General features: G+C 30.7%; 61 protein-coding genes, 1 tRNA gene and 4 pseudogenes (2 of these 66 only partly in view). 25 read left to right on the top strand and 41 right to left on the bottom strand.

The features are described 5' to 3' along the window. From AC0L3M_RS06375 to AC0L3M_RS06325, 11 genes are all read left to right on the top strand, one after another. On the top strand, positions 1-840 hold the final stretch of the coding sequence (locus AC0L3M_RS06375; RefSeq protein WP_473432251.1) for a type I restriction endonuclease subunit R. 1950 nt of this gene lie to the left of the window's left edge; 840 of the gene's 2790 nt are visible here — the last part of the coding sequence; its start codon lies off the left edge, out of view; its stop codon occupies positions 838-840. 1 nt (position 841) lies between these two features. Further along, on the top strand, positions 842-2476 hold the full coding sequence (locus AC0L3M_RS06370; RefSeq protein WP_473432250.1) for a class I SAM-dependent DNA methyltransferase: 1635 nt from the start codon (positions 842-844) through the stop codon (positions 2474-2476). After that, positions 2477-3748, top strand: a complete 1272-nt coding sequence (locus AC0L3M_RS06365) for a restriction endonuclease subunit S (protein ID WP_473432249.1) — start codon at positions 2477-2479, stop codon at positions 3746-3748. Positions 3749-3821: 73 nt separating this feature from the next. Next, positions 3822-4145: a hypothetical protein gene (locus AC0L3M_RS06360; RefSeq protein WP_473432248.1), complete on the top strand. Its 324-nt coding sequence runs from the start codon at positions 3822-3824 to the stop codon at positions 4143-4145. Further along, positions 4126-5877, top strand: coding sequence for a restriction system-associated AAA family ATPase (locus tag AC0L3M_RS06355; protein WP_473432247.1), 1752 nt, complete (start codon positions 4126-4128; stop codon positions 5875-5877). Before AC0L3M_RS06360 ends, AC0L3M_RS06355 begins: the two co-directional genes overlap by 20 nt. A 49-nt stretch (positions 5878-5926) precedes the next feature. After that, on the top strand, positions 5927-6913 hold the full coding sequence (locus tag AC0L3M_RS06350; RefSeq protein ID WP_473432246.1) for an HNH endonuclease: 987 nt from the start codon (positions 5927-5929) through the stop codon (positions 6911-6913). A gap of 1 nt (position 6914) precedes the next feature. Then, entirely contained in the window at positions 6915-9065 is a 2151-nt protein-coding gene (locus AC0L3M_RS06345; protein ID WP_473432245.1) for an AAA family ATPase, read from the top strand. Position 9066: 1 nt separating this feature from the next. Further along, positions 9067-10365, top strand: coding sequence for a 5-methylcytosine restriction system specificity protein McrC (locus AC0L3M_RS06340; protein WP_473432244.1), 1299 nt, complete (start codon positions 9067-9069; stop codon positions 10363-10365). A 117-nt stretch (positions 10366-10482) separates the two neighbouring features. After that, positions 10483-12945 carry a tetratricopeptide repeat protein gene (locus AC0L3M_RS06335; protein ID WP_473432243.1) on the top strand — a complete coding sequence of 821 codons (2463 nt, stop codon included), beginning with the start codon at positions 10483-10485 and terminating at the stop codon, positions 12943-12945. A gap of 76 nt (positions 12946-13021) precedes the next feature. Further along, complete coding sequence (locus AC0L3M_RS06330) at positions 13022-13927, top strand: viperin family antiviral radical SAM protein (protein WP_473432242.1); 906 nt, start codon at positions 13022-13024, stop codon at positions 13925-13927. Between the two features lie 160 nt (positions 13928-14087). Further along, complete coding sequence (locus AC0L3M_RS06325) at positions 14088-14177, top strand: hypothetical protein (RefSeq protein WP_473432478.1); 90 nt, start codon at positions 14088-14090, stop codon at positions 14175-14177. Positions 14178-14358: 181 nt separating this feature from the next. On the opposite strand, the gene AC0L3M_RS06320 is transcribed toward AC0L3M_RS06325, so the two are convergent. The 4 genes from AC0L3M_RS06320 to AC0L3M_RS06305 all read right to left on the bottom strand — a co-directional run bounded on the left by AC0L3M_RS06320 (position 14359) and on the right by AC0L3M_RS06305 (position 17066). Next, positions 14359-14790, bottom strand: coding sequence for a hypothetical protein (locus AC0L3M_RS06320; protein ID WP_473432241.1), 432 nt, complete (start codon positions 14788-14790; stop codon positions 14359-14361). Between the two features lie 51 nt (positions 14791-14841). Next, positions 14842-15594, bottom strand: coding sequence for a hypothetical protein (locus AC0L3M_RS06315; RefSeq protein WP_473432240.1), 753 nt, complete (start codon positions 15592-15594; stop codon positions 14842-14844). Next, positions 15591-16940: a tyrosine-type recombinase/integrase gene (locus tag AC0L3M_RS06310; RefSeq protein ID WP_473432239.1), complete on the bottom strand. Its 1350-nt coding sequence runs from the start codon at positions 16938-16940 to the stop codon at positions 15591-15593. Before AC0L3M_RS06310 ends, AC0L3M_RS06315 begins: the two co-directional genes overlap by 4 nt. 52 nt (positions 16941-16992) lie before the next feature. Further along, a tRNA-Met gene (locus AC0L3M_RS06305) sits at positions 16993-17066 on the bottom strand. Positions 17067-17208: 142 nt separating this feature from the next. Between AC0L3M_RS06305 and AC0L3M_RS06300 the strand changes: the two genes are divergently transcribed. Both AC0L3M_RS06300 and AC0L3M_RS06295 read left to right on the top strand, forming a co-directional pair. Continuing rightward, complete coding sequence (locus AC0L3M_RS06300; RefSeq protein WP_473432238.1) at positions 17209-17595, top strand: START-like domain-containing protein; 387 nt, start codon at positions 17209-17211, stop codon at positions 17593-17595. 52 nt (positions 17596-17647) lie between these two features. Continuing rightward, the gene (locus AC0L3M_RS06295; protein WP_473432237.1) at positions 17648-18490 is read left to right on the top strand and encodes an aminotransferase class IV; all 843 of its coding nucleotides are present in this window, start codon (positions 17648-17650) and stop codon (positions 18488-18490) included. On the opposite strand, the gene AC0L3M_RS06290 is transcribed toward AC0L3M_RS06295, so the two are convergent. From AC0L3M_RS06290 to AC0L3M_RS06270, 5 genes are all read right to left on the bottom strand, one after another. Continuing rightward, complete coding sequence (locus AC0L3M_RS06290; protein ID WP_145002053.1) at positions 18487-19047, bottom strand: YqgE/AlgH family protein; 561 nt, start codon at positions 19045-19047, stop codon at positions 18487-18489. The genes AC0L3M_RS06295 and AC0L3M_RS06290 overlap by 4 nt on opposite strands. Before the next feature lie 119 nt (positions 19048-19166). Beyond that, complete coding sequence (locus tag AC0L3M_RS06285) at positions 19167-19439, bottom strand: HU family DNA-binding protein (RefSeq protein ID WP_028281811.1); 273 nt, start codon at positions 19437-19439, stop codon at positions 19167-19169. Positions 19440-19631: 192 nt separating this feature from the next. Further along, a complete protein-coding gene (gene fmt, locus AC0L3M_RS06280; RefSeq protein WP_292948477.1) occupies positions 19632-20582 on the bottom strand; it encodes a methionyl-tRNA formyltransferase in 951 nt (316 codons plus the stop codon). Then, positions 20579-22480, bottom strand: a complete 1902-nt coding sequence (locus AC0L3M_RS06275; protein WP_473432236.1) for a RecQ family ATP-dependent DNA helicase — start codon at positions 22478-22480, stop codon at positions 20579-20581. The genes fmt and AC0L3M_RS06275 overlap by 4 nt, the downstream gene beginning before the upstream one ends. Further along, complete coding sequence (locus tag AC0L3M_RS06270; RefSeq protein ID WP_473432235.1) at positions 22480-23022, bottom strand: AAA family ATPase; 543 nt, start codon at positions 23020-23022, stop codon at positions 22480-22482. The genes AC0L3M_RS06275 and AC0L3M_RS06270 overlap by 1 nt, the downstream gene beginning before the upstream one ends. Before the next feature lie 87 nt (positions 23023-23109). Between AC0L3M_RS06270 and AC0L3M_RS06265 the strand changes: the two genes are divergently transcribed. The 4 genes from AC0L3M_RS06265 (at position 23110) to AC0L3M_RS06250 (ending at position 25848) form a co-directional block, all read left to right on the top strand. Next, on the top strand, positions 23110-23403 hold the full coding sequence (locus AC0L3M_RS06265) for a DUF493 family protein (RefSeq protein WP_145002049.1): 294 nt from the start codon (positions 23110-23112) through the stop codon (positions 23401-23403). 71 nt (positions 23404-23474) lie between these two features. Further along, positions 23475-24134 carry a DUF4290 domain-containing protein gene (locus AC0L3M_RS06260; protein WP_145002048.1) on the top strand — a complete coding sequence of 220 codons (660 nt, stop codon included), beginning with the start codon at positions 23475-23477 and terminating at the stop codon, positions 24132-24134. 8 nt (positions 24135-24142) lie between these two features. Continuing rightward, on the top strand, positions 24143-25459 hold the full coding sequence (murA, locus tag AC0L3M_RS06255; RefSeq protein WP_191100881.1) for a UDP-N-acetylglucosamine 1-carboxyvinyltransferase: 1317 nt from the start codon (positions 24143-24145) through the stop codon (positions 25457-25459). Between the two features lie 5 nt (positions 25460-25464). Beyond that, positions 25465-25848: a lipocalin family protein gene (locus tag AC0L3M_RS06250; RefSeq protein ID WP_292948485.1), complete on the top strand. Its 384-nt coding sequence runs from the start codon at positions 25465-25467 to the stop codon at positions 25846-25848. A gap of 66 nt (positions 25849-25914) precedes the next feature. Here the strand turns inward: AC0L3M_RS06250 and AC0L3M_RS06245 are convergent, their stop codons facing one another. From AC0L3M_RS06245 to AC0L3M_RS06140, 22 genes and pseudogenes are all read right to left on the bottom strand, one after another. Continuing rightward, positions 25915-26070, bottom strand: a complete 156-nt coding sequence (locus tag AC0L3M_RS06245) for a SnoaL-like domain-containing protein (RefSeq protein ID WP_473432477.1) — start codon at positions 26068-26070, stop codon at positions 25915-25917. Between the two features lie 29 nt (positions 26071-26099). Continuing rightward, the gene (locus AC0L3M_RS06240) at positions 26100-26237 is read right to left on the bottom strand and encodes a hypothetical protein (protein WP_473432234.1); all 138 of its coding nucleotides are present in this window, start codon (positions 26235-26237) and stop codon (positions 26100-26102) included. A 1-nt stretch (position 26238) separates the two neighbouring features. Beyond that, the gene (locus AC0L3M_RS06235; RefSeq protein WP_473432233.1) at positions 26239-27543 is read right to left on the bottom strand and encodes a cryptochrome/photolyase family protein; all 1305 of its coding nucleotides are present in this window, start codon (positions 27541-27543) and stop codon (positions 26239-26241) included. Positions 27544-27546: 3 nt separating this feature from the next. Further along, entirely contained in the window at positions 27547-28008 is a 462-nt protein-coding gene (locus AC0L3M_RS06230; RefSeq protein ID WP_473432232.1) for an SRPBCC family protein, read from the bottom strand. Positions 28009-28018: 10 nt separating this feature from the next. Further along, the gene (locus tag AC0L3M_RS06225; protein WP_473432231.1) at positions 28019-28480 is read right to left on the bottom strand and encodes a TspO/MBR family protein; all 462 of its coding nucleotides are present in this window, start codon (positions 28478-28480) and stop codon (positions 28019-28021) included. Beyond that, positions 28477-28917, bottom strand: a complete 441-nt coding sequence (locus AC0L3M_RS06220) for a glutathione peroxidase (protein ID WP_473432230.1) — start codon at positions 28915-28917, stop codon at positions 28477-28479. The genes AC0L3M_RS06225 and AC0L3M_RS06220 overlap by 4 nt, the downstream gene beginning before the upstream one ends. Before the next feature lie 105 nt (positions 28918-29022). After that, positions 29023-29705: pseudogene (locus AC0L3M_RS06215) on the bottom strand (SDR family NAD(P)-dependent oxidoreductase). Between the two features lie 97 nt (positions 29706-29802). Then, positions 29803-30027: a hypothetical protein gene (locus AC0L3M_RS06210; RefSeq protein WP_145002039.1), complete on the bottom strand. Its 225-nt coding sequence runs from the start codon at positions 30025-30027 to the stop codon at positions 29803-29805. Positions 30028-30031: 4 nt separating this feature from the next. Then, the gene (gene folE, locus AC0L3M_RS06205) at positions 30032-30709 is read right to left on the bottom strand and encodes a GTP cyclohydrolase I FolE (RefSeq protein WP_409994629.1); all 678 of its coding nucleotides are present in this window, start codon (positions 30707-30709) and stop codon (positions 30032-30034) included. A gap of 80 nt (positions 30710-30789) precedes the next feature. Beyond that, positions 30790-31068, bottom strand: coding sequence for a TIGR03643 family protein (locus AC0L3M_RS06200; protein WP_292948500.1), 279 nt, complete (start codon positions 31066-31068; stop codon positions 30790-30792). Further along, the gene (locus AC0L3M_RS06195; RefSeq protein ID WP_473432229.1) at positions 31069-31497 is read right to left on the bottom strand and encodes a hypothetical protein; all 429 of its coding nucleotides are present in this window, start codon (positions 31495-31497) and stop codon (positions 31069-31071) included. It lies immediately after the preceding gene. A gap of 111 nt (positions 31498-31608) precedes the next feature. Continuing rightward, the gene (locus AC0L3M_RS06190; protein WP_473432228.1) at positions 31609-33093 is read right to left on the bottom strand and encodes a cryptochrome/deoxyribodipyrimidine photo-lyase family protein; all 1485 of its coding nucleotides are present in this window, start codon (positions 33091-33093) and stop codon (positions 31609-31611) included. 772 nt (positions 33094-33865) lie between these two features. Further along, positions 33866-35398, bottom strand: coding sequence for a cryptochrome/photolyase family protein (locus AC0L3M_RS06185; protein ID WP_473432227.1), 1533 nt, complete (start codon positions 35396-35398; stop codon positions 33866-33868). A 239-nt stretch (positions 35399-35637) separates the two neighbouring features. After that, a pseudogene (locus AC0L3M_RS06180) lies at positions 35638-36950 on the bottom strand (DASH family cryptochrome). Beyond that, entirely contained in the window at positions 36920-37060 is a 141-nt protein-coding gene (locus AC0L3M_RS06175; RefSeq protein ID WP_473432476.1) for a DUF2256 domain-containing protein, read from the bottom strand. The pseudogene AC0L3M_RS06180 and the gene AC0L3M_RS06175 overlap by 31 nt, the downstream one beginning before the upstream one ends. A gap of 4 nt (positions 37061-37064) precedes the next feature. Next, on the bottom strand, positions 37065-38489 hold the full coding sequence (locus AC0L3M_RS06170) for an SDR family oxidoreductase (protein ID WP_473432226.1): 1425 nt from the start codon (positions 38487-38489) through the stop codon (positions 37065-37067). Positions 38490-38583: 94 nt separating this feature from the next. Beyond that, positions 38584-39201, bottom strand: coding sequence for a flavin reductase family protein (locus tag AC0L3M_RS06165; protein ID WP_473432225.1), 618 nt, complete (start codon positions 39199-39201; stop codon positions 38584-38586). Then, positions 39202-40512: an ABC1 kinase family protein gene (locus AC0L3M_RS06160; protein WP_473432224.1), complete on the bottom strand. Its 1311-nt coding sequence runs from the start codon at positions 40510-40512 to the stop codon at positions 39202-39204. Between the two features lie 73 nt (positions 40513-40585). Beyond that, positions 40586-41242, bottom strand: coding sequence for a TetR family transcriptional regulator C-terminal domain-containing protein (locus AC0L3M_RS06155; RefSeq protein ID WP_473432223.1), 657 nt, complete (start codon positions 41240-41242; stop codon positions 40586-40588). A gap of 101 nt (positions 41243-41343) precedes the next feature. Then, positions 41344-41832 (bottom strand): GNAT family N-acetyltransferase, encoded by a 489-nt coding sequence (locus AC0L3M_RS06150; protein WP_473432222.1) that lies wholly within the window; start codon positions 41830-41832, stop codon positions 41344-41346. Between the two features lies 1 nt (position 41833). Then, positions 41834-42302: pseudogene (locus tag AC0L3M_RS06145) on the bottom strand (DUF6428 family protein). A gap of 34 nt (positions 42303-42336) precedes the next feature. Beyond that, positions 42337-42666, bottom strand: a complete 330-nt coding sequence (locus tag AC0L3M_RS06140; protein WP_292948516.1) for an ArsR/SmtB family transcription factor — start codon at positions 42664-42666, stop codon at positions 42337-42339. A gap of 142 nt (positions 42667-42808) precedes the next feature. Between AC0L3M_RS06140 and AC0L3M_RS06135 the strand changes: the two genes are divergently transcribed. Beyond that, on the top strand, positions 42809-43657 hold the full coding sequence (locus AC0L3M_RS06135; protein WP_473432221.1) for a DUF2911 domain-containing protein: 849 nt from the start codon (positions 42809-42811) through the stop codon (positions 43655-43657). Positions 43658-44002: 345 nt separating this feature from the next. Here the strand turns inward: AC0L3M_RS06135 and AC0L3M_RS06130 are convergent, their stop codons facing one another. The 3 genes from AC0L3M_RS06130 to AC0L3M_RS06120 all read right to left on the bottom strand — a co-directional run bounded on the left by AC0L3M_RS06130 (position 44003) and on the right by AC0L3M_RS06120 (position 47773). Continuing rightward, the gene (locus AC0L3M_RS06130; protein WP_473432220.1) at positions 44003-44632 is read right to left on the bottom strand and encodes a tRNA (guanine-N1)-methyltransferase; all 630 of its coding nucleotides are present in this window, start codon (positions 44630-44632) and stop codon (positions 44003-44005) included. A gap of 129 nt (positions 44633-44761) precedes the next feature. Continuing rightward, entirely contained in the window at positions 44762-46210 is a 1449-nt protein-coding gene (locus AC0L3M_RS06125; protein ID WP_145002024.1) for a glyceraldehyde-3-phosphate dehydrogenase, read from the bottom strand. 150 nt (positions 46211-46360) lie between these two features. Beyond that, a complete protein-coding gene (locus tag AC0L3M_RS06120; protein ID WP_473432219.1) occupies positions 46361-47773 on the bottom strand; it encodes a trypsin-like peptidase domain-containing protein in 1413 nt (470 codons plus the stop codon). 125 nt (positions 47774-47898) lie between these two features. Here AC0L3M_RS06120 and dapF point away from each other — a divergent pair, with 125 nt between their 5' ends. The 6 genes and pseudogenes from dapF (at position 47899) to AC0L3M_RS06090 (ending at position 51892) form a co-directional block, all read left to right on the top strand. After that, positions 47899-48678, top strand: a complete 780-nt coding sequence (gene dapF / locus AC0L3M_RS06115; protein WP_473432218.1) for a diaminopimelate epimerase — start codon at positions 47899-47901, stop codon at positions 48676-48678. Continuing rightward, on the top strand, positions 48672-49205 hold the full coding sequence (locus AC0L3M_RS06110) for a GNAT family N-acetyltransferase (protein ID WP_473432217.1): 534 nt from the start codon (positions 48672-48674) through the stop codon (positions 49203-49205). Before dapF ends, AC0L3M_RS06110 begins: the two co-directional genes overlap by 7 nt. Further along, positions 49195-50237 (top strand): annotated as a pseudogene (gene mltG / locus AC0L3M_RS06105) (endolytic transglycosylase MltG). The gene AC0L3M_RS06110 and the pseudogene mltG overlap by 11 nt, the downstream one beginning before the upstream one ends. Positions 50238-50242: 5 nt before the next feature. Further along, on the top strand, positions 50243-50593 hold the full coding sequence (locus AC0L3M_RS06100) for a hypothetical protein (protein ID WP_473432216.1): 351 nt from the start codon (positions 50243-50245) through the stop codon (positions 50591-50593). After that, complete coding sequence (locus AC0L3M_RS06095; protein WP_473432215.1) at positions 50572-51147, top strand: YfiM family lipoprotein; 576 nt, start codon at positions 50572-50574, stop codon at positions 51145-51147. Before AC0L3M_RS06100 ends, AC0L3M_RS06095 begins: the two co-directional genes overlap by 22 nt. A gap of 106 nt (positions 51148-51253) precedes the next feature. Beyond that, on the top strand, positions 51254-51892 hold the full coding sequence (locus tag AC0L3M_RS06090) for a peptidoglycan-binding protein LysM (protein ID WP_473432214.1): 639 nt from the start codon (positions 51254-51256) through the stop codon (positions 51890-51892). Here AC0L3M_RS06090 and AC0L3M_RS06085 read toward each other — a convergent pair. Genes AC0L3M_RS06085 through dnaA form a run of 3 tightly spaced genes read right to left on the bottom strand, consistent with a single transcriptional unit; the run spans position 51889 to position 54520 of the window. Then, entirely contained in the window at positions 51889-52602 is a 714-nt protein-coding gene (locus tag AC0L3M_RS06085) for an SAM-dependent methyltransferase (protein ID WP_473432213.1), read from the bottom strand. The two genes, AC0L3M_RS06090 and AC0L3M_RS06085, sit on opposite strands and share 4 nt — an antisense overlap. 26 nt (positions 52603-52628) lie before the next feature. Further along, complete coding sequence (locus AC0L3M_RS06080) at positions 52629-53081, bottom strand: low molecular weight protein-tyrosine-phosphatase (protein ID WP_473432212.1); 453 nt, start codon at positions 53079-53081, stop codon at positions 52629-52631. Positions 53082-53092: 11 nt separating this feature from the next. Then, complete coding sequence (dnaA, locus tag AC0L3M_RS06075) at positions 53093-54520, bottom strand: chromosomal replication initiator protein DnaA (RefSeq protein ID WP_028281850.1); 1428 nt, start codon at positions 54518-54520, stop codon at positions 53093-53095. Positions 54521-54703: 183 nt separating this feature from the next. Between dnaA and AC0L3M_RS06070 the strand changes: the two genes are divergently transcribed. Continuing rightward, complete coding sequence (locus AC0L3M_RS06070; RefSeq protein WP_292948533.1) at positions 54704-55108, top strand: acyl-CoA thioesterase; 405 nt, start codon at positions 54704-54706, stop codon at positions 55106-55108. Here AC0L3M_RS06070 and AC0L3M_RS06065 read toward each other — a convergent pair. The 4 genes in view from AC0L3M_RS06065 to ribD are tightly spaced (at most 30 nt apart) and all read right to left on the bottom strand, a layout consistent with a single transcriptional unit that may run on beyond the window. After that, positions 55097-55708, bottom strand: a complete 612-nt coding sequence (locus AC0L3M_RS06065; protein ID WP_292948535.1) for an IMPACT family protein — start codon at positions 55706-55708, stop codon at positions 55097-55099. The two genes, AC0L3M_RS06070 and AC0L3M_RS06065, sit on opposite strands and share 12 nt — an antisense overlap. 3 nt (positions 55709-55711) lie before the next feature. Continuing rightward, positions 55712-56575, bottom strand: coding sequence for an EamA family transporter (locus AC0L3M_RS06060; protein WP_473432211.1), 864 nt, complete (start codon positions 56573-56575; stop codon positions 55712-55714). Then, positions 56575-57186: an HAD family hydrolase gene (locus AC0L3M_RS06055; protein ID WP_292948539.1), complete on the bottom strand. Its 612-nt coding sequence runs from the start codon at positions 57184-57186 to the stop codon at positions 56575-56577. The genes AC0L3M_RS06060 and AC0L3M_RS06055 overlap by 1 nt, the downstream gene beginning before the upstream one ends. Positions 57187-57216: 30 nt before the next feature. Continuing rightward, positions 57217-57671 carry the end of a bifunctional diaminohydroxyphosphoribosylaminopyrimidine deaminase/5-amino-6-(5-phosphoribosylamino)uracil reductase RibD gene (gene ribD / locus AC0L3M_RS06050; protein ID WP_473432210.1) on the bottom strand. The gene runs 640 nt beyond the window's last position, so the window shows 455 of its 1095 coding nt (coding positions 641-1095); its start codon lies beyond the right edge, outside the window; the stop codon is at positions 57217-57219.

The raw sequence follows: 57671 nt of genomic DNA, 5'->3' as shown, positions 1-57671 counted from the left end.
AACTTTAAAGCCATGCGCTTTGAAAAAGACGTCTTAGAAGTTTCAATTGCGCATTTGGCAGAAGAAACAGATCAGTTTGATACACTTAAAGAAAACATCATCAATATTGTAGGCGAACTACCTTTAACCATTAATAGTGTAGCTAAACACAAAACCTATATTAATCAAGTCGTAACCAATCATTTTTGGAGTACGGTTAGAGATTCTGGTTTCGATGTTTTGGCTGAAACTATTGCACCATTAATTCATTTTAGAGAACCAACAACATTACCTTTGGGAGCAACTAGACTAAATTTAGAAGATGTTTTAAAAACCAAAGAAATTGTAGAGTTTGGTCCAGAGAACGAAGCGGTAAGTATCTCTAAATATAGAGAAATGGTAGAAGCTAAAGTAAAAGAACTCACAGAACGTAATACCATTTTACAAAAACTAAAAGAAGGCAAAACCATTTCAGAAGAGGAAGCCAATGCATTAGCCGAAGAATTACACAACGAAGATCCGCACATAACCGAAGCTTTATTACGCAAAGTATACAATCATCAAAAAGCAAAATTCATTCAGTTTATAAAACACATTCTAGGTATAGAGGTTTTAGAACGGTTTGATGATCAGGTTAGTAAAGCTGTACAGCAATTTATTACAGAACACACCTATTTAACCACAAGACAAATAGAATTTTTAAACTTGCTGAAAAATTATATTATAGAACATGGTTCTATTGAAAAACGCGATTTAATACAAGCGCCTTTTACAATTATACACGCAAAAGGAATACGTGGCGTATTTTCGCCAAACGAAATAAAAGACATTCTAACATTAACAGAAAAATTTGTAGCCTAATATGAGCTTAATTAATAGCAATCCACAAATTGCATCAAAAATAAATGACCTTTGGAATAAATTCTGGTCTGGTGGTATTTCAAATCCACTAACAGCCATAGAGCAAATCACCTATTTGCTGTTTATGAAAAAGTATGATGAAAATGATTTAGAAGAATTATCTAAAGCAGAATTCACAGGAGATCCTTATACCTCAAAATTTGATGGTACATTTTTCGCGACAAAACAAGACGAAGAAAACAATCAAAACGGAATAGACAAACAAGAATTACGTTGGAGTAATTTTAAACGTTTACCTGCAGACGACATGTTGCAACACGTGCAACGTTATGTGTTTCCATTTATTAAAACTTTAGATACTGATGAGTCACCATTTGTTAAACACATGGCAAATGCGGTGTTTATTATTCCTAAGCCATCGTTATTATTAGAAGCTGTAAAAAGCATTGATGATATTTTTGACCTAATGGAGCAAGATGCTACCCAAAACGGTCAAGATTTTCAAGACATTCAAGGTGACGTTTACGAAATGTTATTAAGCGAAATTGCTTCTGCAGGTAAAAACGGACAGTTTAGAACGCCAAGACATATTATAAAGTTATTGGCAGAATTGGTGAACCCAAAACTAGGACAACGCATTGCAGATCCTGCTTGTGGTACAGGTGGTTTTTTATTAGGTGCTTACCAATACATGGTAACACAATTAGATAAAGAAAAAGAGAAACAACAACCAGATGAAGATGGTTTTATACGCAGTAGCCGAAGCGCATTATTAACTGAAGATGTTAAAGAAATTTTAGGCAGTAGCTTACAAGGTTATGATATAGACCAAACGATGGTGCGTTTAGGTTTAATGAACCTGATGATGCATGGTATAGAAAGCCCACAAATAGATTATAAAGATACCTTAAGTAAAAGCTACTTTGAAACTAGCGAGTACGATGTGGTATTGGCAAACCCACCATTTACAGGAAGTGTAGATAAAGGAGATATACACGAAGAATTAAGTCTTAAAACTACCAAAACAGAACTATTGTTTATAGAGCGTATTTACAACATGCTAAAAATGGGAGGAACTGCTGGTATTGTAATACCACAAGGTGTTTTGTTTGGTTCTGGTAAAGCTTTTGTAGACGCTAGAAAGTTAATGATTGAAAAATCTGAGTTAAAAGCAGTAGTGACCATACCAAGTGGTGCGTTTAAACCGTATGCAGGTGTAAGTACGGCTATTTTAATATTTACCAAAGGAGGTGAAACTGAAAACGTTTGGTTTTACGATATGGAAAGTGATGGTTATACCTTAGATGATAAACGTGCTAAACTAAAAGATAAAGAGGGCAATAACGATTATGGCGATTTACAAGACATAATTACTAACTACAATACTAGAAACTCTGAAAAAGAAAACGACCGTAAAGCGAAACACTTTTTTGTACCTAAAAAAGAGATTAAAGCAGAAGGTTACGATTTAAGTTTTTCTCGTTATAAAGAAGAAGTCTTTGAGGAAATTGAATACGAAAAATCCGAAGTTATTTTAGCCAAATTATTAGGTGGAAAAGATGAAGATGGTAAAAAAATTAAAGGATTAGAATTAGAGATTTCTGAAGGATTAAATGAATTAAAGGAGTTGTTTTAAATGAAATTTATCGAATTACATAAAGTAGCTGATATAAGTGCAGGTCAGAGTGCTCCGAAAAATAAATCCGATTTTAAAAAAGAAGGAGTACCATTTATTAGAGCTGGAAGTTTAGAAAATTTATTATTAGGAAAGAATGAAAATGAGTTAGAATTAGTTGATGAGGAAACTATTAAAAAATATAGATTAAAGGTTTATCCTAAAAACACAATTGTATTTGCGAAAAGTGGTATGTCTGCTACTAAAAATAGAATTTATCAATTAAAAAATGATTGTTGTATAGTAAGTCATCTAGCTATAGTTGCGCCTAAAGATTTAATTAACTCAGATTTTTTAGTTTATGCTTTGCGCATAAGACCAGCTTCAATTTTAATAAATGACTTAGCATATCCTTCGTTAAGTAAAAAACAAATTGATAAACATAAAATACCTTATGAAGAATCTATTGACAGCCAAAAACGCATAGCACAAGTTTTATCTAATTGCGAAAGTTTAATACAAAAACGTAAAGAAAGCATAGCGTTATTAGATGAGTTGTTGAAGTCTACTTTTTTGGAAATGTTTGGGGATCCCATAAGTAATGAGAAAGGTTGGGATTTTAAAACTATTAAAGAACATATAGGTGAAGTTTCTACAGGAAATACACCACCTAGAAAAGATAAAGATAATTTTGGTGATTTTATCGAATGGATAAAGACAAATAATATTGATAGAAATGAAAAATATATTTCTACCTCACGTGAATATCTATCAAAGAAAGGAAAAGGATTAGGAAGAATTGTTCAAAGTAATAGTTTATTAGTTACTTGTATTGCTGGTAGTATTAAATCCATTGGAAACATTGGAATAACAAATCGTGAAGTAGCTTTTAATCAACAAATAAATGCAATTACACCAAATAATGATGTAGATATCGAATTTCTTTATTGGATGTTTTTTATTTCAAAAAACTACTTAGAATCAAAAGCTAATAAAGGGATGAAAAAAATGATTTCAAAATCAGATTTTGAAAAAATAAAATTCCCTAAACCAGATTTTGATTTACAGTTAAAATTTTCGGAGATATCAAAAAAAGTAGAAACCATAAAACAAAACTACCAAACTCATTTACAAGAATTAGAAAACTTATATGGTAGTATTAGCCAAAAAGCTTTTAAAGGTGAGTTGGATTTGAGTAAGGTATTGTTACAAGAAACCAAATATTTATCTACTTATTCAGATAAAACAAAAGATGACTTTATAGATTTTGCCAAAAAAAAGGTGATGAAATAGAAATTAAAAAAGTATCAATAAAAGACCTACTACAGAGCATAACTAATCCTAAAAAAAGCGTGATATCACCAATATGACGATATTAGATTATTATGGAGTGCCTAAAGATTTACAAAATACTAGAGAAAATGCTGAATTTGAAATAGCTGATTGGGATATATATGCTCAATTCTTGCTTAAAGATTCATTTAAAGACAAAAAATTCACCTTAGAGGATATACGAAATCAATTTCAGAGTTTTTTCATTAGTTCTCTAAATATAGATTTTGATAACGAAGCTTGGAAAAAAATAATTTTCAAGTTTCTGGATGCTCAACCACCTTTAATTAAACGTTTTTTTGACGAAACGGATAACACTATAAAACTAAAACTAACAGATGAAGCTTTTAAGGCTTAAACTAAATAGCTCGTTTAGAAGCCTACAAGCTGGCTTTGAAATTGATTTTATCAACTCATCAAACAGTGAAAAGTTGTGGGATTTTATGCCCTATTGCCTTGTAGGAAGAAATGGTTCTGGTAAATCTAATGTTTTAGAAGTATTAGCAGAAATATTTTACCACATAGAATGTATATACTTAGATTTTAAACCTGAAGGGTTTGAAGGAAAAGGAAAATTCAATGAAGAAAACACAAAAGGTTTTTTTGCAGAAAAATCATATCCTGAGGCGTTTGAGTTAGAGTATTTTTATTACATAAAAGGAGATTATTCTAGAATAGATTATAGTTCTGATTTTAACATTGGTTACGATGCTCATATAAAAATTATCAAGGAAGAAAATAAATCGCCAGAAGTTCACTGGCTCAACAGAGAAGAATGTGTTGGAAATTCAAATACTCTACTTGAAAGAAAAGATGTCAAAAATTTTTTACCCGATTTCATAATTGCTTATTCTTCAGGAGAAAATCAGACTGTAAACCTTCCCTTTTTTAAAATGCGTTTTATTCAATACGATGAATACTTGTATCGCTTAATTAAGGATCTAGATTATTCAAAACCTGAAAACAGGTTTCTCTATTTAGATGAGTATTATAATCAGGCAGTTTTATTATCAATATACTTATTAAGAGAAAAAGAGACATTAAAGCCATTTAAAGATGAAATAGGTTTAGAAGATATTAAATCATTTAGATTAGTTATAAAACAAAATAGATTTGAAAAGGCTCATAATGATGTAATAAGAACTCTTTCCAAAGATGATAAAAATAATAAACATAAAACACAACGAGAGTTAACTTCAATAATAAACGCTTCAATAGAAAAGTTAAAATCATGTAGTACTACTTCTTATTTTAATGAAGAATCTAAGGAATGGTTTTTAGACTTTTCTGTTGATGATGAATGTAGAAAAGCATTTAAATATCATTTTAGAAACGACGCTTTCGAATTGTTCACAACCTTTCAAGTATTACTTAATTTAAATAATTATAAGACACCAAATAATGTTAAGAAGAAAGTTTATAATTCTAAGAATATTTATATAAATCAAGACGTAATTCCTTTGCCATACGATGAAGAACGTATCTTTAGGTTTAAAGATGTTGTATTAAAGATGAAAAATATAGATGAAATTATCTATACCAAATCATTATCAGATGGCGAATATCAATTTATACATTCAATAGGCTTGTGTATGTTATTTAGAGATACTAATTCTTTATTCCTTTTAGATGAACCAGAAACACATTTTAACCCAGACTGGAGATCTAATTTTATTTCAACTCTAAAAGATTGTTTACATCAAGATTATTCTAAAGGTTTGGATAATAGAAGAGACTTATTAATAACATCACATTCTCCTTTTATTATTTCAGATTGTCAGCCTGAAAACGTTATTGTTTTTGATAAAGAAAAAAATAAAGTTGTACACAAAACAGCAAAAGAAAAGGGAATAAGAACATTTGGCACATCCGTAAACATAATAACTGAGGAAATATTTGGTAAAACAGCGTCTATTTCAAAACTATCATTAGACGTTATAGAAGAAATAAAAAAGATGCCATTAACTACCCTTGATGAAATTAAAAAAGCAAAAGAAGAAGCGAGGGTATTAGGTGAATCAGTTGAAAAAGTGCTTTTATTTAGAGAGTTAATATTAAAAGAAAATAAAATAATTAAGGAGAATGATTAAATCTTATAAATATTTAATCAGTTGTCATACCATGTTACATAAACATGTAATGGAGTTTTTTGATAGAATTGAGTTTGAATCGGGGCCTTTTCAAAATATTTTTTTTGAATCTGATTTTAATGATATAGTAAGAAGACATCCTACAATAGTAAAAAAGCCTCTAATTGATATTTATAATATCCTTAAAAGATTAAATCAACCTTCTCGTTCTTTAATTATTCAACAAATTAGGGACAGTAATAAGATTCTAGAGATTTGTGAAGGTAGTGTTGTTCCTATTAAATTAGATAATTCTGTTAAAGGATTAAAGAAAATATTACGTGACTTCTTTATTAATTTATATAATCAAGTTTTGGATGGCAATGGTTTTAATGACAAATATAATACACATTTAAGAGAGCATTTTAACGAATTTAGAAGATTAAACAGAAATACGACATTGTGTCCTACCTGCGGAATTGGAGAGTTGAAGATGTCAGAATCAAAGACTAGAGATCAATATGATCATTTTTTACCAAAAGCATTATATCCTTTTTCTTCAGTCAATTTTGAAAACCTTGTGTTGTCTTGTAAAGAATGTAACTCCCCAGATGCTAAAGGAGAGAAAGATACATTAGGAGTATCTTCAGGTTATATATTTTATCCTTTCAATTTTAACCATCAACAGCTAACAGTTGCATTTGATATAGTAACTGACAATTCAAATCCTGAAGATATTATATGGAATATAAAATACACCAGTCCAGAGTTAAAAAATAACGAAATCACCTCTTGGAAGAATATTTATGATATTGATATTAGATATAAAGATTTTGTAAAAGGTAGAGTTGAAAAATGGTATCGATTTTATTGGGAATTTATGAATGATAATGATTTATCTCACATACCAGAGAATGATAGGAAAATAACATGCTTAAAAGCTCTTGAAATTGATGAGAAATTACAACTCTCTTTTATTAGAAGGCCAGTTCTTGATGGTTTTTTAAGGGATTCGGTTATGGCAAGAGCTGAAATTGAAGCAAAACATTATGTTTAAAATGAAACTAACAGAACTAACAAATAAAATTGAAGTTTGGGATAATTGGGTGAATTCCTATAAAAATTATGTTCCTAAGTTTATAGAAGAAGCTTCTACTAAAACAAATTGGGAAGATTGGGATTCGGAAGTATTTGTAGAGTATTTTGAGAGATCTAACAATCAATGTGTATCATCTTTACAACAAGGTTATTTTACAAAAGACGAACAATCCAAAATTAAAAATAATTGGAGTGAACTAGCTACTTTGTTAAAGGTTATTGCTGATAATCAAGAAGAACCTCAATGGGAAACATATCAACAAATTAAAAATTTCATTAGAAGGTTTACTACTCAAAATAGAAAAGCTTCGACTTATAGGTTAATAGCAGGTTTACAACCCAGTTTATTGTGTACAATTGTTAAGGAAAGTAGTTTAAAAAAACTTTTTAAATTCATAAATAAAAACATTGAAGAAGAACTTCCTGAATACCAAAACAATTGGTTTAAGGATAGTCATGCCATTAATGCTTTTTATAAAGAACACAATCCGTCTCTAAATTATATGGATTTAATTTCTTATCCATGGCAATCCTTTGAATATTTTAACAACCCAAATAGCATAAACCAGAATTCTCAAATTAAATACTCATCGTATATTATGAAACAATATATAGATTTACTTCATCATAAAAAGCAAATTATTTTACAAGGTCCTCCAGGAACTGGTAAGACTAGATTAGCAAAGCAAATAGCTAAAGAGTTAACCATTGATACAGAATTTAAACTTACGCCTGAAGTAATTAAAAATAAGATTATTGTAGGAAATAAAATTGCAAAAGCCAGTGGAGCAAAAGATTATTTTACAATTTTAGAAGTTGGTGTTGATTTTGTAGAAATTCAATCTGAACGAAGCAAACCTTGGCGTTCTAGTTTTAATAAAATTATTGAAAGATATAATGATTTAAGCAATGGAATTATACCATCTAATATTGGAGGAACCGATCCGTACGACATAGCAGTAGCAAATCACTTATTTGAAACGATAAAACCTTCTGAAATTGTAATTGAAGAAAATTACAAAGTGATTCAATTTCATCCCTCATATACTTATGAAGATTTTGTGAGAGGAATAACCGTTGAAAATAACGAAGCAGGGAAAATAGAATACAAAACAAAAAATAGAGTTTTAGCGGAGTATGCTTCCAAAGCTTTAAGGAATTATAATGATTTTTATAAAGATAAAACGACATTTTCTAATGAGGTTTTATTGGATGATTATTTTAATCAATTTATTGATCAAATAAATGAAAAAATAGAAAAGAATGAAGGTTTTCTTAATTTGACAGATAGTGTTGGATTAATTAATAATGATGAAGACGCTTTTAGGTATAAAGGAAAAAATGAAGGTTGGTTAAGAAATGGTAATAGAATGCTATTTAAGGATATTAAACAAGCGTTTTTAGATGGTAATACAGAGAGACAAGACTTAAAGAAAAATAAAAATATTTCTGGTTTAGCAAAACAACATGCAAGTTACTATGTGAGAGTATTGAATTTATTTCAAGAGTTTTTAAAAGACAATAATTTGACTTTTAGTAATAAGGAAATACAAAAAGAGCCTCTTAAAAATTACGTTTTAATCATAGATGAAATTAATAGAGCAAACCTTTCTAGCGTATTAGGGGAATTAATCTACGCATTAGAATATAGAGGTGAAGCTGTAGAAAGTATGTATGAAATAAAAGGTGATAGAGAAATAACTTTACCTCCTAATCTCTTTATTATTGGTACAATGAATACAGCAGACAGAAGCGTTGGACAAATAGATTATGCTATTAGAAGACGTTTTGCTTTTGTTGATGTATTACCAAAAGTTTTATCGGATACCGATTTGAACGCAGACAGGAAAGAGAAAGAACCTCAATTGTATTTTAATGAAGATGTTTTCTTAAAAGTAAAGAAGTTATTCTTAGATGAGAACAATAAAAATTCTGAACATTTATCAGAAGAATTTGAAGCTAAAGATGTGCAATTAGGACACAGTTATTTTATATATACTGAAGATAATTTTAAATACAATTTAGATTACGAGATAAAACCAATTTTAAAAGAATATGTAACTGATGGCATTTTGAAATCGAGCGCATTAACTAAAATTGAAGCCTTATAAAATGATTGTTGTAAACGAACATTATGGATATAAGGATAAAAATGCTTTACTAGATTTAAGTGAAGAGCAAAAAATATTGCTGCAAAAGAAAAACTTCAAGCAACAATTTAAACGTTCGAAAAAGAATAAGCAACTTTGTTTTAAAATTCAGTTTAAAGAAGATGAGGGTACATATCAATTAGAATCAACTTATATTGTCGGTGTCAACTGGGTTGTAAAAGGAAAACTACCTATTTATATCAAGCCAAAATTAAATAACGATACTAATGAGGTAGATTATTTATCAATGCTTTTTGAGGCTTTAAAAGAAACGGAAAATATTGACCATTTAGATAATTTATATAGCATAGATTTTAATGCGCCTTTAATCCAAATAGAGCAACAGCAAGACATTTTAAGTCCGTTGTTAATTATAGAATTTCTAACTATTTTAAAACAGATTGTTAAAAAAGGGCTCAAAAAATCGTATTATGATGTCACTCAAAACTTAAACACAAGAGTAAAGGGGAAGGTTTTAGTAAATGCTTCTGTAAAAAAGAATCATACCAAAAGTAAATTGCATTTTAATTACTGTAAGTATCAGGAATTTGGTTATAATTCTATTGAAAACAGATTGCTAAAAAAAACTTTAGAGTTTGCTAAAGCTGTGATAGCTAATCATAAATCGTTATCCTCAACGAGTACAAAACAACTTTTTAACTATATAAGTCCTGCGTTTTCTAATGTATCGTCAGATGTTAGTTTAAAAGAGGTTACTAATTTAAAACACAATCCGTTTTTTAAAGAGTACAAATCTGCTGTTAAAATTTCAAAAATCATATTAAAACGTTTCTCTTATAATATTTCTCAGGTAAGTGAAACAAAATATAAAACACCTCCTTTCTGGATAGATATGACTAAACTTTTTGAATTGTATTTATTCAAGAAATTAAAAGAAGTTTTTCCACTAAGAAATGAAATAATCTATCATAAAAAATTCAATTCATTAGAACCTGATATTTTATTAAATTCTAAAGATGGTAAATACAAAGTAGTCATTGATGCAAAATACAAACCTAGATATGAAGCAGGGAGTATTTCTCATAAGGATGCTGCCCAAGTAAGTGGTTATGGTAGGCTAAAATCTATCCGTAACGAATTGAAGATTGAAAACCATAATTTGTTATTAGATACATTGATTATTTATACAAGTAATGATTCTGAAAATTCAAGTATAATTAAGGAGAACTTACTGGTTCAAGAAGATAGGAGGTATAGTAAACTTTATAAGTATTCAATTGAAATCCCTACAATAGATTAATTAATCATCTAAATTATAAATGATTTAACCTATGTGTTGGATATTAATTAATAATAATTTAATTTTGATGAGTCTAAGTCAAAAATCTCGCTAAGCGACAATCTTAAATTTTTGACCATGACAGAATTACAAATTAAAGAAAATGCTCTAGAAGCATTTAATAATCAAGACTACCCAAAAGCTTTTAATACTTTATGGGATTTAGGTGTTGATGGGTTTTTAGAATATTCTCAAAGAATAGATAGAAGGAAAAAGAAGTTTAATTGGTTAGTTAAGAACAGGACACGAAAAAGTTATAGCTATTTTTGGAATACATTTGTTTTAAAGGAAAATGTGTTTGTAGCTTGTTTTTCATCAAAAAGACCAGTAGAGTTATTACATAGCTATTTTTCTAAAACAGATGTTTTTAATGAGTTATTAGAAACTAAGTTAGCCATAGAATATCCTAGTATTTTTATTGAAGCTATTCGAAAAAACGAAGTGTTTTTTAGAGAGGATCGCATTGATTTTCTGTTAAAGGATGATTTATTAATCGATAAATATCAAATTCATCAAGACGTTTGGGAATCCTTCCAAATAGAAGAATTGAGATATTGGAAAGAAATAGAGTCTACTGTAGCCGAAATTGAAAAACATCCTTTAGAACGTATTTTATTTTTTACTGTAGAATATTTTGAAACAAATAATTTTGAAGCAAATTTTGATATTATAAATCAAAGTATGTTAGCTGATGTTTATAGCTTTTTTATAGACTTGGTATTAAGAAATCCAATTATAAGACAAGAATGTTTGAGTTCTGAACATTTTGAGATGGCTTTTCTTGAAAATGTTTACGAGGATAAATCCCCTGAGCTTAAAAAGTTAGTATTCAAAATACTTAAACTTATTAATAATAGGCAAACCCTAAATTCTAGGTTTTTTCAGCCATATTGTTTTAACAACCAATTTCAGCCCAAATATATCTACGAATCTTTACATTTTTATGAGTCACCTGAATCCCATTATCAATGGAATGTGGATGAATTGCGTTATAAGGTTAGTGAGTTAGCTTATAATATAAAAGGTACTAATATAGTTGAAGCACAATTAAAAAATGGAGCTGTAATTGAAAACAAGAGTAAAAGGAAAGAAGATTATTCAGATAATAAAACTTTAGTATTTAATTTACAAGGGATAATTGAAACTTTAAATGATTTAAAACTAGCTAATTTTTATTTTAAAGATAGTAGTCATAAAGATATAAAAGTTGAGATTGAAAAGATTATAAAGCCATTATGTGTTTATGCTTTTAATAGATATACAAGATATTATAAAGTATTTAAAAATATAAGAAATGCTAACTCAGCATTACTAAATAATTGGCAAAAAGCATACTTGTATTTAGCAACTTCAAATGAAGATAGTTCACAGTTTCCATTTGTTTATAATACAAAGCAGGAGTATTTAGATTTGAATAGTATTGCAGATGAGAACTTTGAAAATAAAACAGGTTTTCAAGTATTAAATCAATTTGGTTTTAATCGCTCTAATTTAAACAAGTTTGATCGGTTTAATGTAAGGTATTCAGTTATTGATAATCCTTTTGTAATTTTAGATGATTATATATTCAGTCCTGTATTATTTTTTGTGAATTTTTCAAGTCAAAATGTGTTTGTGAATTCGTTGCTTAAAAATAATAATAGAAGAACAGCTATTCAAATAGAAGAAAAATTAGAGAGTTTGTTATTAAAGTATGATTTTGATATTTTACGTCCAAGTAACAAAGAAGTGGATTTAATTGATGGTGATGCAGATCTTATTTTATATGATAATGATAACGTGTTGCTAATGCAATTAAAGCGAACTAATCTAAGACTGGATTACAAAGCACAATATTACGAGTACATTAATACAGATATAAAAGCCTCTATCCAGTTAAATAGAGCAGAAAAATATTTGAGTAAAGAAAATCCTGTTTTTAATATTGAAAATAGGAGAGTAACTAAATGGATTGTTTCTAATTCTTTTGAAAAAATAAATACGCAAATTAATAATTGCTTAAAAGTTAATTATTTGGATATCGCTAGTTTTTTAACAAATGATAATAAGAAAACTTTTAATTCATTACCTGACTTTATTTTATTTTTTGAAAATGATAGTTTTTTTAAAATGATTTTAAATCCTCTAATCGAAAACGATGATATGTATAGAAAAATGTTATCCTTAACCAACATAGATTCTCGTAATTTATTATGGAAAGATTTCGATTCAAATAAAGGTGAAATATATCGCCATTTCTATGACAAAGGAATTGAACTAAATAAAAAAGGAGAACACAAAAATGCTATAAAATCATTAAAAAAGTGTCTAGAATTGGAAAATGAAGATATAGAAGTTCATGGAGCCATAGCAAATATATATGCAGATTTAAAGAATTATGAAAAAGCTTTTTTTCATTTCAAGAAAGCTTTAGATATCATTCCTAACAATCCATTTGTTTTGAGGAATTATGCTATTGCATTAAGGGAATCTGGTGACGATAGCTTTTTACAAGTTTATACTCAAATAACTGAGAAATATCCTTTTTTAAATATGTCTTAACAAAAGAAAGATTTTATATCTGTAGAATTAGTATTGATTTAATCATCCATAAGGATCAATTTTAAATTAAATCAATATGAAAACTAATAAATTAATTCCAAGTATAAATTTCCATTTATGGGAACCATGTAACATGCGATGCAAATTTTGCTTCGCAACTTTTCAAGATGTTAAGCAAACCATTTTACCAAAAGGACATCTGCCAGAACAAGATGCTTTAAAAGTGGTGGAACAAATTGCAGCAGCAGGCTTCGAAAAAATAACCTTCGCAGGTGGTGAACCTTTATTATGCAAATGGTTACCAAGTTTAATTAAAAAGGCAAAACAATTAGGTATGACTACTATGCTAGTAACCAATGGTAGTAAATTAACAGATGCATTTTTAAAAGCAAACACCACATACTTAGATTGGATTGCAGTAAGTGTAGATAGTTTAAAGGACGAAAATAATATTAAAATAGGTAGAGCAGTAACAGGGAAAAAACCATTAAACAAAACATATTATTATGATCTAGTAAATAGAATAAAGAAACATGGATATGGTTTAAAAATTAACACAGTAGTGAACAAAGTAAACTATAAAGAAAACTTAACAGAATTTGTAACCTACGCCAATCCAAAACGATGGAAAGTATTACAAGTATTACCAATAGTTGGGCAAAACGATACTAAAATTGATGAGTTTAAAATAACTACAGCAGACTATAATTATTTTTTAAATACACATAAAGATGTAAAAACTATTGTGCCAGAATCCAATGACGAAATAAAAGGTAGTTACGTGATGGTAGATCCTGCAGGACGTTTTTTTGACAATGCAGCAGGAACACATAATTATAGTAAGCCTATTTTAGAAGTAGGGATACAAGAGGCTTTAAAAACAATGAATTATGATTTGGGAAAGTTTTTAGATAGAGGAGGAGTTTATGATTGGGGTAATGATAAAAACCAAGATTTAAGAAAGGAGGGCTTAAAACCATGAGTAATTATATAGCAGGTTTTTGTAAATCAGAACATTTTACTTAGCGACAGTGGGATAGAACTATTAATGATAAAGTATTGAGAGCTATCTTAAAAAATGTGATACAAATAGGAGTAATCCGCATTGTTGGATGGAAAAACGCTTATGGGTTGAAAAACATTTGGGATTGGATGCTTTTAAGAGATTAATATTAACTCATAATAAAGATTTAGTCAAAGGAGATTATATTATTGATGATACTAAAAATTAAGGTGTGGATAAATTTGGAGATAAACATATTCATTTTGGTAGTAAGGCTTTTTTAACATGGAATAAAGTTTTAGATTTTTTAGTGTAGTAATTAAAAAAGACCTTAACAAATTTAGTTTTGACAATGCCATTTTCTTCACATAGTTTCATGTAATAAACTAAATAAGTCTTTAATTTAATGTTTAGTAAATATTTAAATAAACCACATTTTTTGTATCCATATCATAAAATGGAGATTGTCCAAATTGATTTTTTGCTAAATTATTTATAGGTAGATAACGATTAGTGAATAGCGCTTTTAAATCAGCAATATCTTTTTTGGTTGCAGGTTTATTTTCAGATGAGGTAAGTAAAGCTTTTAGACCATCTGCTAGTATATTACCAGCAGCAGCATTTCCAATCCCAGCAGCACTAATAGATTCAGTTTTTGTTTGTTGTGGAGTAGAAGTAGTGCTTATATTTTCAGTTTTTAGTTGAGAAGCTGGTAATGTATTAGGTACAGCTTTTCTATAATGGTAAGCTTTAGATCGACACGTATTGCTACAGTATTTTTGCACGCGTCTACGAGTGGGTTCAAACTCATTGTAGCAATATTCACAGGTGTATAGTTTCATTTATATATAATTTAGCGTAAAACAAACGTTTATTTTACGCTAAATTATAACTTATTCCCGAATATTAAAAATTTGACTTAAAATGGCTTTTTTCGCTTGTTGCTCTGTAACTAACACTTTTTGCTTAGGTAATTCAGTTTTACTAGCCTTATATTTTGTGGTTTGTTCTAATAAATTATCAAAAAAAGCTTTAGTATTAATTGGATGCTCTTTTGAGTTATTAAGTTCTGAAATTTCTTGGTTTGGTACGTTTATATTTGATTTAATGCTTTTAAAGTTAGTTTTAATTAGCTGTAAGACATTTAATCTATCTTCAGGCATTAATTCTGGATTAGGATAAAATTGTTTAATTAAATCTTCAAAATGTTTTCTGTAAGTGTTGAACTGAATATTAAAAATACCTCTGACTTTATTGTCTAAACTCTTAATTTGATTGGTGTTATTTTTAATCCAATTAGTAACAGAAAGACAACATTCTGCTTGTACATAATATTGATCTAATAGGTAGGAGAATTCAAACTCATTTAACTGGCTTTTTAATTGTAAAAGATCAAAAATGATTTTACCTAAATTAGTCATTTGGTTGATGTACTTTGTACCATCAGTATCAAAGTCATATTCATAAATATTCATGGGTTCACCCACGATTAGCAGTTTTTGATCAAAGGTGTTTTTCAACATTTCTTTAGTGCTTTCGTCTAAAGTTTCTAATTCAAAGAAAATATTAGGCACAAAAAACACTAGGTTATTCCATGTTTTAAATGACAACTCAGTGTATGTTTTATGTAAATCTAATTTACTCATTTGTTTTTTAGCATATCAGAATAATCAGTAGGTAGTTCCGCATCAATATCACGTAAATATTTTTCTAAAGCCGACATACTTAAATGACCTGTAATTAACATTAATTTACTTTTTGCTTCAAAAGGAGAAGACTCCTTTACTAAAGCTCTATACAATTTAGTGATATAAGTATGCCTAAAACTATAAAGTCCATAATCTATACCCAAATCAAATTTTTGCTTGACATTTTTTTTAAATCGTTTAGAGTAAAAATCACGTCTGTTATTTAGTTTGGCATCCCAATGACCTCCAATTTGGTCTCCTGCAAACAATAAATCATCAGGATTAAATTGTGTAAGATCTGGTAGCTCTTTCCAAAGCAACTCAGGAATGATTTTAGTTTTTAGGGGACTGTTTTTTGCTTTAAACTGTATTGTTTTATTAGCAATGTTTATATCCTTTATTTGCAGTCGACAAACTTCTATTGGGCGTAAAAAATTATAGGATATAAATTTTATAAATAGCAATAAGACTTGATCATTGTCCTCTAAGTGTTTAAAAATAGCCTCTTGAGTTTCTTGAGTATAAGTTTTATTTCTATTAGGAGTTGTCTTTAATGTTGGAATTTTTTTGACAAAATTTGACTTAATTAATTCGTTATCCTCTAAAACTTGAATAATACTACTTAATTCTGTTCTATAATTATTTCTATTTCTTGCGCTTGTATTTTCTAAAACGCTATTTAAAAACTCAAAAGTGATCTTTTTTGTTAATTCATCAATGTTTTTTATAGTTGGATGAGTCGTATTAATCCATTTTAAAAAAACATCAATGCGGTTTTTATAACCTCTAAAAGTTGTCACACTTACGACCTGTTTTTTATAATTAAGAGCAAAGTCAAAAGCCTCGCGAATTTCCATTTTAGGCTCTTCAACTTTTTCCTCTATTTTTATTGGAGTAGTCTCTATGACTTCTTCAATTACTTTTATTTCAGTCTTAACTGGGTTTAAAGTTATAACAGGTTTTTCTATTTTCTTATTTAAACTAGAGTGCAATTGGCTATTATCTGCAAAAGGCGAATACCCTTGTTGTAAAAATTTAAGCAGTGTTTTTCGGTATTGAGTTAAAACCTGCATACGATCTTCTTTACTTCGATACTTATTTGCATCACCATAAAAGGGAGTGATACGTTTTAATTTACCTGTTTTTGGATTTCTATAAGAGAAATAAACGTACCAACGCTTCGATAAATCACCGTTAGCGTCGTAAATTTTAGGTGTTGAAAATTTCTTTTTTGTGTTCAAATCGTATGCATTATCGTATTCACTTTCGTACGCAAATGTAATAATCTGTTTAAAATTAAGCATAAAAAAACGGTTTAGAAGACTAAACCGCTTATTTACAATCGTTTTACATTTGTAGCGAGAAGGGGGCACGATCCCCTGACCTCTGGGTTATGAATCCAACGCTCTAACCAACTGAGCTACCTCGCCATAATTTTGAGAGTGCAAATATATAAACATTATTCTTGTTGGCAAACATTATTTTAAATAAAAATTTTTATTTGAAATATTTTCTAAACTTATTAATTAATGTATATATTGGACAAAATAAAATTTACAAGACTACAATTAAATGGAAGATAAAATAAAGTACGAGATGGAGTTTGTTGTACATGCTTCACCATCATTACTATACCAATATATATCGACACCTTCAGGGTTGTCAGAGTGGTTTGCTGATAACGTAAATTCTAGAGGAGAATTATATAAATTTATTTGGGATGGTTCTGAAGAGCAGGCTAAATTAATTACAAAAAAATCTGGCGAGCGTATTAAGTTTAAATGGTTAGCGGATGTGGATGAACCATATTTTTTCGAAATAAAAATTCAAGTAGACGAAATAACAAAAGATGTATCAATAATTATTACTGATTTTGCTGAAGAAGATGAAGTTGATGAAGCTAAAATGCTTTGGACCAACCAAATTTCTGATTTAAAACAAGTATTAGGTTCTGCCTAAAAATAAATACATTTAAAGTATATTTGTCCCATTGAAAAATGGGACTTTTTTTATGATAAATTTTAACGGTAAAATTCAAGAAAATAATTTAGTGATTTCTAATAATAATCGTGGCTATTCCTATGGAGATGGGCTTTTTGAAACTATAAAAGCGGTACATGGTAAATTATTGTTTTTTGAAGACCATTACTTTAGATTAATGGCATCCATGCGTATTATGCGAATGCAAATACCAATGGATTTTACAATGGAGTTTATAGAAGAGCAAATTATAAACACCTTAAAGGCTAACGATTTAAATACACAATCTGCACGTGTAAAAATTCAGGTTGATAGAGTGGAAGGTGGGTTATATTTACCTGAAAACAATACGATTAACTTTGTGATAAGTGTAAAAAAAATAGACAGTGATTTTTATCTTTTAAACGAAGAAAATTATGAGGTAGATTTGTTTAAAGATCATTATTTGTCTCCAAGTTTATTGACAACAGTAAAGTCAAATAATAAAGCCTTGAATGTAATAGGAAGCATTTATGCAAAAGAAAATAGGTTAGACAACTGTTTATTAATAAATACTAATAAAAGTGTCGTAGAGGCCTTAAATGGAAATTTGTTTTTAGTAAAAGGTAATATCATAAAAACAGCTCCATTATCTGATGGGTGTTTAAAAGGTGTTTTAAGAAAACAATTAATTGATATTATTAAACTTTTACCAGAATACACCATCGAGGAAACATCAATATCTCCTTTTGAGCTTCAAAAAGCAGATGAGTTATTTCTAACAAACGTTATACAAGGTATCCAGCCTATTACTAAATATAGAAAAAAGGTGTTTAAAAATGAAACAGCAAAAATGTTGTTACAAAAGCTAAACGTGAAAGTTAGAATAGGCTAATTATAACTTGGGTTTTCAGGTGCATTAGACCAAATGGAGTAGTCACCACCTAACTCGACCATTTTTTCTTTCCAAAGGGTTTCATAGCTTTTTTCAATAATATCTTTCTTGTAGGTGTTTTTTGTAACAACCCATGCATTGGATTTAAGTTCAGTTTCCAATTGGTTGCTTTCCCATCCAGAGTAGCCTAAAAAGAATTTGATATCATTTGCTGTGATTTTTTGTTCAGCAATTAAATTAGCGACAATATTAAAATCTCCTCCCCAAAAAATTCCTAAAGAAATCTCTACACTATTAGGGATTAAGTCTGGACGCTTATGTATAAAATATAAATTATCTTGCTCCACAGGGCCACCATTGTAGACTTTAAAAGAAGCATCTAATTCTGGAATTAAATCACTGATGGTATAATTTAGGGGCTTGTTTAAAATAAAACCTATAGCGCCTTCTTTATTATAATCTGTAAGCAGTACTATAGATCTATTAAAAGACATATCTCCTATTATAGAAGGCTCTGCGATTAATAAGTCACCCTTTTCTGGTTTGGTTGTAGTCATTTTAAAAGGATTTGTTTCTTAAATGTAGCATTATTTATTTAATAAACAAAGTATATGATGTATATAAAATAAAAAAAGCCTTCAATATTGAAGGCTTTTTGAAATATTTTAAACAAATACTAGTTAACAGCATTTGCTAAATCAGAACCAGCTTTAAACTTAACTACGTTTTTAGCTTTGATTTTGATAGTTTTTCCAGTTTGTGGGTTTCTTCCGTCTCTTGCAGCTCTTTTAGATACTGACCAAGAACCAAAACCTACTAAAGAAACTCTATTACCTTTTTGTAAAGATCCTTCAATTTCGATTAACGCACACTCTAAAGCTTTCTTTGCAGCTGCTTTAGTAATTCCTGCGTGTTCTGCCATAGCATCGATTAAATCTGTTTTGTTCATAATTTTAATTTTAATTATTAATAAATAGTTGATTAACAGTTTTTGTTAAATCCTTTTACAAATTTATACGGATTATGCTACTATGCAAGTAATAGCAAGGGAAATGCGCACATTTGTTAATAACTTATAGCATTTGTTAATAAAGAGGACGTTTTTTTAATGGTTTATAGCAATATCAGTGATACTAAGGGTTTAGCGAAGTTTTGCGTCTTCGTCAAAATTATAACCATTTAAAAGAGATTTTACTTCCATGTTTCGTTTTCCAGGTAATTTTAATTCTAATATAGTTATAAAACCCTCTTTAACAGCTACTTTAAGTGTAGATTTACTGCTAATAATTGTACCTACTTCTATGTTATGGTCTTCAAATTCTTTTTCAGCTTTATAAATTTTGATGTCTAAAACGTCGTCATTATTATGCAATTCGCACCAAGCAGCAGGATATGGACTTAATCCTCTTATTTTATTGTAAATAGCTTCTATAGGTTGTGTAAAGTCTATTTTGCAGTTATCTCTGTTAAGTTTATATGCTGTTCTAGAAATAGCATCTTCGGACTGTGGTGTAGTTGTAACATCACCTTTTTCAATAAGTTTTATAGTGTCTATTATTAAGTCACTTCCTAACATCATTAATTTATCATGTAAGCTTCCTGCGTTTTCAGAAGGATCAATTGCAATGTCCTTTTGCAAAATCATTTCGCCTGTATCAATTTTTTCGTCAATAAAAAAGGTAGATACACCTGTTTTTGTTTCACCATTAATTATAGCCCAATTTATTGGCGCTGCACCACGATAGTTTGGTAGTAATGAGGCATGTAAATTAAATGTGCCATACTTTGGCATATCCCAAACAACTTTAGGTAACATCCTAAAAGCGACTATTATTTGAAGGTTTGCCTCCAAAGCTTTTAATTCGTTTAAAAAATCGTCACTTTTTAAATTGGTAGGTTGTAATATATTTAAGCCTTTTTGTTTTGCAAATACTTTTACTGCAGACTCATGCATTTTACGTCCACGTCCAGCAGGTTTATCTGGTGCTGTAATAACACCAACGACATTATAGTCGTGATCTAAAATAGTTTTAAGGGTCGTTACCGCAAATTCTGGTGTACCCATAAATACAATTTTTATGTCTTTATTCATATATGTTTTAATTTATAACTATTAGTTTTTGTAAGTTCTACAATGTCATTTTCTAATAGTTTTTTTAGTGTATTGTTTATATCCTCTTCTGTAAAAGGTAACGTTTTAAATAATGCTTTAGAGTTTTTGTCTCCAAATTCTAAGCATTCAATTATTTTATTTTTAACTGTTTTAAAGTCTGTTTTAGGTTTCGCTTTCGCGGAAATACAAACACTGCAAATCCCACAAGGTTGTACATCTTTTTCACCAAAATAAGTTAGTAGTTGTATGCTTTTGCAAAGTTGGTCATTATTGATATAATCCAATACTGCTTGTACTTGTTTTTGTTTTAATGTGTTTTGTTGTTTAATTATGGATGCAATACGATTTATGGTTTTTTCGTCTTCACGAGGCTCTATAAAGGTAATTTGAGCATCTGTTTTATTAATAAGTAATGTAATAACTTCATCTTTAGCTAATTGTTCTAAAACATATACAAGTCTAATTTCTTTAATTCCTGCTTTATCAGAAATAAGACTGCTATTTATTTTTGTACTATGCTCAAAAATTCCGCCATAAGTTCTTAATATAGACTTTATAATAATTTCAAAATCTTTATGTGCGTCCAAGTATTTAAATAAGGCGTGACTACTAATTAAAAATTGGACCTCAATACGTTTATTAAATTGCTTACTAAGCGTAATTATACTGGTATTGTCCAATATATTTAAGGCGTTATAAGTAGTTACAGTATTAAACTTATAAGTTTTGCAAAACTCATTAAAATTAAAATCAAAGGTTTGATATGCACCTTCACCATAGGATATTTGAAAATAGCTACATAGTTTTCTGTAAACAATTTTAACAAAATCTACCGTTGGTAAAACTTTTAAAAACTGATTGTTTAAAGCAGTATTATCATTTTTGTTTTTTAAAATTACAGCATACGCTTTAGCTTCATCACGACCAGCACGTCCCGCTTCTTGAAAATAACTTTCTATACTATCAGGTAAGTTAATATGTATTACTGTTTTTACATCAGATTTATCAATTCCCATTCCAAAAGCATTGGTGGCAACCATGACTTGTTTTTTACTACTTAACCAATCGTTTAAATGTTGGTCTTTAATAGTATTGTTTAATCCTCCATGATAGTAAGTGCTGCTTATGTTTTTGCTTTCTAGGTATTGGGTTATTTCTAATGTTAGACGTCTGTTTCTAACATATATAATAGAGGGTTGTTTGTTTTTAAGTAATATGGCTTCAAGTCTAAAGTATTTATCTTCTTCTTCAAAAACCATATAAGCAATATTAGGTCTGTAAAAAGATTGTTTAAAAACTTTAGGACTAATAAAGTCCAATTCGGTTATAATATCCTCCACCACTTCTGGTGTTGCACTTGCTGTTAAGGCAATAACATTAACCGTTGGATGTAATTGTCGTAATATATTTATGTTTTTATAAGCTGGTCTAAAATCGTTTCCCCATTGACTAATACAATGGGCTTCATCCACAGCAATAAGATTAACATTCATCTGTCTAATACGATCTTGTACTAGCTCTTGCTGTAAACGCTCTGGTGATAAGTATAAAAACTTATAGTTTCCGTAGATACAATTATCTAAAAGAGTGTCTATTTCTTTATTTGGTATTCCGCTAGTTAAAGCAATAGCTTTAATTCCTTTATTTAAAAGGGCATTAACTTGATCCTTCATTAATGCAACTAATGGAGATATAACAATGCAAATTCCCTCTTTAGCTAAAGCAGGTATTTGAAAACAAACACTTTTTCCGCCACCAGTTGGTAGCAATGCAAAAGTGTCTTCGTTATTAATTACAGCATTAATAATATCTTCCTGTAATGGTCTAAAATCCGTAAATTTCCAATAACGTTCTAATATGTTTATTGGATGCGCCATTATAATGCTTTAACAACATCAATTATATGTTGCGCTCTAGTCTCTATACTACCAAACGGAACATCTTGTAAGTGGTAATCGTATTTATTATAAGTTTTTAAAAGGTTTTGATGAATAATTTTTGCTTCTTCAAAACTTTCGTAACGCACAGCATCACTTTGGTAAATTTCCTGCCAAGGTGCTAATATAAAAACGTAGTCGTACACATTATCTTGGCACGATTTTACAAAAGCATCAGGATAATCTTCGTTTGCATAATCCATGTATGCCACAACGTCAGGAACACCTCTGTCTAAAAAAACAAATTCACTATCGCTATTTTCAGCGTCTTTAAACTGTTGCTCGCGACCTTTTAATAATAGCTCGCTAAATAATAACGGTTGCGTTAAAAACATTTGATCAATACCTTTTTCTCTTGCTTCAAGCGTCACTTGACGAGAAATTTCTTCGTAGCAAGTATAGCCACGTTTAGTTAATTCGTTTATGATTGCCGATTTTCCTGTGCTTGGACCTCCTGTAATTACTATTTTTTTTGCTTTCAAAGGGAAATAATTTATTTGTAAAAATCCGAAATATATTCTTTAAAAAAATATAAACAAAATGGTATATTTGTTGCTTATTAAAAAGGTATGAATAAGACACCAAATCCAGAAGAATTTTACGCAAAATTAAAGGCGCAATTACAGGACACAGCGATGTGGCCAAATGAATATTTATATAAATTTATTGTATTATCCGATTTACAAAAAATAGCCGAAATTGAAGCTATCTTTGATAATATGGGATCAGTAATTAGGACAAAAGAGTCTAGTAACGGTAAATATACTAGCGTATCTATTAATGTAACAATGAAAAACCCTGATCATGTTATAGAAAAGTATCTTGAAGTTACAGAAAAAGTAGAAGGCGTGATAAGTCTTTAATTTTTTTTGTATTTTGCACAAGCATTAGAGACTTCAATGCAACACATATAACTTTCTACACTTTTTTTATTTTGATAGACGACATAGAGTATAACACAGAGCGTGAACATTTAATCATTCCAGAGTATGGACGCCATATTCAAAAAATGATTAATCATGCTAAAGCACAAGAGACCAAAGAAGAGCGTAATAAACTAGCTAAATCTATAATAGCTGTAATGGGAAACATGCAACCGCATTTACGCGATGTAGCCGATTTTCAGCACAAATTATGGGATCAGTTATTTATAATGTCAAATTTTGAGCTAGATGCAGATTCACCATATGGAGCTCCTTCAAAAGAAGAGCTGTCAGAGCGTCCACAACCTTTAAAGTATCCTCAAAATTTTCCAAAATATAGATTTTATGGTAATAATATAAAAACCATGATTGACGTCGCAAACACTTGGGAAGATGGCGAAATGAAAGAAGCGTTGACATATACCATTGCTAATCACATGAAAAAGTGTTTTTTAAATTGGAATAAAGATACAGTAGAGGATGATGTGATTTATGACCATTTATATGAATTGTCTGATGGTAAAATTAATTTAAAAAATACAGACGAAGATTTAACAGACTCGACTAGATTAATGAAAGCCTCTAGTGGCAAAAAGTATTCTAACAGTTCTAATAAAAAAACAGGACAAAAGAAAAACAATAATCAAAACAGAAACAGAAAAAGATACTAATACTATTTATGGGAACATTTAAAATTGAAGGTGGTCACCAACTAAAAGGAGATATTCAGCCTCAAGGCGCAAAAAACGAAGCATTACAAATATTATGTGCAGTTTTATTAACTCCTGAAAAAGTAACCATAAATAATATTCCTGATATTATTGACATTAATAAATTAATTACCCTATTAGGTAATTTAGGCGTTAAAGTTAACAAGATAAAAGACGAAACTTATACGTTTCAAGCAGACGAAGTTAATTTAGACTACATGCAAACTGCCGATTTTAAAAAAGAGGGTAGTGGACTTAGAGGGTCAATCATGATGGTTGGACCATTATTAGCACGTTTTGGTAAAGGGTATATCCCAAAACCAGGAGGCGATAAAATTGGACGTCGTCGTTTAGACACACACTTTGAGGGGTTTATTAATCTTGGTGCTAAATTTAGATATAATCGTGAAGACTATTTTTACGGTGTAGAAGCAGATAAATTAATTGGGACAGATATGCTTTTAGACGAAGCGTCAGTAACAGGTACAGCTAACATTGTTATGGCTGCTGTTTTAGCAGAAGGTACTACAACTATTTATAATGCAGCTTGTGAGCCTTACTTACAACAACTTTGTAAAATGCTTAACCGTATGGGAGCAAAAATCTCTGGTGTTGGTTCTAATTTACTAACCATTGAAGGTGTTGATAGCTTAGGCGGAACAGAGCATACCATGCTACCAGATATGATTGAAATTGGGAGTTGGATTGGTTTAGCAGCAATGACTAAAAGTGAACTGACTATTAAAAATGTAAGTTGGGATGATTTAGGACAAATACCTAATGTGTTTAGAAAATTAGGAATTACTGTTGAAAGAAAAGGGGATGATATTTACATTCCTGCACATAAAGATGGTTACCAAATACAAAACTACATTGATGGTTCTATATTAACTATTGCAGATGCACCTTGGCCTGGATTTACACCAGATTTGCTTAGTATTGTATTAGTAGTAGCTACTCAAGCAAAAGGTGAAGTTTTAGTACATCAAAAAATGTTTGAAAGTCGTTTGTTTTTTGTAGATAAACTTATCGATATGGGAGCAAAAATTATACTTTGCGATCCACACAGAGCAACAGTAATGGGTCATGATTTTAAATCACAATTAAAAGCAACCACAATGGTGTCTCCAGATATTAGAGCAGGTATTTCATTATTAATAGCTGCATTATCTGCCAAAGGAACGTCAACAATTCATAATATTGAACAGATTGATAGAGGTTACCAAAAAATTGTAGAACGTTTACAAGCTATTGGAGCCAAAATAGAACGTTTAGAAGGAAATTAATACCTATGAAAAGCTTAAAAACACCATTAATTTTAGTACTAGTATTTACATTATTATCTTTTCAATCAATAGATAAGATATTAGGTAAATGGGAAATTGATAAAGTAACGGTCAATACAGTTGAGCAAGAAAAAGAAGAAGACAGGAATTATATTGAATTTTTAGAAAATGGTATAGTCAATTCATATATAACTAATGAAGGCACTATTGATACTGAACATTCTGGTACTTGGATATATAATGAAGATGAAAAAATACTGACAATTAAAGAAGAATATGTTCCTGAAGAACAATACAAAGTAGTGCAATTAGATAACGAAAATCTTATTATGAAATCAGTAAATAAAGAAGAGGACGTTGTTATTGAAATTTATTTCAAAAGAAAATAAAACTATTATTAAAAAGCTTCAATTAAAAATTGAAGCTTTTTTAGTTTTAAAAAGGTATTAGACTTACTATATATTATAAAAATACTGCTCACTAACTATTTTACCATCCTTAACTTCATAAACACAAACCTCTTCCATTTGTTGTCTTCCTCTGTCTTTAAATGTACAATCAAAAGACATTTTTGCAGTAAAAAAATTACCAGCCACAACAGGTTCACTAATGGAACTAGCATGAAACGCTTCCAGATTTTCTAGACATTCTTTACTTTTATTTCAGATATTTTCTTTCCGGAAGTTGTTTCTCTTGGCATTTCTGGAATTTCTTTACACACTACATTATCTGCATACAATTGTTTTACATAGTCTAGGTTTTGACCTCCTATACACATATTAGGCAACAGCTTCCTTATAAACTTTTAAACAACGCTCTCTTGCTTCTTTATGATCAACAATTGGTTGCGGATAAGTAAGCTCCTGATAGTCCGGAACCCATTGTTTAATATAGTCATGTTGTTTATCAAATTTATCAATTTGAGTTGTTGGATTAAATATTCTAAAATAAGGTGAAGCATCGACTCCTGATCCAGCTACCCATTGCCAATTACCAACATTACTAGACATATCATAATCATGTAGTTTTTCGGCAAAATAAGCTTCTCCCCAACGCCAATCAATTAAAAGATGCTTGCATAAAAAACTACCCACTAACATACGTACGCGATTATGCATAAAACCTGTTTTGTTTAGTTGGCGCATGCCAGCATCTACTAATGGATACCCTGTTTTACCCTCACACCATGCTTTAAATTCGGTTTCATTATTACGCCATTCTATACGATCATATTTTGCCTTAAAAGCTTCTTTGTGAGTGTGTGGAAAATGCCATAATATTTGCATGAAAAATTCTCGCCAAATTAGTTCTTGCCAGAAAATTTCATTGTTTTCTGCAATAGCTTTTTTAATCATTTTTCTGACACTTACTGTTCCAAAACGTAAATGTGGACCCAATTTAGAGGTGGCATCTTTAGCAGGAAAGTTTTTAGTAGCTTCGTAATTTTGAATTAATGTTGGTGTAACTGTGTAATCTTCTATTTTTTGTGATGATTGTTTAAAACCAATATCGGACAAACTTAAATTAGGCAATCTTGTATGTTCTACTAAATTGTTTAGGTAGGAATTTGTATAATAAATTTCTAGATTATAAGATTTAAAGTTTTCTTTCCATACACGCATATAAGGTGTGTAGACAACATAAGGGTCACCATCTTTTTTTACAACTTCATCTTTCTCAAAAATAACTTGATCTTTATAGGTCTTAAATTTAATCTCGTTTTTTGATAATAAATTTTCTATTTCCTTATCTCTTTTTGTAGCATAAGGCTCGTAATCGTGATTTGTAAAAACAGTATCGATAGTATACTCATCCATCAAAGTTTTAAAAACATCTTTTGGATTATCATAATACATTGCAATACTACTTTGGTGCTCTGCTTGTAATGTGTCACGCATGTTTTGTAAAGTATTATATATAAAACTTACACGTGCATCGTCTTTAGGTAATTGATCTAATATGGCTTTATCAAAAATAAAAATTGGTAAAACAGGATGGTCAGATCGTAACGCGTTAAAAAAACCAACGTTGTCGTCTAATCTTAAATCGCGTCTAAACCAAAAAATGTTTATAGGTGTTTTCATGTATTAATATTTTCCAAAAAGTGCTTCCAATTTTTTCGTTCTGTGATTAAAAATTTCTTCCAGTTTAGGTTTAACTATTATGGGATGTACTAGCTGTCCTAAAACGCCAAAAGGGACTTTGTAATCTATGATGTCTTCCATTTCTACACCACCATCAATTTCTTTAATAAAATGTTTATGATGCCATAAGGCATATGGTCCAAAACGCTGTTCATCTACAAAATATTCACCCTCTTTAACGTGTGTTATTTCTGTTACCCATTTTGTTTTTATGCCTAAAACAGGTGTGACAATGTATTGTATGATTTGACCTGCAAACATGGGTCTATCTGCTCCAGACAAGATATTAAATCCCATGTAATCTGGAGTTATTGTTTTTAGGTTTTTTGGGTCTGATAAAAAATCCCAAGCTTGCGCTTTAGTAATTGGTAAGTTTTGTTTTTTATGTAATCTATAAATTTTCATAATAATTAGTCTAATTATATATTAAAATATAAGCGTTTAATGATGTAGCAATTATTAGCCATATGATATATGGAAACAATAAATAACTTAGATTTTTGAGTGTTTGTTTGTACTTAAAAAATAGATATAAAATGACAATAGTTAATGCTACAATGACTATTAAAGCTATAAACACTTGATGTAAATTGAAAAAAATATAATTCCAACTAACATTTAAAAATACTTGTAAAACATAAACAAAAATTAATTTTTTACTTTTTACAAGTGAAAATAATTTGGATAGGTAAACCGAAAAACACAGCATTATCAACGTCCATGCTACACCAAAAACCCAACCTGGTGGTGTCCAAGGTGCTTGATTTAAATTAGTGTACCAATCTGATAAAGGACCATTATCCATTAACCAACTTCCAAAAGCTAATCCACCAAAATTAATGACGCTAAATATTAAGAAAAGTAAAAGTTGCTTCATTTTAAATATTTAGTGATTTTTGAGCTATTTGGATTAGAAGTAGAGTATAGATAGTCTAATAATTGACCCTCTGGACTAACAATGTATTTTTGAAAATTCCACTTTACTGATGAATTACTTTTACCGTTTTTTTGTTGTTGTGTAAGCCAAGAATATAAAGGATGTTGGTTGTGTCCTTTAACATCTATTTTTTCGGTAATTAAAAATGAAACTCCGTAATTTACTTCACAAAATTCTTCTATCGCATTAGCATCTCCAGGTTCTTGATTTCCAAATTGATTACATGGCACTCCTATAATTTGTAATTTATCTTTATAAGTATCGTGTAAGATTTGTAAATCTTTGTATTGTGGTGTAAAACCACATTTGGAAGCAACGTTAACAAATAAGATGTGCTTGCCTTTAAAAGCACTTAAATTAATTGGTTGTCCTTGCAAACTATTAATTTTAATATCGTAGATGCTTGGTAGATTTTTTAAATCAATTTTAGGATTACTTCTAGAAAAAAAGTAGCAACAAATGCTTTAAATGGATTCATGCTATTAGATTTTAAAACTTACTATACCGCAATCCATTTCAAAGACTTGACCAGAGATTGATAACGCTTTTTCTGAGGTTAAAAATTGGGCCATATCTGCTACTTCTTGAGGATTTAAAAACTTTTTAAGAGGATGCCTATCTGTTATATTCTCAATCATTTTCTCATTGCGTAATAGTTTAGAGGCCAATTGAGTGTCTGTAACCGTTGGTGCAATAGCGTTAATCCTAATTGTTGGAGCCATTTCTGCTCCTACAGATTTAACTAGTCCTTCTATTGCACTTTTTGAGGCAGCAACGCTAGCATGAAAAGGCATACCTAATTTTGCAGCGACAGTACTAAATAATACAATGGACGGATTGTTTCCTTTTTTTAAAGGGTCAATGTACTTTTGTATTGCTTTAACTGCACCAATGACGTTAATTTCAAAATCTGCTCTAAAATCATCTAATTTTAGTCTACCTATAGGTTTAAGATTAATACTTCCTGGACAATAAATTAGTGTGTCCACTGCTTCTATATCAGGTAATGCTTCAGTTAGTATGTCACAATTATGATGTATAAGGTTATCATGCTCAAAGTCAGGTTTAGTGCGACTTATGTTTATTACCTTGTGCGTGTTTAAAAAGTTTGTGTAATGGCTTTACCAATACCTTTACTTCCTCCTATAATTACTAAATTTTCCATGTTTTTTTGATTTTTAGGTATAAAAAAAGTGGTATCAATAAGATTGCTCCTATTAATTAATACCACTTAATATGTCATTTGGATTATAATCTAGTGCTTATGCAGCAGACGGTCTTCCTTTTAGTCGTTTTTCAATCTTTTGTTTGATAGCAGTCAAATCTTTCATAATATCCATTAACTTAGGATCTTTGTTTTCTTTGTAAAGCTCATTCACACCAAGTATTAAATCTTTAGCTTCTCTTGACGCAAGAATACGATCACTTGTTGTAATAAACTTGTGCTTTTTTTCTGTAAACTCTATTGCTTTTTCTACGATACTCATAATGCTACTCTTTTAAATAATTTTGTAATTCGGCTATTTTTTCTGGTGTATTAAATTTTCCACCATAAAAAGTCGTCACTGTTGCAGAAGTTTCATCTTTAATGCCTCGTGACGATACACATAAGTGTTTGGCATCAATTATAACAGCAACATCATCAGTTTGCAATGCGGCTTTTAGCTCTTCTGCTATTTGGTTTGTTAAGCGTTCTTGTACCTGAGGACGTTTAGCGAAATACTGTACAATTCTGTTTAATTTTGATAAGCCTATAACTTTCCCTGAAGAAATATAAGCTACATGAGCTTTACCTATAATGGGTACAAAGTGATGCTCGCAATTGGAGTAGAAAGTAATGTTTTTCTCCACCAACATTTGATTGTATTTGTATTTATTGTCAAATAACGCAATTTTTGGCTTATTTTGAGGGTTTAATCCAGAAAATATTTCATCAATGTACATTTTAGCCACTCTTTTTGGAGTGCCTTTTAATGAATCATCTGTTAAATCTAAACCCATAACATCCATTATTTCTTCAAAAAGTATAGCTATTTTTTCTTTCTTTACTTCATCAGAAAACTTGAAAGCGTCACGCTTCATAGGTGTTTCAAGACCTGTGTACATGTGATCGTCTCCAATGTCTTGATAGTCAATACCATTAAGGTCTTGATGGTTTAGGGCTGGCATTATGTCTTGTTTAATCATTTTATCTTTTTATATGCTGTATTTGGTCAATCAAGCCAAATCAAAGCAGTTTTTGTAAATATCTAACGTTTAGATATTTTATTGTGAGTAATTTGTTTTTGTCTTGAGCATTTAAAACGTCCATCCTCAAACACTCTTTTTTTGCTGTGTTTTGTATTTCTACCTTGCACTCTGGCTCTCCATAATCTAAAACTACTAGGTTTCATTTCACGACGCATTAAGGTAATAACGTCTTGCTCTTTTAACCCAAATTGAAATGTTATAGCATCAAAAGGTGTGCGATCTTCCCATGCCATTTCAATAATGCGATCTAGTTCTTCAATTGTAAATTCTTTTGTCATTTAAAGTGGCGAAAAATTAAATTGTTCGTCATATTTTATCTTCTCATTCATTAATTTATCAAAAAACTTTTTATTCTCTTTAAAGGTTTTATTATTTCTAAAATGAATAAATTTTCCGTTAGAGTGAATACTAGATCCATTTGTTTTATACACTACTAATTGGTAATAGGGTATGGCCCAAGTAAAATTTTTCAAGCCTTTTGTTATGTGTATTAGGATACCAATTGGTCTTAACTCTATATTCCCATAATTAGTATCACTAACTGTATTCAAAATTGATGCCATATTAGGACTAACTTCGTCAACAATCATTCTTTTTGATCCTACTCCTCTCATCTTAATAGATTGTATAAGATTAAAAGGCTTACCAACGATGTCATCAATTAGTTTGTTGTTCTCCTTATTAGTATGTGTTGTATTTAGTAACAAAAGTTGTTTTCCGTTTAATTATACTCAAATATACAAAATGTTTAACCTTTTTAAGTTAATGTTAAACAATATTTAACATATTGAATTTAATTATCCTTAAATAGAAGTAACTTATTGATTGCGAAGTAATTTATTACGGTCACTTAAGGTATGTCGTTTTAAGATACGATAACTTTCTTTTTTAACTAGAGGATTGTCTTTCATGCTCCATAACCTGTCACTAGCAAAAGTTCTAGTTTGTTTCTCGTCAATTATTGGATAAGGATAATCTGTGCCAAGCTGAAAGCCTGTCAGTTGTTGATCAAAATATGACATTTCGCTAGGATTGTGGATAAATGGCGCTTCTAAACTAGCCAATTCCGGAACCCATTGTTTTATAAATTGACCATCAGGATCATGTTCGATACTATTTTTTAATGGATTATAAATACGTAAGGTGTTAATTCCAGTTTCTCCTGCTTGCATTTGTATTTGTGGATAATGTATGCCTGGTTCAAAGTCTAAAAATAAACTTGCTAGATGCTCGCTCATATCCTGCCAAGGTTGCCATAAATTATGTGTAAAAAATGAGACTACTAATGCTCGCATTCTAAAATTTAAATACCCTGTTTCTTTTAAGCATCGCATGCACGCATCCACCAAAGGAAATCCGGTTTGTCCATTTTTCCAAGCCTCTTGATAGTTTAAGTTTACGGGTTTATTAAGTTGATGGTACCCTTTGTTTACACTTTTAAATTCCATAAGATGTTCCATCTCAAATTTTTGGATAAAGTGGGCTTGCCAGCGTAATCTTGATACAAATGCATTTAAGTGACGTTTGTATCTGGTGTGCTTTACAACGTCTGAGGCGCCATTAATAACTTGTTTTATGGATAGATTGCCCCAAGCTATATAAGGCGATAGCCTGCTGCAACCCGTTCTAGCATCTAATGGTTTTGAAATGTGGTACATGTAATTATGATAGCGTCCGTTGTAAAACGATCGCATATATTTTAAACCTGTAGTTGTGCCTCCTTTTTGGAACTTTTTTGTGTAGTCCGTTTTCACGGAAATTGTGTTTAGTTCCGATTCAAGAGTTTCAATTTGATTTATGTTTAGTAATTGATTTGGTTTCGGTTGAAACAGAAACTCGGCTTGCATCATATAATTATCCCAATTCTGATACCATGTTTTTCTGTTGGTTAGTCCACGTTGCACACCATTATTGTCATTTTCTAACCAAACAATAGTGTTTTTGGCTGAAAATTCCGCGAAAGCGATATCCCGTTTAAACGTAGATAAAATACCGGTTTCTTTATGAGAAAATATGTGTGTGACATTATACGTAGTGTTGATGGTTTTAATAACCTTTTGGATGTTATTTTGGACAACCAATATCTTGGTGTTGTACGGTTTTAATTGACTATTTAAATCCTGTAAAGATTGTTTTACAAAATCCCAATGACGTTGGCTGTAGTGTTTGTCTTGTAACAAAAAATCTTCAAAAGTGTAGAGTAGGAGTGTGCTTTGTCCTGAGTTTAAAGCATTGGTAATGGCTTCGTTGTCTTTTAATCGAAGGTCGCGTTTTAGCCAAACTATGCTTAGGTTTTGTTTCATTTTTATTGTTTTCTTGTTTATCTGCGTGTTTTGCGGTAACGTCACATCGAGTGGTTTTTAGTTTTTTTACTAAAAATTGTATCGAGAGGTTTTTAAGTTGTTTTATTGCTTCTCGATACGATTTGTTCGTGCCTCACAAATCACTCGAAGTGACGGTTGTGTGACTGTTTTGTGTTTTTTGTTTATTTAATTTCTACATGTTTTGCGGTAACGTCACATCGAGTGGTTTTTAGTTTTTCACTAAAAATTGTATCGAGAGGTTTTTAAGTTGTTTTATTGCTTCTCGATACAATTTGTTCGTGCCTCACAAATCACTCGAAGTGACGGTTGTGTGACTGTTTTGTGTTTTTTGTTTATTTAATTTCTATTTTTTTTGCGGTAACGTCACATCGAGTGGTTTTTAGTTTTTTTACTAAAAATTGTATCGAGATGTATTTTATTTTATTGCTTCTCGATACGATTTGTTCGTGCCTCACAAATCACTCGAAGTGACGGTTGTGTGACTGTTTTGTGTTTTTTGTTTATTTAATTTCTATTTGTTTTGCGGTATCGTCACATCGAGTGGTTTTTAGTTTTTTTACTAAAAATTGTATCGAGATGTTTTTGTTCTATTTGTTACTTCTCGATACAATTTGTTCGTGCCTCACAAATCACTCGAAGTGACGGTTGTGTAACTGTTTTGTGTTTTTATTACTGTTTTATGTACGTGTTTTGCGGTATCGTCACATCGAGTGGTTTTTAGTTTTTCACTAAAAATTGTATCGAGATGTTTTTAAAAGTTATCAGGATTGTCAATAATTTGCTGTGCTCTTTCTTTTAGGTTACTTAATTGTTTGGTTTCCATTTTATCTAATAAGCTGTACATCATTTTCATTCTGAAATTATCACCTAATTGTTTGCGCTTATCATCAAGAAAATTCCAATACAAACTGTTAAATGGACAGGCTTTGTCACCCAGTTTTTCTTTTTTATTATAATGGCAACTATCACAATAATTACCCATTTTATGTATGTAACTTCCGCTAGATACGTAAGGTTTTGTGGCTATTTTTCCGCCATCTGCAAATTGACTCATCCCTCTGGTGTTAGGAAGTTGAACCCACTCCACAGCATCCACATAAATACCCAAATACCAAGCGTCCACTTGGTCAGGATTAATTTGTGCTAACAATGCAAAATTACCTGTAACCATAAGACGTTGGATATGGTGTGCGTATCCATTGTCTAAACTATTGGTAATGGATTGTTTAAGGCAATTCATTTTTGTATTTCCTGTCCAATAAAAATCCGGTAAATTGTTATTATTTTCAAGATAATTAAGCGTTTTATATTCTGGCATTAAGGCCCAATACATGCCACGCATATATTCTCTCCACCCTAAAATTTGTCTTATAAAACCTTCTACTTGGCTAATATTAATATCCTCGCCATGTTTGCGCCAATAATTAAGGACTGTATCGACTATGTTTTTAGGCGAAATTAATTTTAGATTCATTGCAAAAGACAATCTAGAATGAAACAAATAGACTTGGTCTGTGTGCATGGCATCTTGATAATCTCCAAAATGAATCAGTAATACTTCGCAAAAATATTTTAGTTGTTCAAGCGCTTGCTGTCTGTTTATTGGATAACTAAAAGTTTTGGTGTCTAAAGTGCCAATGGTTTTAATGTCTTCTTTTTCTATCAGAGATATAATATCTTCAATATCGTTTTTGAAATATTTGTAAGGCGGAATTGGATGTTCGGCTTTCCATTTATTTCTATTGCTTTTATCGTAATTCCATTTACCACCTTCGGGTTGTCCTGCAACCATTAAAACATCGTGTTTTTTGCGCATATCACGATAAAAATTTTCCATTAGGTATTGCTTTTTACCTTTAAAAAACTGTTTTAAATCTTGACGTTTTGTATAAAAATGTTCTGTTGAAAAAGCTTCTGTATCAATGTCTAAAGTGTTACAAAAAGTATACAATTGATGGTCTAATCTGTATTCGTCAGGTAATTGATATTCAAATTTAGTAATATTATGTTCTTCTATTAATAACTTAAGGTTGTCTGTTAAATTTTGAGTGTTTTTAGTGTCGTCTAATTTAAAATATTGGACGGTAAAACCTTGGCCTTTTAAATGTTGGCTAAAATCTCGCATGGCAGCAAAAAACCCAACCACTTTTTGGATATGATGGGTTACGTAATCTGTTTCCTGACGCATTTCAAATAGGCAATACACTGTGTTTTCTGGACTGTCTTTGTACCAGCTGTGTTTACTGTTTAGTTGATCGCCTAATATTAATCTTAATGTTTTCAATGGTTGGTTGTTTTGTTATGTCATTGTTTTCGGTTACGCGCAAACGGTCAATAGTGTTGTACTTCCTGTTTTATGTCTCACTGAGCGCAGGCGAAGTGTTTGTTTAATTTTGTTATCTATTTTTAAAGTGCTTCGCCTTTTTTGGTCAAACCTTCTGAGTTTTCTAAAGAAAACCCACCTTACTTTAGTTAAAGGAAGGCGTGTGTTACGGGACTATTAATTTTTTTAACTGACGTGAGTTAAAATAGGGTGTTTTGTAACCATAAACGCTGATACTTTCCGTTTGGATCATAGCGTTCTGATTGTAGTTTTACATTAAACTTTCTGTCTCTTGGATCGTTTCCAACGCCTGCAACGTACATCCAGTTTCCGTAGTTGCTGTGTACGTCATAATCTATAAGCATACTTTCAAAATAACTAGCTCCAATGCGCCAATCTAATTCTAAAGATTTTGCAAAATAACTGGCAACATTTTGTCTTCCACGATTACTCATCCAACCTGTTTTTTTTAGTTCAATCATATTGGCATTAACAAAAGGTTCTGCAGTGTTACCGTCAATCCATTGTTTAATTTTTGTTTGGTTTTTAGACCAATCGTATTCTTTATTTAAAATACCACCTATTTTAAACAGTTGGTTTCCGTGTTTTAGGGAGACGTATTTAAAATAGTCGCGCCAAATCAATTCAAAAATTAGCCAATAAGTAGATTCATTTTTTACATGCTCGTTTTCAAAACGTTTGACTTGGTAATAAATTTGTTTTGCAGACAAACTTCCATTTGCTAACCATGCCGAAAACTTGCTACTAAAGTCCGTCCCAATTAATCCGTTTCTGGTTTTTTTGTAAAAGCCTAGTTTTTTGGTTTTAAAAAATAATTATTTAAGCGTCTTAAAGCCTCGGTTTCCCCTCCTTTAAAAGGAAATGCGTTATTAGGGTGTTGTGTTACAGCATCTAATCCTAAATCTTTTAAAGTCGGAATTGTTGTGTTGTTTGTTATGTTGAAGTTTTCAGCTGTAGCTGAATTAGTTACGTTTAAAGGTCTGATAGTACTCAGTTTTTCGCACTGTTTTCTAAATTGCGTGAACACGTTTGGCAATGCTTCCGTTTTAAACGGAATATCTTCCGGATGGTATAAAAACTGGTCATAAGTTTCAATAAAAGAAACGTCATCAGAAATGTTGTTTTTTACTAAATTGATAGTAGAAACTTCTTCGTCTGTCCATTCTTTTTGAAGATAAATAGCCGAAATATTATGTAGCTTAACTAAATTTTGGATAGCATGTTCTGGAGTTTCCGTGTAAACGAACAACGGAATATTAAGCTGTTTGAGTTGTTGCTTTAAATCTGTTATGGTTTCAATTAAAAACTGCCCTCTAAAGTTTTCTGTCTTTTTAAATCCAAAGGGAGATAATTTAAACTGTCTTGGGTCAAAACAGTAGACAGCAATAGTAGATGTGCTGTTGTCTATAGCTTTTTTAAGCGAAATATTATCTTGAGTTCTTAAGTCGTTTTTAAACCAAACTAAGCTGTTTTTGTTTTGTTTCGTCTGCATTTTTCACTACAATATTTTACGTCATTCCAACTCTTTTCCCATTTTTTACGCCAAGCAAAAGATAATTGGCAGGTTGGGCATGTTTTGGTTGGAAGGTTTTGTTTTTTAATGTTTTTAGGCATTGGCTAATTTGTTAATCATCCCTTTAAAAATAAAGCCATGAAAGGGAAGTACGCTATACCAATACAAACGTCCGGCTAAACCACGTGGTCTAAAAGTGGCGCGTTGGTAAACTTTACCTTTAGCAACTCTAAACTCTAACCAAGCTTCTCCTGGTAATTTCATTTCGGCAAATAAGATTAGACGTTTTTCGTCTTTATCTGCTAAAAGTACACGCCAAAAATCTAATGCATCTCCAGTTTTAATTTTTGTTTTGTTGGTACGTCCACGACGTAAACCAATACCACCAACTAGTTTGTCTAAAAAACCTCTGATTTTCCATAAAAAGGTACCGTAATACCAACCGTTTTCTCCACCAATAGCCCATATTTTTTCAAGTGTACGTTGTTCGTCATTAACTTGGCGCTCTTTGATGTCTGTAAAACAACCGTGTTTTGGTACTTTTAAATATTGTGTGGATGCTCGTTTTTTAAATCGGCTATTAATAAGTGCATCTTTCCAACTTGAGATAATATCGTTGCCTTCAATTTTGACAAAAGCTAATTCTACAGCTTTTTGATACGACATTGGGTTGACGTCTAATAATTTATTAATATTACTTTTTTCGCCTATAATTTCAATTCCCATACTATTTACTAGCGATGACGCTAATTTATAGGATGTAGATGTTACAAAGTATAACCAATAACTAGACAGTTTTGGTGTCATTACTGGTACGGTTAAGATGTAGCGTTTTAATTTTCTGGCTTCAGCAAATTTTAATAACATTTGCTTGTATGTCATAACTTCTGGACCAAAAATATCGTGAGATGTGTTGTACAATTCAGTTTTACCTAAACCTTTAGTCAAAAATGCTAAAACGTCGCGTACACCAATGGGTTGTGTTTTTGTGTTTAACCATTTAGGAGCTACCATTACTGGAAGTTTTTCTACTAAATCTCTTATAATTTCAAAACTAGCACTACCAGAACCAACTATAATTCCGGCTTTAAAAACCGTTAGACCATAGTGATTTGATTGTAATGTGGTTTCGACATTTTTTCTGGATAATAAGTGTTTTGATAATTTTGTATCGTTGGTAATTCCGCTTAAATATATGACTTGTTTGACACTCGTGGTTTCAATATAATTTTTGAAATTTACTGCGCAATCTTCTTCCATTTGATGGAATTGATCTACAGAATTTGACATAGAATGAATCAAATAATAAGTAGCATCAATATCTTTTGGAATATTATTTAAGGTTTCTGGTTTAAGAAAGTCGGCTTCAATCACGTGTAAATTTTCTTCTTCAGAATATTTACGTTCTGTACGTAATTTACCTCTAACAGCACAAACTACCGTGTGACCTTGCTCTAATAGTAACGGGATAATGCGCTTACCAATGTAACCTGTTGCTCCTGTTACTAATATTCTCATGGGTTTGGTGTTATGTGGTTTGTTGTTCTCGATACAATTTTTTTCATTCTTCAAAAAATCACTCGAACTGACGTTGTGTTTATCTATCGTTTTCTTACTTTTTAGGTCTTTGGTATTCTAAGCGTTTTTCTAATCTAGGGATTGTGTATCCGTCTAATCCGTTAATAGCAGCAATATTTGCTTTGGATAGATTTATAAATCCATCGTCTTCTAATAAATCACCATTAATATGTAAGCCTTGTATTTCTCCGATTACTAAAATGGTGTCATTTGCTTTGATTAGATAGTCTTCAACAAATTTCATTTCTAATTGAATTGGAGCGCCTTTAACAAATGGTGCTGCACAATTATCTTTGTATTCTGGTTCTAAATCTGTTTTATCAAATTCGGATATCGATTGATCGTATTTGGCAGATGTATGATGTGCGTCTTCAAAACTGTCTAAATCAATGTGATTTATAGTATAAATGCCTGTCTTTTTTATATTGTCATACGTGTGACGCGTTACGGTTGTTGGTCTGCAAAAAAAGCCCAATAAAGGTGGATTGCTTCCAATGTGTGTTACCGAGCTAAATACAGCTACATTTTCTTGTCCTTCGGCAGATTTTGTACCAATTAAATTAGCACTTTTAAAACCAGAGCAACTGTTAATTAAATTTATTTTGTATAAATGCTCTAATTCCTGGATCTGTTTTAAATTAAAATAAGCCATTTATAACGTTTTGTAATTGTTAATTTGAACGTCTTTTGCTTTTAAATCAAACATTAAATTATACAAACCAAAGAAGGTTCTGTTTATGTAAATAAAGTGCTTAGAACCTCTGTTACCATTCATTTTTCTTAACTCTGTGCTTTTGCTGTAACGTTGTCCCATTTCTGAAATAGCATTAAAAAATTCTGGATCAGAAAAATCGAAAGTATCCTCATGAAAAGGCTTTGTAAATAAGCTTAATAACTCATGAAACATTGCCGAGAAAAAATCTAATTCTTCTTGAGTGTCTTCTTCTCTTAAAATCTCCAACTCATACATTTTAGCAGTAAACGCGTCTTTATTATTGATTACTTCTGGTTTTGCTAATTCAAAATAAGGCACATAAAAATCTTGTGGTACTTCTTTCATACATCCAAAATCTAACGCAATTAAATCGCCTGTTTTAGAGACTAAAAAGTTTCCAGGATGTGGATCTGCATGTACTTTTTTAATCACATGCATTTGGTACATATAAAAATCCCAAAGCGCTTGACCTAATTGGTTTGCTTTGTTTTGATCTGTGTTATATGCAGTAAATTCAGAAAGGTGTTCGCCTTCCATCCAATCCATAGTTATAATACGCTCGGAAGATAATGCTTCGTAATAGTTTGGAAACTTTAAATTAGGGATGTGCTTACAAGCTGCAACAATAGCTTTACTTTGCTCAACTTCTAAAATGTAGTTGGTTTCTTCTACTAATTTGTTTTCTACTTCTTGAAAGTATTTATCAGAGTCCTTTCCTTTAATATTAAACATTTTTATGGCAATAGGTTTTACCATAGCCAAATCGCTAGCAATGCTATCTGCAACACCTGGATATTGAATTTTCACAGCAAGTTTTTTCCCATCCTTTTCGGCTAAATGCACTTGTCCAATACTGGCTGCATTTACAGAATTTAGATTAAAGGTGTCGTAAATTTGGCTTGGTAATTTCCCGAAATATTTTTTAAACGTTTTGCTAACTAAAGGTGCCGAAAGTGGTGGGACAGAAAATTGTGCCAACGAAAATTTCTCTACATAAGCTTGGGGTAAAATACTTTTTTCCATGCTTAACATTTGTGCTACTTTTAGCGCACTACCTTTTAATTGCTTTAAACCATCATAGATGTCTTCAGCATTGTTTTCGTTAAGTCTCGCTTTAGCTTCGGCTTCAGTTTTGGTGATTTTATCACCATAATATTTTAAATAATTTACACCAACTTTTGCTCCAGTAGTGACTAATTTAGTCGCTCTTGATATTTTTGAAGTTGGTATTTTGTCTATCGTTTTCAATAGTTGTAGGTTTTAGTTGTTCTTGATACATTTTTTAGTACCTCAAAAACACTCGAATTGACGAATGTTTTAATTAACTCATCTTAATTTTTTCTTTAAAGATGAATTTTCCAAAGTCAATAATACTTTTTAAAGGCATGACATTTAATACATCAAAACTTGTGTTTACAGATTTTTCGATAAAAATGTCTGTTTTTTCAAATGAAGCCGAAGTATCATCCATCCAAAATTTCATGGTTAACAACAATTGTAACCAGGCAGTTTCTGTAAGCCCTTTGTCTTGAATTTTATTTAGCTGTTCTTGCTTAACATCAATAAGCTCGATTCCTAAATCTTTGATGTAGTGTGTAAAACTTGCTTTAAGCTCAGATAATGCAGCAAATCCTTTTAAGCTGTTTTTGTGTTTGTGCAAAGCATATATTACATAACTTCTGTTAGCAGTAAGATTTTCAAAAAAGGTAAAGTAAAAGCTTAATAATTTGTTTCTTGGCTCAAAGTTTGCGTAATCGTTACTAGCCTCTAAGGCGTTATGTGTATTGTCAAAAAAGGCTTTGAAGATGCCTTTTTCTATCGCATCAAATGTTCCGAAGTGTTCATAAAATTTAGATTCCTCAAAATTATTATGCTTCGCAAATGCGTATACTGATTTTGGTTGCTCGTTATGTTCTAGGACATAATCCATGTAAAATGAAATGATGTCGTTACTACTTATGTTTTTCTTTTTTGCCATCCTATAAAAATTTGGTAGCATAAAGATACAAAATGTTTAACGATGTTTAGTTATTGTTAAACAAAATTTAACATGACTTTGTGTATGTTGGTCAAAAACGATTAAATACCAACTAGTTTACTACGTCTTTCAAGAATTATATTGTCTAGCCAAACACCATCTAATTGTCCTATTTTTTCTTTGTAACCTACTATTCTAAAACCATTATTAGTGTGTAATTTTAGACTTGCTTGATTAGCTTTCATTATTCCGGCTTGTAGTGTCCAAATATTATTTTTTTCGCTAATTTCAATTAGTTTTTTAAGCAGTATATCGCCAACTTTTTGTCCTCTAAAGTGTTTGTCAATATAAATACTGACTTCAGCTACACCAGAATAAACTTTTCTTTTTGAAACAGCACTTAAAGCTGCCCAACCCAAAAATTGGTCGTTTTTTATTGCTAAAATACGACCAATAGGTAAGTGGTTATTATTCCAATATTCCCAATCAGGTACAACGGTTTCAAATGTTGCAACTCCAGTAGCAATTCCTTGTTTATAAATGGATTGCACTTTATTGAAATTAGTTATATTTATGGGTATAATATTCATTTTAGCAACAACCTGATCCTGGAGCACAAGAGTCTCCTGCCTGCATGTCTGAAAATTGTAGTTTTTGTTTTGGTTCCGGAATACCACATTTATCTTTTGCAAGACAATCCGTTACTAATGATGTTAGTTGGAAAGTATTGTTTTTAAATTCTAATCCAAATTTTTGAATGGTTTGTTCTCCTTGATATTCTACTTCAATATCTAAACCTTCTAGGTTAAAAATATCTTCTGATAGCGCTATAATTTTAGCTAATTTTTCAGGATGTAACCTGTGGTCATAGTCATCTGCATTCCAAAGTTGAAAACTTACTTTTTTCTTGTCTTACAGTTCCGCCACAATCAATAAAGTGTTTAGCGACTTGTCCAACTTCAGTAACATGAAAATGGTTTGGAACTAAACTACCATCAGGCAGTGTAAAAGAAATAGTTTCTAATTGTGATAAGTGTTTTTTAATTTCTGAAAGTGTCATAATTTAATGTGTTATTATGATTAATATTTTGTTTTTAGCAACACGAGTTGCTGTCTAAATTGTTGTCAAAAAAGCCATTTAAAAGTGTTTTCATGGCTGTCCAATTGTCCTTGTCTATACAATAGCAAACGCTAGTACCTTCAATAGTACCTTGTATTAAACCTAAGTTTTTTAGTTCTTTTAAATGTTGAGATATAGTGGGTTGTGCTAATCCAATTTCTTCTACTAAATCACCACATACACAAGCATTAATTTTAAACAAATGTTGTATAATGGCTACTCTAGCAGGATGTCCAAATGCTTTTGCAAAAAGTGCAATTTGGTTTTGTGATTCTGAAAATTTTTCGGTTTTAATTAATCCCATAATGTTCGCATATTTGTACATCGCAATATTACGATTAATTGTTTGATTTTAAAAATAGATTACTCTTTTTTTAAGGTTTTATTAACAAACAAGGTTATACTTATGCTTAATTTTACGTTAATTAAAATCAAAAAATATAACCATGAAAAAATTATTTACATTAATTATGTTGCTAACAGTATCATTTGCTGTTAATGCACAAATTGAGACGCCTCAACCTAGTCCGTTTCAAAAGATTGAACAAAAAGTTGGTCTTACAGATGTTACATTAGAATATTCTAGACCATCAATGAGAGGTCGTGAAGTTTTTGGAAACTTAGTGCCTTTTGGACAATTATGGAGAACAGGAGCAAATAAAAATACTATTATAACTTTTAGTGGAGATGTAACTGTTGGTGGTCAAGCTTTAAAAGCTGGGTCTTATGCAGTATTTACAACACCAAATGCAGCTAGTTGGGACATTATATTTTACAACGATACTAATAATTGGGGAGCACCAAAAACTTTAGATGAATCAAAAGTAGCTGCTAAAGTATCTGCAGAAGTATATACTTTACCAATGGATATCGAAACGTTTACTATGTCATTTGATGACTTAACAAATGATTCTGCTGTTTTAGGAATTATGTGGGAAAAAGCTTATGTAGCTGTAAAATTTGAGGTTGCAACAGATAAAGTAGTTACTGACGCTATTGCTAAAACAATGAATGGTCCTAGTGCAGATGATTATTATGCAGCAGCACGTTACTATTTTGAGTCAGGTAAGGATATCAATCAAGCTGTAACTTGGATGAATACTGCAGTAGATATGTATAAAGATGCTCCTAAGTTTTGGGTGTTACGTCAACAGTCTTTAATTAATGCAAAAGCAGGAGATAAAAAAGGAGCTATTAAAGCTGCTAAAGCGTCTTTAGCACTTGCTGAAAAAGCAGGTAATGCGGATTATATTAAGATGAATACAGACTCTTTAAAAGAATGGGGAGGATTATAATCTAAGGATTCTTAAATTATAAAAAAGTGCAATCTATTAGATTGCACTTTTTTTTAAATTAACTCTATATTCTGAATTTAAAGCAGTCTTATTATAGACATGTTTTTATAATTCATTTTGATTAATTATAGTGTAGTAAGGCTATTATTTTACAGTCTATATGACTGTTAAATTTAGTTGTTACTCACTGGCTTAATTTCCGCGAAAGCGCTATTATTGTTAAAGTATTTGTTTTTTACTGAATACATTGCTTTGCATTATACTTCTATTAGAATTTTAAGTATAAAAAAATCTGTAAATATAAGTTTACAGATTTTTGATTTTTATTGCGATTAATAGTTTGTACTAGCTATTGCGATGTTTATTAAGTTCGTCTTGAAGTTGGCGTCTTACTTTTTGTTCACGCTCTAAGGCATTACGTCTATGTTCTTCAAACTCTTCTTCAGTTTCTTCCAATCTTAATTTAGCTTCTTTAGTTACAGCATTACTGTTTTTAAATTTATAGATAAAGAAAAATAGAAAGGCTAGTAATCCTGCAATGATTGACCATAGTAATGTGTTGTATCCAACTTTACTCATTTGTAATCCAAATAGAGACATGCTGTCTTTTTCTTGGTTTGTTTCTTCTAAGTTGGTTTTTGTATTACTTAAGCTACTTTTTAATTGCGTTACTTCTTGACTTTGAGAAGCTACTTTATTTTGAGTGTCTAATAATTCTTTTTTTAGTGCTTTTAACGAATCTAAAGTGTGCGATTTAATTTTTTCAATCCATTCGTTTCTAATAACTTCATAAGACTGTCCACGTGCATCTCTCCAGTTGTTTGATCTTTTTGTTAGATATTCAAATTGGTTTTCTAAAGTTCCCGAATCTAATGATAGTTTGTCATCTTCTTCTTCGGTTTCAGTTTGTGCAGTAGCAGTAAAAGTAAAAAGTAATAGGAAAAAAGCTGCTAATAGAAAATTTGTTTTATGCATTGTATTGTGTTTGTTGTCTTTCGTCTTTGCGAAAATATAAAAAAAAGGTTTGCTATAAGGCTTAAATATAACAAAAAGCCTCACAATTGCGAGGCTTTTATATATACGTTTGTAATTAAAATTTGGATGTTAGTAGTATGTAAAACGTCTTACTTTAGCAATATGCTTAGCTAATCTAATTACTTGGTGGCTGTAACCATACTCATTATCATACCATACATATAGTATTGCATTTTTTCCATCTTTTCTAACAATGGTTGCTTTGCTGTCGTAAATAGAAGGTGCAGAGCTACCTATTATGTCTGTAGACACTAACTCGTCACTCATTTCGTATTTAATTTGCTCAACTAAGTCGCCTTCTAATGCATATTTTTTTAATGTTGCATTAATACTATCAATACTAGCTTTAGAGCTTAATTCTAAATTTAAAATGGCTAAAGACCCATTTGGTACAGGTACACGAATAGCGTTAGAGGTTAACTTACCTTCAAAGCTTGGTAATGCTTTAGAAACCGCTTGACCAGCTCCAGTTTCGGTTATTACCATGTTTAAACCAGCAGCACGACCACGACGGTATTTACTGTGGAAGTTGTCTACTAAGTTTTGGTCGTTTGTGTAAGCGTGTATCGTTTCTAAGTGTCCGCTTTTTACACCATAGGTATCTTCCATTGCTTTTAAAACAGGAGTAATCGCATTTGTTGTACAAGAGGCAGCAGAGAAGATGTCTATTTTATCAGGATCATTTTCTAGATGGTTAACACCATAAACAATATTAGGAATTCCTTTTCCTGGAGCAGTTAATAATACTTTATCAGCACCTGGAGAATTTTTTAATCTTGTTAATGCTTCTTTATCTCTAAATACACCTGTATTGTCAATGATTAGTGCATTGTTAATCCCATATTTGGTATAATCGATGTCTTCTGGTTGGTTAGCATTAATTATCTTTACAGTTGTCCCATTAATAATTAAAGCTTCGTTTTTGATATCTGTAGTGACAGTACCAGAAAAATCACCATGTACAGAGTCGTTACGTAATAAAGCTGCACGTTTTTCTAATACAGTAGCATCTAATTTACCACGTGTTACTATAGCACGTAAACGTAATTGACTTCCTTTACCAGTACGTGTCATAAGCTCTCTAGCTACTAAACGACCAATACGACCAAATCCATAAAGTACTACATCTTTAGGTGTGATATCTTTAGTTTTACTAGCACCTTTAAGCTTGTTAGATACAAAAGCTAAAGCATTGCTGTATTTTTTTTCTTCTAAATGATACTCATACGTTAATTTACCAATATCTAATTTAGCAGGAGGTACATCTAAAGTTTTGATAGCCTGGGCAATCTCTACAGAATCAAAAATTGAGATTGGTTTTTGTACAAACTCGCCAGCATATTCATGCAGGTTTAAGATTTCGGATACATTTCTGTCAATTAATTGGTTTCTAAAAATCACCAATTCGATAGATTTGTCATACCATAAATCGCTAACAATTTTAATAAATTCTACGGTAGCTCGTCTTCTGTCTGCTTGAAACGCTAATTCGTTTTCGTAAGTTTCGTTAATGGACATTTTAAATTATTTAGTGTGTGTTGTTAATTTATTATGTAAATTTTCGGCAAAAGTATTGATTTCAAACGATTTCGTAAAGGAAAAAGTATAAAAAAATAAAAGCACTTAATTTTACTAATTAAGTGCTTTCTATTTAGGTTGGATAATTAATTATCTTAAACCATATCTGTTTTTCTCTCCTTTGGAGTTTATTAGCTCGATACTTAATGGTTGATAGGTGTCTCTGTTTTTTAAAACGTTATCAACATCTTCAATAGTATTTACTTTTACGTTATTAATGGCAGTAATTATGTTACCAGCTTCAATACCTTCCCTTTGTAAATATTGACCATAGGTACCATTTACTTTAGTGATTTTTACACCATTTTTAGTTTTGTATTTTTTTAAGTCTTCTGGTTTTGCATTTTTAATAACACCAATAACAGGTAAAATATAGGTGTTGTTTTTTAGTAAAGTAACAGCAACCTCCTTAGTTTGTCCATCACGTAATAAAGTTACGTTAACAACATCATTAGGACGTTTGGCATCCAAAAAGCCTCTTAAATCAGAGAATTTTTTAATTTTAATATTATCAATCATTTTAATAATATCACCACTTTTAATACCAGCTTCAGCAGCTCCAGTGTCTTCCTCAACATCATCCACGTAAAACCCTTCGGTTTCTGCCACACCTAATTTTTCTGCATATGTACTATTTAATGATCCTCCAATAACTCCCAAAATACCATTTTGGACATTACCAAACTCCATAATATCTTGTACTACTTTTTTAGCAATATTACTAGGTACAGCAAAAGAGTAACCAATATAAGATCCTGTTTGAGAAGTAATTGCTGTATTAATACCAATCAATTCTCCAGCAGTATTAACTAAGGCTCCTCCAGAGTTTCCTGGATTAACAGCAGCATCTGTTTGGATAAAAGACTGTGTGCTTTGTCCACTTAAATCTCTAGATTTAGCACTAATAATACCTGCAGTAACTGTGGATGTTAAGTTAAACGGATTACCAACAGCTAAAACCCATTCGCCAATTTTAGCAGTATCACTATCACCAAACGTTGTATAAGGTAACTGCTCGTCACTTTCTACTTTTAATAAAGCAATATCTGTTTTTGGATCAGTACCAATAATTTTAGCTGTTAAGGTACGATTGTCATTTAAGGTAACACTTAATTGTTGCGAGTCCTCAATTACATGATTATTAGTAATAATGTAACCATCAGGAGAAATAATTACACCACTACCAGTACCAAGTTGCCTTTTTTGAGGTACACGACCATAAAATAGGTCTTGTAATGTAGGTTGTGCTGTATTTAATGCCACATTTTTAACGTGTACCACAGCATGTACTGTTTTGTCCGCAGCATTGGTAAAGCTAATACCATCATTAGCAGCTAAAGCAGTTGTGGTTGTTTTATAATTGGTAGGTAAAAAAACAGGATTATCCTGTAGCGTGTTAGTTGCAATTTGTGCGTTGTCTTTTTCAAGAAAGGTTTTGTATGTTCCTAGGGTAATTGCACCTCCTAATACCGAAACTAAAACCAAAGTTAACATCTTCTTCATAAAATACTTAGTTTAGATTTATTAGATAACGATTAAAATTAATTAAATATTGAATGTCTATTTCAACTTTAACGACGTTTTAACAACTGAAAAAACTTATATTTGTCATTCAATTTTTCAGCCCAATGACATTGACTTTTTATAAATATCAAGGAACAGGTAATGACTTTGTCATGATTGATAATAGGCAAAACTTATTCGACAAAAATAATACCAAACTTGTTGCATTTTTATGTGATCGTAGATTTGGAGTAGGAGCAGATGGGCTAATTTTACTAGAAAATCACCCAACTGTAGATTTTAAAATGGTGTATTACAACGCAGACGGAAACCAAAGTACAATGTGTGGTAATGGTGGACGTTGTATTGTCGCTTTCGCGGAATTTTTGCAGATTGTAAAACATGAGACCACTTTTGAAGCGATAGACGGTTTGCATTATGCAAAATTGACAGATGGTTTAATACATCTACAAATGAAAGATGTTGATACCATTGAAGTCTTTAAACAACACCAATTTTTAGATACAGGATCGCCACATCACGTTCAGTTTGTTGAGGACTTAGTTAATTTTGATGTTAAAACGGAAGGGTCAAAAATTAGATATGGACAACCTTATAACAAAGCAGGAAGCAACGTAAATTTTGTTGAAAAAATTAACGAAGATACTTTTGCGTTAAGAACCTATGAAAGAGGAGTAGAAGATGAAACCTTATCTTGTGGTACAGGTGCAACAGCAGTCGCTATAGCCATGCATCAGACAGGTCAAAGTAAAGCGTCCACAGTAAATCTTAATGTACAAGGTGGACAGTTAAAAGTGTCTTTTACAAAAACAGAAAATGTTTATAAAAACGTCATGTTAATAGGACCTGCAAAACAGGTTTTTAAAGGCGAAATTACATGCTAACATTACAAGGTAAACATATAAATTTAAGAGCCTTAGAGCCTGAAGATTTGTCATTTATACACCAAATAGAAAATGACGAATCCATTTGGGAAATTAGCAACACGATAACACCATATTCCAAATACCTTATCAAACAGTATTTAGACCACGCACACAAGGATATTTACGAAGTCAAACAATTACGTTTAGTCATTTGTAATAAAGATCAAGATGCAATAGGAATGATTGATGTATTTGATTTTGATTATAAAAACAGAAGAGCAGGTATTGGTATTTTAGTAAAAGATACTGCTAATAGACAAAAAGGGCATGGTAAAGAAGCTTTGCAATTATTGACTAATTATTGTTTTAAACATTTAGATTTACATCAATTATATTGTAATATAAGTGAGGACAATACTGCAAGTTTAGCGCTTTTTAAAAGTCAAGGCTTTAAAGAGATAGGATTAAAAAAAGACTGGAATTATTTAAACGGTCACTTTAAAAACGAATATTTATTTCAATTGATTAATACAGATGTACATTAAAAAAATTTTATTAGCTATTGCCTTAATTGGATTAGTCGTAGCAGCTTATTTTGCTTATTTTATTTATGGAGCCATGTTTGAAAAAAACACAGCTTTTAATAACGACAAAGCTTATATATATGTTCCAACCAATGCAAATTACGATCAAGTAAGAGCGCAATTAGTCCCTTTGTTAAAAGATATTGACAGTTTTGATGCTTTAGCAAAGCAAAAAAAATACACCACTAATATAAAAGCGGGACGTTTTGCTATTACTAAAAACATGAGTAATAATGATATTATAAACTCAATTAGAAGTAAAAACATTCCAATTAAATTAAGTTTTAACAATCAAGAACGTATACAAAATCTTGCAGGTCGTATAGCACAACAAATTGAACCGGATAGTTTACAGCTTTTATCTGTAATGACGGATAATACTTTTTTAACAGAGCATAAGTTTACTGATGCAACAGTTTTAAATATGTATGTACCTAATAGTTATGAGTTTTTTGGAATACGTCTGCCGAAGGTTTTAGAGAACGTATGTTAAAAGAATATTATCGTTTTTGGAATACCACTAGACAAACAAAGCGTAAAGCTTTAAACCTATCCGTTAACGAGGTTATGACCATAGCATCCATCGTACAAAAAGAAACTGCTAAAGTTGACGAAAGACCACGAGTAGCTGGAGTATATTTAAATAGAATAAAAAAAGGAATGCCATTACAAGCAGACCCTACTGTGATTTTTTCTAAAAAATTAAAAGAAAACGATTTTGATCAAATTATTAAACGTGTGTTATATAAAGACCTTGAAATTGATTCGCCATACAACACGTATAAATATGCTGGTATTCCTCCTGGACCAATAACAATGCCTGATGTATCAGCAATTGATGCTGTACTAAATCCAGAATCTCATGATTATTATTACTTTGTCGCTAATGTGCAAAACTTTGGTTATCATAAATTTGCTAAAACCTTAAGTCAACATAATGCCAATAAAAACGAATATGTACGTTGGATTAATAGTCAAGGAGTTAACAGATAATTTTTTTGAATAAAATAATCACTTTATTACTTTTTTTGACTTCAATTTTAGCTTTAGGGCAAATTGATGATGATTCGTTTTTTAAACCCAGTGACACACTTAATACAAAACGTAAACAAGGTGTAATAATTACTCAAACCAGTTTGGCCACTTTGTCAATTGTTGGTTTAAATACGTTATGGTATTCAGATTATAAACGTTCAAAATTTCATACCACAAACGATAATTCTGAGTGGTTTAAAATGGATAAATTAGGTCACAGTTTTTCTGCCTATCAACTTGGTAAATTTGGAGCTCAAACTTTAAATTGGTGTGGTGTTAGCAAAAAAATCAGTTGTTATATGGCGCAACTATAGGTTTTTCTTTTTTAACTGCTGTTGAAGTTTTAGATGGTTTTTCAGAAGAATGGGGTTTTTCTTGGGGAGATTTTACAGCAAATGCAGCAGGAGCAGGTTTGTATATTGGACAACAATTACTTTGGGATGAACAACGGATTCAATTAAAATACTCTTTTAGTCAAAGTCCTTACGCTAATCAAAATCCTGAAAAATTGGGTAAAGGTTTACTTGAAGAGATTATTAAAGATTATAATGGACAAACCTATTGGTTAAGTGCCAACATACAGTCGTTTTTTAAAGACACAAAATTACCTAGATGGTTAAATGTAGCAGTAGGTTATGGTGTTGATGGCTTATTGTATGGTAATGCTAGTCTTCAAAATTTAGAATTTACTAACCAAAAACGAAGCAGACAATTTTATTTAAGTTTAGATATGGACTTAACCAAAATTAAAACTAATTCTGCATTTTTAAAACAAGTATTTAACCTTGTAAACGTTGTAAAAATTCCTTTTCCTACAATTCAATTAAATGACAATGGAAAGGTAAAAGGACACCTTTTGTACTTTTAACATAAGTTAACATATTGATTATCAGTATTTAATTTTTTTTCGTATATTTGCACGCTGAAATTTAAGTCTATCCCTTAATAATTATTAGACTTTTAAATCAATACAAATGAAAAAAAATATTGGAAAGTTTATATCATTAGTACTTACCATTTCTATATTAGTTTTGGTTGTTTTTGATCAAACAGAAGGTAATGCTAAACTAATAGAGCGATACGATATTAATGATTTAGATAATCAGGATTTAGCAATAAATCAACAAAAAATATTTTCGCCACACCTAGGAAAATCATTTACAGGTTTTAAAGAAGCTTTAGGTTTTAAAGAGTCTCAAAATGATTATTTTAGGGTTAACCAATTTGGTTACTTAGGTAAATATCAATTTGGAAAAAGTACCTTAAAAGTGTTAGGCATCCATCATCCACAATTCTTTTTAAACAATCCGGAATTACAAGAAAAAGCATTTATAGCAAATACACAGCGTAATAAATGGGTTTTGCGTAAGGATATTAAACGTTTTAAAGGAAAACTTATTAAAGGTGTGAAGGTAACCGAGTCTGGTATACTTGCAGCTGCACATTTAGCAGGTCCAGGTAGTGTTAAAAAATTTCTTAGAAGTTATGGCGAAACTGGTTTTGCAGATGCAAATGGTGCAACTATTAAGTATTACATGAAAAAGTTTTCGGGTTATGATACCTCGTTAATTAAACCTGTTAAAAAGGTTAGAGTAAAATATGAAAGCGCTTAAAAGCTTTTGTGTATTATAAATAGTGTTGGTCTTTTATGTAGGTCAACACTATTTTTTTTCCATTGATTTACTGTTTTTGTTTTAATAAACTCAGTAGGTAATGTTATATCACACGCCACGCAAATTTCTGTGTTTTCGCTTAATATGTTACATAAATCTTCTAATAATTTATTGTTTCGATAAGGTGTTTCAATAAAAGACTGTGTCTGGTTATGTTCAAAACTCAAACGTTCTAAGCGTTTTAATTCTGCTTTACGCTCTCCTTTATCAATAGGTAAATAACCATTAAAAGCAAAACTTTGACCATTCATACCAGAAGCCATCATAGCAAGTAGGATAGAGGATGGTCCAACTAATGGTACAACTTGGATGTCATTTTTATGAGCTAAACTAACAACGTCAGCTCCAGGATCTGCAATTCCAGGACAACCAGCATCAGATATTAAACCAATAGTTTTTCCCTCTAAACAAGGTTGTATAAAATTAGGTAAATCTGCAGCTTCGGTAAATTTATTTAATTCAAATAGGGTTAAGCTAGATTGTGGTTTTTCAGGAGCTATAGATTTTATAAACTTTCTAGCTGCTTTAGAGTTTTCAACAACAAAAGTATCCAAACTATCAATAATCGTTTTTACCTGAGCAGGTAAAACATGAAATGGATTGGACTCGCCAAGTGTACACGGAATTAAATATAATTTACCTTTTGTCATAATTTTATAAATATATAAAACGTAGTTTATTTTAACCTAATTTTAATTTTATTACATGCATCATCAAGCATATTAAATACAGTTTCAAACCCTTTGTCACCACCATAATATGGATCTGGTACGTCTAAATTTAGATTTGGTTGACTTTCGTTTAATATTAGATTTACTTTTGATTTTTGAATATCATTTTCTGCTAAAGCTATAATATTATTATAGTTAGAATTGTCCATAGCATAAATAATATCAAAATCTAAAAAATCTTGTTTTACAAATTGTCTAGCTTGTTGTTGGGTAATATCGATACCTTTTTGCTTTGCAATAGCAATGGATCTAGGGTCTGGTTTGTTTCCTATATGGTAACTGCTTGTTCCTGCAGAATCTACAAAATATAAATGATTATCTAATTTAGATTGTAGGATGCCTTCAGCCAAAGGAGAACGACAAATGTTTCCTAGGCAGACCATTAAAATTCTAGTCATTTAAAATAAAATTAAACCGAAAGTTTTTTCGTTAAATCTTCCACGTATTTTCTAAACTGCTTGTCTGTAGTTGATAAATTATCAACCGTTTTACAAGCATGTAATACTGTAGCGTGATCACGTTTTCCTATCTGAGAACCAATACTAGCTAAAGAGGCTTTAGTAAACTTTTTAGCAAAAAACATGGCTAACTGTCTAGCTTGTACAATGTGACGTTTTCTAGTTTTAGATTGTAAAGTATCCACATCCATTTGGAAATAATCTGATACTATTTTTTGTATATAATCTATTGAAACTTCACGTTTTGTGTTTTTAACAAACTTCTCGACAACCTGTCTAGCTAACTCTATATTAATTTCTTTTTTATTAAAAGAAGATTGAGCTATTAATGAAATAATGGCACCTTCAAGCTCTCTAATATTAGATTTTATGTTTTTAGCAACATATTCAATTATATCTTCTGGCATTTCTACACCATCTCTATATAATTTGTTTTTTAATATGGATACACGTGTTTCAAAATCTGGAGTTTGTAACTCGGCAGATAATCCCCATTTAAATCTTGATAATAAACGTTGCTCAATATCTTGCATATCTACAGGAGCCTTGTCACTTGTTAAAATAACTTGTTTTCCGTTTTGATGCAAATGATTAAAAATGTGGAAAAAGACATCTTGTGTACCAGACTTACCAGATAAAAACTGTACATCATCAATAACCAATACATCTATTAATTGGTAAAAGTGTATAAAGTCATTACGATTGTTCTTTTTAACCGAGTCAATATATTGTTGCGTAAATTTTTCAGCAGAAATATATAAAACAGTTTTTTCTGGGTATTTATCTTTTATATCAACACCAATAGCGTGTGCTAAGTGTGTTTTACCTAAACCAACACCACCAAAAATTAATAAGGGATTAAAAGATGTTCCACCTGGTTTTGCAGAGACTGCTAAACCTGCACTACGTGCTAAACGGTTTGAATCACCTTCTAAAAAGTTATCAAAATTATAGTTTGGATTAAGTTGAGATTCAATTTTTACATTTCTAATTCCAGGAATTATAAATGGATTTCTTAATTCCGGATTTTTATTATTTAAAGGTACGTCAACGTTTTGCGACTTGACAGCACTTCTATTTGAACTCGGAATTTTTTCTGTAAAGGGTTGTTTATTACCATACGTGTTTTCCATTTTTATAATGTACACTAGTTTGGCAGTTTCACCTAACTCTTTAGTTAAAGAGACTTTTAATAATTTAACATAATGCTCTTCTAACCATTCGTAAAAAAATTTACTAGGGACTTGAATACTTAATGCATTGTCTGTTAGTTTAACCGCGACGATTGGTTCAAACCAAGTTTTGTATGCTTGTGGTTGGATATTATCCTTTATAAAAAGGAGACAATTATTCCAGACCGTTTGCGCAGTTACACTCATGTTAATTTTAAAAAGTATTTTTTATTAGTTAATTTGTCCCTATAATAGCAATAAGACAACTCTGATTGTTAGCTTGGCAAATATGTGAACAAAAAACGTAAAAAAAAATCATTTACTATTGAATTTATAGTTTTTTTTGTGCATGTTAACCAACCATTCGAAACTACAAAAAAAATCAAGACTATGGACATAATGCAAGATGAAATTGAAATAAGAGTACGATATGCAGAAACAGATCAAATGGGAATTGTACACCATGGTAATTACGCAATATATCTAGAAATGGCTAGAATTGAGTGGTTGCGTAAATTAGGAATTTCTTACAAAAAAATGGAGGATGAAGGACTTGGTTTACCAGTTGTATCGTTGTCTATAAATTTCAAAAAATCAGCATATTATGACGACGTAATTACAGTAAAAACTACGTTAAAAAAAGCGCCAACTGCTCTGGTTGAGTTTGAATATATTATACTGAATGATTTGCAACAAGTTTTATGCACAGCAACCGTAGTTTTAGCTTTTTTAGACATGAAAACTAGAAAACCTACTAGACCTCCTAAATATTTTTTAGAAGCGTTAAATAGCTAAATCTTTGATTTTAACCTCGTAAATTGTATCAAAAATTTCAAAAATAGTTTGCGCCTCTTTTTTTCTAACAGAGATCGTGATTTGGCAGTCTAGTTCTAATTTTTGGTTGATAACTTTTAAGTTTTTCTCTTTAATAACACGCATGACCTTATTCATGTTTTTGTAGTCAAAACTAATAAGGTATTTAATATTAATGGTTCGTGTTACAATTTTTGAAGCTTCTAAAGCCATTTGGGCTCCAGTTTTGTAGGCATTAATTAAGCCTCCAACACCAAGTTTAACACCTCCAAAATATCTAACAACAACAATCAGTACATTAGTGACGTCAAAAGACTGTATTTGACCATAAATAGGCATGCCAGCACTATTATTTGGTTCGCCATCATCATTTGCTCTGTAGGCAAAGGTTTCTGTACCTAGTTGATAGGCGTAACACCAGTGTCTTGCTTGATGGTGTTGTTTTTTTAAGTCTTCAATATGTTGCTTAACATCTTCTTCTGTTTTTACAGGAAATGCATACCCAAAAAACTTAGAATTTTTATCTTTAAATAAGACTTCTTCAGATGGTTTAGTAATTGTTTTATAAGTGTCTTTTTCCATAAATTATGATAGTGTCACTAATATTATAGACAGTATGGCAATTGCAATACCAATCCAGTTTTTAGTTAATAAACGCTCTTTAAACATCAATAAACCTATTAATGTGGTCAGCATGACTATGGCTACATTATTAACCGTAAAAATGGTCGAGCTTTCAAAATTTTCGGCATTTAAAGCCTTTAATAACATGTAAATTGAATAGTAATTAACCACACCCAAAATAATACCAGACACGATGCTTTTAGGGTCAAAAGTAAATTGTTTTTGTATCGCTTTCGCGGAAAGCAAGCCAATCCCAATCACTCCAGCTATAAAAAATATGGTAGCTGAAAAAATAGGGATTCCGTTGTCTGCTAAATAAGTCGTTTCGATATATTTAATAGACGTATCAATAGTACCTGATCCTAAAAATAAGACAATAGGCAACCATAGTGTTTTTATGGAAAAACGTTGATCAGTTTTTGTTTTATAGGATGCTAAGTAAACTGCTACTAAAGCCAATATAATACCTAATGCTTTTTGCCAACCCAAACTTTCGTTATAAAAAAATAGGCCAAATATAATAGGAATAACAACGCTCATTTTACTAGCAACAGAAGCTACAGATAATCCATTACGTTGAGCTGTTAAAGCCATTACATTAAAAATGGCTATAAATAAAAATCCTAAACCTATTGCGCCAAAAAACCATTTGGATTGTACAATATCACTAACTATTATTGGAGAATCGTAGCTTAAAATACCATGGGTAAAAGCAGTAAAATAATTAAAAACTATAGTTTGTAGTGTATTTATATTGCGTTTTCCAACAACTTTAAAGATGACAAAAATTAATGTAGACGCACAAATACTAAGTAGTAAATACATTAAAATAAGTCTTTTTTAATGGTAAATAAATCTATAATATCTTCTGTTTTTGGATTGTTATTCCAAACGTTAATCCCTAAATTACTAGCAGTTTCTGTGTTTTCAGAAGTATCATCTATAAACAGGCATTCTTCTGGTTTTAGGTTGTTTTCATTTAGTACAAACTGAAAAATATCTTTGTTTGGTTTACGCAATTGTATTTCGTGTGAAAGGTAAAATTTATCAAACGCATTTTTAAATTCGTCATAAAACGATACCTGATTTTTAATACAATCAATATGCAACTCATTAGTATTACTTAGTAATATTAGATTGTACTTTTTGTCTTTTGCTAATTGTTGTATAAACTCTAAACGTTTAACAGGAAAATCACAAATAATGTAGTTCCAAGCTTCAACGATTTGTTGTTTGGTTAATTTTGGAAAATTACCCATGTAAAAATCTATAAACTCGTTAGTATCTATCAGACCTTGTTCGTAAAAACTATTAAAAGCGACGATTTCTTCGGATAACTCATCAACGTCAAACAGCTCTAAAGCGTTGGTCATTGCACCTTCTTTATCTAAATTAATAAAGACATCTCCAAAATCAAATATTAGGGTTTTAATCATAGGGTTAGTATCATTTTGCTAAAGCAAAACTTAATTAGTGTTTTTGTAAATATATAGTAAGTCGTCTAAAATGGATGACTGATTAATTAATTCTCCTTGCAACTTAGGTGCTTTTACACCTTCGGTAAAAATAGTTTTACCCTTAAAAACTCTAGCTTCGTCCCAAAGTCCAGCATCTATAAAAAGTTGTAATGTTTTAGAGCCACCTTCAAAAATTACAGAGTTGATGTTGTGTTTAAATAGAGTGTCACAAATTTGTTGCGCTTGAGATTCTTTTTTACTAAAATCAATTCCTGAATTTAAATCTCCAACCATTGTATTGTTTGGTGGATGGATAGACCAGGTTGTGTTTTGTAAAGCCTCTTGAGTTGTGTTGTCTTTATTGTAAATTAATAAGCTTTCCGCTTTAGCGTTAAAAACATGGCAGTCTGCTTTTAAGGTTTTATTTTTATCTAGTACGACACGTAATGGATTATTGCCAGTCC

The organism is Olleya sp. KJ81-1, from assembly GCF_055808135.1.
Note: the sequence above shows the minus strand (reverse complement) of the source record. Positions and strands in the feature narration are given on the sequence as shown.

Coding starts and splice junctions, on each gene's coding strand:
- AC0L3M_RS06085 (WP_473432213.1), bottom strand. CDS start 52,602: ATGACAAAAGGTAAATTATATTTAATTCCGTGTACACTTGGCGAGTCC.
- AC0L3M_RS06315 (WP_473432240.1), bottom strand. CDS start 15,594: ATGAGTAAATTAGATTTACATAAAACATACACTGAGTTGTCATTTAAA.
- AC0L3M_RS06285 (WP_028281811.1), bottom strand. CDS start 19,439: ATGAACAAAACAGATTTAATCGATGCTATGGCAGAACACGCAGGAATT.
- AC0L3M_RS06320 (WP_473432241.1), bottom strand. CDS start 14,790: ATGAAACTATACACCTGTGAATATTGCTACAATGAGTTTGAACCCACT.
- AC0L3M_RS06110 (WP_473432217.1), top strand. CDS start 48,672: ATGCTAACATTACAAGGTAAACATATAAATTTAAGAGCCTTAGAGCCT.
- AC0L3M_RS06135 (WP_473432221.1), top strand. CDS start 42,809: ATGAAAAAATTATTTACATTAATTATGTTGCTAACAGTATCATTTGCT.
- AC0L3M_RS06370 (WP_473432250.1), top strand. CDS start 842: ATGAGCTTAATTAATAGCAATCCACAAATTGCATCAAAAATAAATGAC.
- folE (WP_409994629.1), bottom strand. CDS start 30,709: ATGCCAGCCCTAAACCATCAAGACCTTAATGGTATTGACTATCAAGAC.
- AC0L3M_RS06275 (WP_473432236.1), bottom strand. CDS start 22,480: ATGGCGCATCCAATAAACATATTAGAACGTTATTGGAAATTTACGGAT.
- AC0L3M_RS06250 (WP_292948485.1), top strand. CDS start 25,465: ATGAAAAGCTTAAAAACACCATTAATTTTAGTACTAGTATTTACATTA.
- AC0L3M_RS06060 (WP_473432211.1), bottom strand. CDS start 56,575: ATGTATTTACTACTTAGTATTTGTGCGTCTACATTAATTTTTGTCATC.
- AC0L3M_RS06165 (WP_473432225.1), bottom strand. CDS start 39,201: ATGGCTTATTTTAATTTAAAACAGATCCAGGAATTAGAGCATTTATAC.
- AC0L3M_RS06300 (WP_473432238.1), top strand. CDS start 17,209: ATGGAAGATAAAATAAAGTACGAGATGGAGTTTGTTGTACATGCTTCA.
- AC0L3M_RS06065 (WP_292948535.1), bottom strand. CDS start 55,708: ATGGAAAAAGACACTTATAAAACAATTACTAAACCATCTGAAGAAGTC.
- AC0L3M_RS06235 (WP_473432233.1), bottom strand. CDS start 27,543: ATGAAAACACCTATAAACATTTTTTGGTTTAGACGCGATTTAAGATTA.
- dapF (WP_473432218.1), top strand. CDS start 47,899: ATGACATTGACTTTTTATAAATATCAAGGAACAGGTAATGACTTTGTC.
- AC0L3M_RS06170 (WP_473432226.1), bottom strand. CDS start 38,489: ATGAGAATATTAGTAACAGGAGCAACAGGTTACATTGGTAAGCGCATT.
- AC0L3M_RS06355 (WP_473432247.1), top strand. CDS start 4,126: ATGAAGCTTTTAAGGCTTAAACTAAATAGCTCGTTTAGAAGCCTACAA.
- AC0L3M_RS06120 (WP_473432219.1), bottom strand. CDS start 47,773: ATGAAGAAGATGTTAACTTTGGTTTTAGTTTCGGTATTAGGAGGTGCA.
- murA (WP_191100881.1), top strand. CDS start 24,143: ATGGGAACATTTAAAATTGAAGGTGGTCACCAACTAAAAGGAGATATT.
- AC0L3M_RS06190 (WP_473432228.1), bottom strand. CDS start 33,093: ATGAAACAAAACCTAAGCATAGTTTGGCTAAAACGCGACCTTCGATTA.
- AC0L3M_RS06340 (WP_473432244.1), top strand. CDS start 9,067: ATGATTGTTGTAAACGAACATTATGGATATAAGGATAAAAATGCTTTA.
- AC0L3M_RS06210 (WP_145002039.1), bottom strand. CDS start 30,027: ATGAGTATCGTAGAAAAAGCAATAGAGTTTACAGAAAAAAAGCACAAG.
- AC0L3M_RS06140 (WP_292948516.1), bottom strand. CDS start 42,666: ATGGGATTAATTAAAACCGAAAAATTTTCAGAATCACAAAACCAAATT.
- AC0L3M_RS06080 (WP_473432212.1), bottom strand. CDS start 53,081: ATGACTAGAATTTTAATGGTCTGCCTAGGAAACATTTGTCGTTCTCCT.
- AC0L3M_RS06335 (WP_473432243.1), top strand. CDS start 10,483: ATGACAGAATTACAAATTAAAGAAAATGCTCTAGAAGCATTTAATAAT.
- AC0L3M_RS06155 (WP_473432223.1), bottom strand. CDS start 41,242: ATGGCAAAAAAGAAAAACATAAGTAGTAACGACATCATTTCATTTTAC.
- AC0L3M_RS06225 (WP_473432231.1), bottom strand. CDS start 28,480: ATGAAGCAACTTTTACTTTTCTTAATATTTAGCGTCATTAATTTTGGT.
- dnaA (WP_028281850.1), bottom strand. CDS start 54,520: ATGAGTGTAACTGCGCAAACGGTCTGGAATAATTGTCTCCTTTTTATA.
- AC0L3M_RS06230 (WP_473432232.1), bottom strand. CDS start 28,008: ATGAAAATTTATAGATTACATAAAAAACAAAACTTACCAATTACTAAA.
- AC0L3M_RS06200 (WP_292948500.1), bottom strand. CDS start 31,068: ATGACAAAAGAATTTACAATTGAAGAACTAGATCGCATTATTGAAATG.
- AC0L3M_RS06070 (WP_292948533.1), top strand. CDS start 54,704: ATGGACATAATGCAAGATGAAATTGAAATAAGAGTACGATATGCAGAA.
- AC0L3M_RS06125 (WP_145002024.1), bottom strand. CDS start 46,210: ATGTCCATTAACGAAACTTACGAAAACGAATTAGCGTTTCAAGCAGAC.
- AC0L3M_RS06265 (WP_145002049.1), top strand. CDS start 23,110: ATGAATAAGACACCAAATCCAGAAGAATTTTACGCAAAATTAAAGGCG.
- AC0L3M_RS06365 (WP_473432249.1), top strand. CDS start 2,477: ATGAAATTTATCGAATTACATAAAGTAGCTGATATAAGTGCAGGTCAG.
- AC0L3M_RS06330 (WP_473432242.1), top strand. CDS start 13,022: ATGAAAACTAATAAATTAATTCCAAGTATAAATTTCCATTTATGGGAA.
- AC0L3M_RS06130 (WP_473432220.1), bottom strand. CDS start 44,632: ATGCATAAAACAAATTTTCTATTAGCAGCTTTTTTCCTATTACTTTTT.
- AC0L3M_RS06090 (WP_473432214.1), top strand. CDS start 51,254: ATGAAAAAAAATATTGGAAAGTTTATATCATTAGTACTTACCATTTCT.
- AC0L3M_RS06290 (WP_145002053.1), bottom strand. CDS start 19,047: ATGACTACAACCAAACCAGAAAAGGGTGACTTATTAATCGCAGAGCCT.
- AC0L3M_RS06350 (WP_473432246.1), top strand. CDS start 5,927: ATGGAGTTTTTTGATAGAATTGAGTTTGAATCGGGGCCTTTTCAAAAT.
- AC0L3M_RS06360 (WP_473432248.1), top strand. CDS start 3,822: ATGACGATATTAGATTATTATGGAGTGCCTAAAGATTTACAAAATACT.
- AC0L3M_RS06150 (WP_473432222.1), bottom strand. CDS start 41,832: ATGAATATTATACCCATAAATATAACTAATTTCAATAAAGTGCAATCC.
- AC0L3M_RS06055 (WP_292948539.1), bottom strand. CDS start 57,186: ATGATTAAAACCCTAATATTTGATTTTGGAGATGTCTTTATTAATTTA.
- fmt (WP_292948477.1), bottom strand. CDS start 20,582: ATGAATAAAGACATAAAAATTGTATTTATGGGTACACCAGAATTTGCG.
- AC0L3M_RS06310 (WP_473432239.1), bottom strand. CDS start 16,940: ATGCTTAATTTTAAACAGATTATTACATTTGCGTACGAAAGTGAATAC.
- AC0L3M_RS06345 (WP_473432245.1), top strand. CDS start 6,915: ATGAAACTAACAGAACTAACAAATAAAATTGAAGTTTGGGATAATTGG.
- AC0L3M_RS06295 (WP_473432237.1), top strand. CDS start 17,648: ATGATAAATTTTAACGGTAAAATTCAAGAAAATAATTTAGTGATTTCT.
- AC0L3M_RS06240 (WP_473432234.1), bottom strand. CDS start 26,237: ATGTGTATAGGAGGTCAAAACCTAGACTATGTAAAACAATTGTATGCA.